Origin of the sequence: Marinobacter sp. es.048 (assembly GCF_900188435.1) — a bacterium.
In the GTDB taxonomy this organism is placed as follows: Bacteria; Pseudomonadota; Gammaproteobacteria; order Pseudomonadales; family Oleiphilaceae; genus Marinobacter.
On record NZ_FYFA01000002.1, the window covers coordinates 1033589 to 1091259 of the forward strand.

Genomic DNA, 57671 nt, shown 5'->3' on the forward strand with positions numbered 1-57671 from the left:
CGTCTTCCAGAATGGTGTCCACAAAGCTTTTGTCGATTTTCAACTCGTCAAGCGGCAGCTTTCGTAAAAGACTGAGCGAGGAGTAACCCGTACCGAAATCGTCCATCGAGATCCGTATCCCGTTCTCGCGCAATCGTTCGATCTTTTTCAGCACTTTATCAAAGTCACTCATGAACAGGCTCTCGGTGATCTCGACGACCAGCTCACCGGGCGGCACATGGTGCACTGCCAGAGCCTCAAGCACTGTTTCGACAAAGTCTGGCTGACGAAACTGGATAACAGAGATGTTGATAGACAAGTCGACGGAGCGGCCGACCTCGTCACGAAACAGGCTGTATTCCCGGATACTGGTTTCAACCACAAATCGCCCGAGAGGAACCATCAGCCCGCTTTTCTCAGCGACATCAACAAATTCCGCTGGTGAAACAACGCCGAGCTCTTCATCCTGCCAGCGAACAAGCGCTTCCAGTCCGACAGCTTTTCCGATCTCGTCTACCTGCGGCTGGTAGACCATGAACAGGGAGCCCGAGGCCAGGCCATACCTGAGTCGCTGCTCGACCGATAGTCTGCGCAGATAGGCCATTTCCATCTCGCTTCGGTAAATGCAGACGTCGTTCCGGCTCTGTTTAGCCTCGTACAGGGCAAGATGGGCACTTCGAATCAGCTTGCTAAGGGAATCCCCGTCATGCGGAAAACAGGCCACACCGATACTCGCCGTTACCTGCAACCTCAATCGCCCTACCTCAAACGCACGGGACAGGTTGCCAGCCAGCGACACGCAGGCCTCTTCAACGTCCTCCAGGTTGGTGTTGGGGGACACGACGGCGAACTCGTCGCCACCGAGCCGGGCAACATCATCGCGGCGTTCAACAAGCTCGGCGAGCCTACGACCGAACTCCAGAAGCGTTTCATCTCCGGTCTCCAGCCCAAACCGGTCATTGATGCCTTTGAAATTATCAATGTTGACCACAACCAAGCAGAACGGCGTTCTATCCGGAACCAGGCTGTCGAGGCGATCCAGCAGCCCATTGCGATTCAACAGCCCGGTCAGATCATCGTGCCGTGAGAGGTAGGAAAGCTCCTGACGCCGCTTTTTCTCGGCGTTGTCGATAATCCGGAATCCCTTGTAGAAAATAATTCCGACGACCAGGAACACCAGCAGATACTGCAACACGGATTGGAGAAATTCCCGGTAAAGCGGAGCGAACCGGGTTTCCGAAATGGTCCACAACTGGTAGCGGTTGTTGAAGACAGCTGCAGTCAGATAATCCTCACCCTGGCGTCGGGTTCGGATAACCACCGACTCACTACCCTGCATGCCCTCCTCGACACTCAGGCCAAGCTCCTTCTCGAAGGCTGCCCGGTTTGTCTCCCGCTGGTCCACCGGCACCCGGATTTGCGAATACTGATGCGGACCAACGCCTTCAGCCGACATGAACTGAACATAGCCATCGGTTTCCCGAAACAGCATTACAGTGTCAGAGTCGCCGTCATGCAAGGTCTGGCTAAAAACCGAACCATGGCCATCAAGCCGCATGCCGGCTGTCATGACGGCAACGACTTCCCCACTCGGGGACCGTATTGCTTTCCGGATCGGTATAACCCACGCGCCCAGGGCGTCTACGAAATAGGTCCGCCCCACTACCATTGCCTCGGAAGACAGGGCTCCCAGGAAACTGTCACGAGTCTCGGGATCGGTTCTCAGATTTGGAAGACTCGACAGGTCAAGGCTGGTGCTGACACGAACCAGCGTGCCGTCAGGCCTGGCCAACCCGAAGCCCACGAGCATGGGGTTGGCGGCGAGGATGCTGTCGAGCAAGGGTATCTGTCGACTCCCTGACAAGAGGTTGTCCTGATTGAGCAACTCTCGGCCAATAACATCAAGAACGAGCTCCTGAGTTCGCAGGATACTGTCAACGGACTGCGCAACCAGCTCGACACGGGCGGTCTGGTAAAGCTTCTCGTCCGAAATAAGGCCCTGCCAACGAAAAAACAGAACGGTACTGAGGAGCAACAGGCCACCGAGGAGGATAAGAGCGAAGAGTGTCCAGAGATTGCGTTTGAGAATCGCCAAAGCAGTTCCAAAGGTTCACGAAATTAACCAACAAGTTGCATCAGTATAAGCGAGAGCACGCAAACCGCATTGCAATTTCCATCCTTAATCTAATCCCGATTATTTTCCAGGGAACTAAATACTGCGATTCGTGACAACAGAGTAATTCCAGGCCCACCAAAAAAGAAAATACCGGGTGATATAGTCTAATAAACTGAGCGCCAATCGATACGACAGGAGTGTGCTTATGAACGTGATGTCTGTCCTGAACCAGGTAATGAAACAGGCCCAGGGAAGCCAGTCCCAGGGTGGTGGCATGGACGTCAACAAAATGGTGAACAGCCTTGGCAGCCAGCTCAAAGGCGCCCAGGGATCCGGTTCGGGCATCGACGTAAAAAGCCTGCTGGGCGGCGGAGCCCTCGGCATGATGCTGGGTTCCAAGCGCGGCCGAAAGATGGGCGGCAAAGCCCTCAAATACGGTGCCCTTGCAGGCGTGGGTGTATTGGCCTGGAAAGCCTACCAGAACTACCAGACCAACAGTCAGAATCCGGCCCAGCCGGCGGTCGTACAACAGGGACAGCCACTGGAGCAGCTGCAAGGACAGGCACAGGAACAACGGGGGCTGGAGATACTCCAGGCCATGATCATGGCGGCCCGTGCGGATGGCCACATTGACGCCAACGAGCGAGCCCTTCTCACCCAGGAAATCGAGAAACTGGGGCCAGACGACGAACTCCACGCCTGGATTCAACAGCAGTTTGACGCCCCGCTGGACGCCACTGCCCTGGCCCGCAATGCCGACTCGCCCCAGGCCAGTCGGGAAATCTACATTGTGAGCGCGGTAATGATCGACGAGCAGAACCCCATGGAGCGGGCCTGGCTGGATCAACTCGCCAGCGCCCTCCAGCTCGACCCGGGCCTTGCGAGGGAACTGGAGCAACAGATCCAGAGCGCAACAGCGGGGTAGTCGTCAGGCTTTCTTGACGAACTCCGATTTCAGTTTCATGGCACCAATACCGTCGATCTTGCAATCGATATCGTGATCGCCGTCTACCAGGCGGATATTCTTCACCTTGGTGCCGACTTTTACCACGGAACTGGAACCCTTGACCTTCAAATCCTTGATCACAGTGACCGTATCGCCATCCTGAAGCTCATTGCCGTTGGCGTCGCGAATCATCGTCCCGGCGTCAGCCGCCGCAGCCGCAGCCTCAGACCACTCATGCCCGCACTCGGGACAAACCAGTTGAACGCCGTCCTCATACGTGTACTCAGAACTGCACTGCGGGCATGGCGGGAGCTGCGACATTATCATTTCCTGTTAATTGAATGGGCGCAAGATTATACCATCAACGCCCGGGCGAGACCCTTGCCAGAACCGTTGGCGTCTCTGACAGAGGCAAGGCGATGATCACCCCCTCATTGGACGACGGGAAAATATCGGCCAAAGCAGTGACATTCACCTGGTGCGATACCATGATCACCGGAGCACCTTCCTCCAACTGATTCACCAGAGTAATGGTCTGCCGAGTCTGAGTCGGCCCGTCACCACGATTCCGGAAAAAAGAATTCAGCGACGGCCACTCGGTTACCTCACCCATGTCCATCCCCGTGGCGGTGTCCATACAACGACACCACTGACTGCTGAACACCCGCGCCTCGGTAATACCATGGTCTGCCAGAAACGGCTTCCACGCCCGAGCCTGCTCCCGGCCGGTATCGTTCAAATTTCGCTGGGTGCTGCAATCTTTAATATCAAAGTTACCCGGGTCCCCGGTCCCCGGCGCCAATGCGTGACGCAGCATCAGAACAGCCCGTCCGTCTCTCAGAGCGTCCCAGGCTTCTTCGTTGTTATCGGCAGCAAAGGCCGGTAACGAAAACAGGAGCGCTAACAAACCTGAAAATAGAATTCGGCTAATCATTTCCGACACCTCTCTTAAATGGTACTGCGACCGCGGGTAAACCACGGATGTCTGAGAGAGGCATTGGGGCCGTTGTTCCAAAAATGTAGAGGGCCAAGGATGGCCCGAAACAAGCGCACAGGGAAGTGCTCGTAGCGGTTTTTGGAACAACGGCCCCAATGCCTCAACCACTGAAGTAGAACCACAATCCTAAATACGCGGATACCAACTACCAAGCTCACAACAACAAAAGGTAAACTCCCAGCAGAGCCACGCCAAAAGAAGGAACCACCATGCCAATCTGGGTCGACGCCGACGCCTGCCCCGTCCCAATCCGGGAAATCCTCTGCCGCGCCGCCACCCGCTGGCAAATCGACACCACCTTCATCGCCAACCACGCCATCACCCTGCCTCCGAGCCCTTACATCAAGCGCCGACAGGTTCCCCAGGGCTTTGACGTGGCCGACAACGAAATCATGGACCAGATGCACAAAGGCGATCTGGTGATCACGCAGGACATCCCACTGGCCGCCGAAGCCATTGAAAAAGGCGCCGACGTCTTCAATCCCCGCGGCCAGGCCTTTACCAAAGAGAATATTCGCCAGCGCCTGGCCATGCGCAACTTTATGGAAGAAATGCGTAACGCCGGCCAGGTCACCGGAGGGCCGGCCCCCTTCAGCCAGACCGACCGTAAGGAATTCGCCGACAAGCTCGACCGCTGGCTACAAAGAAACGCACGCAATTGATAATGATTCTATTTTAAAACCCAGGCAGATCCGCTACCCTTCCCGCCTTATCTTTTGCAGGCTCAACGCGGGCCTGCGTGATTCACGGGAGAGAAGCGGAGTATGTCCTCACACAGCTACAAAACCACCAGCAGTTTTGCTGCCCTGGCCCGCCTGCTCAGATACGCCCGTGGCTATCGCCGACAGATCATCGCCGCCACCACCTGCTCGATCATCAACAAACTCTTTGATATCGCCCCGGAAATCCTGATCGGCGTCGCCATCGATGTGGTCGTCAACCAGGAAGAGAGCTTTGTGGCTGGTCTGGGTTTTAAAACCGCCCAGGAACAGATCACCATTCTTGCCGTACTCACCTTCTTTATCTGGGCCGGTGAATCCCTGTTCGAATACCTGTTCCAGATCCTCTGGCGCAATCTTGCCCAGCGCCTGCAGTCGGACCTGCGGCAGGATGCCTACGAGCATGCCCAGCGCCTCGACATGAGTTTCTTCGAGGCCCGCAGCTCCGGTCAGCTCGTGGCCACCATGAACGACGACGTGAACCAGCTTGAACGCTTCCTTGATGGCGGTGCCAACGCCATGATCCAGGTGCTGGTGACCGTCGTTGCCGTGGGTGCCGTATTCTTTGTACTTTCGCCGCTGATCGCCCTGCTGGCATTCACGCCCATTCCACTGATCATCTGGGGCGCCTTCTACTTCCAGCGCAAAGCCGGGCCGCTGTACGCCGACGTTCGTGAAAAAGTGGGTGACCTGTCCAGCCGGCTCGCGAACAACCTGGGTGGCATTGCCACTATAAAGAGTTTTACCGCCGAACAGCGGGAGGCCAAGCGACTGAAGGAAAGCAGCGAAGCCTACGTGGAGGCCAATCGCCGGGCCATCCGCATCAGCTCCGCCTTTATCCCGGTGATCCGGATGGCCATTCTTGCCGGCTTCCTGGCCACCTTTACGGTGGGCGGCATGATGGCCCTTGAGGGAAACCTGAACGTGGGTGCCTATGGCGTTCTGGTATTTCTTACCCAGCGCCTGCTGTGGCCCCTGACCGGGCTTGCCGAGGTGATTGATCTGTTCGAACGGGCCATGGCCAGCACCCGTCGGATTCTCGACCTTCTGGCCGAGCCCGTGCACGTGCGTGACGAGGGTGGCAGGGCACTGGCAGAGCCGGTGCAAGGCGATGTTGAGCTGGACAAAGTAAGCTTTCACTATCCCTCCAGCGGCGCAGGCATCCGGGATATCAGCCTGACCGTGGCAGCCGGCAATACCCTTGCGCTGGTCGGCGCGACTGGTTCCGGCAAATCCACTCTGATCAAGTTGCTGCTGCGGTTCTACGATCCGAGCAACGGCCAAATCCGAATCGATGGACAACCCATTCGGGATCTCAGCCTGCAATCCCTGCGCGGCGCAATTGGGCTGGTGAGTCAGGATGTCTACCTGTTCGAGGGCACCATTCGGGAAAACCTTGCCTATGGAAATCCGGCTGCCTCCGATACCGAGATCATTGATGCAGCGAAAACCGCGGAAGCCTGGTCGTTTATTGAAGCGCTGCCCGAGGGCCTGAACACACCGGTGGGTGAACGGGGCATTCGACTTTCTGGCGGACAACGCCAACGACTGTCCCTCGCCCGCGCCCTGCTGAAAGACCCGCCGATACTGGTGCTTGATGAAGCCACCAGCGCCGTGGACAACGAAACAGAAGCCGCCATCCAGCGGTCACTGAAACGTATCGGCCATAACCGGACCGTGATCATGATTGCCCATCGGCTCTCCACCATCGTTGATGCCGACTCCATTGCGGTAATCGAGGGCGGCAAAGTGCTGGAACAGGGAACTCATCGGGAGCTGCTCGACCAGGATGGGGCCTACGCCAATCAATGGCGGGTGCAGACCGGGCAAATACAGGCAGCCATTTAACGCAATATGTATTGATAGTGATTCGCATTTAAATTATTCTGCAGACCCTCAGCATTTCGGGAGCCTGCATGCCTGTTTTTTTTGACGTTTCCAGTCTCGATGTCCGAATTGGCGAAACCACCATACTTCAGAATCTGAACCTCGGTTTCTTTGAGGGTGAGGTGACAGCCCTGCTCGGGCATAACGGCTCCGGCAAATCCACCCTGCTCAAGGTGCTTGCCCGACAACTTGCACCCTCAGAAGGCAATGTCCAGCTTCTGGGCAAATCCTTCCGGAGCACGGGTGCACGGGAATTTGCCCGCAATGTGGGCTACCTGCCCCAGCATCCGCCGGGAACCGATGGCTTGACGGTTCGCGAGCTGGTTGCCCTGGGTCGCTACCCCTGGCGCGGACCGCTGGGACGTTATAACGAGGAAGACCAGCGCCTGATCACCCGGGCCATTGACGACACCGGACTCGGCCAGTTCCAGCATCGCTCCGTCGACACGCTCTCGGGCGGTGAACGCCAGCGGGCCTGGATTGCCATGCTGCTGGCCCAGCAAACACGCTGCCTGCTGCTGGATGAGCCCATATCCGCCCTGGATGTAAAACACCAGGTGGAAACCCTGCGCCTGGTCCATCGTCTCGCGGAGCAGCGGGACCTCACCGTGGTCGTCGTTCTGCACGATGTAGATCTTGCAGCGAGGTTCTGCGACCGGCTCGTGGCCCTGAAATCCGGCCAGCTGGTTGCCGATGGCAGCCCTCGGGACATCATGGATTCCGGCATCCTGGAATCCATTTACGGCGTGCCCATGGGCGTGATGGAGCGCGCGCCCGGACAGTGGGTGTCCTATGTTCACTAGATTTGAACTCTGTTGGCGATACGGCGCGGCACTGCTGTTGAGTCTGCTGCCGGTCTTTGCTGGAGCCGCAAGCTGGCAGCACGAACAGGGCACCCTGACCCTGGACAAGACTCCGGAACGGGTGATCGCTCTCAACTGGGCCGCCACCGAGGCGCTGCTTTTACTGGGCGTCACCCCTGTTGGCGTTGCCGATCGCGACGGTTATAACGTCTGGGTCAAGGAACCGGAACTTCCAGAGGGAGTCGCCAACATTGGCACCCGGGTGGCGCCGAGTCTGGAAGCCATTGCCGAGCTCAAACCGGATCTGATCGTCACCAGCTCCGAGATGGCGCCCGCAGCCAACCTGCTGGAGCGCATTGCACCCACCTATGTTGTCAGCGTCTACCAGCAAGGCTCCCGACCGTTCGAAAAGGCCAGCGATATGCTTACAACTCTCGGCGAAATGCTGAACCGGGAGGCGCGCGCAGAGGCCGTTCTCAACGATATCGACCAGACCCTGCAGGCTCAGCGCCGTCGCCTGGAGAATGCCGGCCTCACGGACCGACCGGTCGCGCTGGTGAACTTTCTGGACGACCGCCATGTTCGCGTATACGCACCCAACGGCCTTTACCAGAGCACGCTGAACGCCCTTGGTCTCGAGAACGCCTGGTCGCACTCCGGGAATTACTGGGGGTTCTCGGTGGTCGGGCTCGAAGCACTTGCGTCCTCCCGGGACAGCAGGATCGTCGTGATTTCTCCGATTTCGCCAGGCTTGCCTGACACCCTGGCCAACAGCCCTTTCTGGACCTACCTGCCACCGGTTCAGCGCGATCAGATTTACCAGATCGAGCCAGTCTGGCCGTTCGGGGGAGTCTTCCCGGTCAAACGGCTGGCAACGTTGCTTACCGATGAGCTGCTGGCCGGAGGTTCAGACAATGTACGCTGAATCTGCGACCAACCCGGTCGCTCAGCCATCTCTGCCAGCAAGATTGCCAGTGGCGGCAGCGCTGATCTGGTGTGGCGCGTTTCTCGCGAGCGCGGCGCCCTGGTTTGGCCAGCTCGACGCCGGAGCCCTCATCGCTGCCTTCTGGACATTCGAAGCGAACGACTACGCATCGGTGCTCGCACACCACAGCTGGGCACCCCGTGTCGCCATGGCCGTCCTGATTGGCTGCGGCCTTGGTCTCGCCGGGGTTGTGACCCAACAGATTCTTGGCAACCCACTGGCCTCGCCTAGCACCCTGGGCGTGGAGGCCGGCGGCCAATTCGGCATCACCATAGCCACGATGTTTTTTCCTGCGTTGCTGGCCTTCAGTCCGGACCTGGTGGCGGTTTCCGGCGGGCTATTGGCCATCGGACTGGTCATTGCGCTCACCTGGCACCTGGGCTTCTCGCCAGTGACCGTGATACTGGCCGGGCTTGTCGTCACGTTTTTCCTGGGCGCCGTGAATATGGCGTTCCTTTTACTTAAAGGCGAATGGCTGGGGAACCTGTTTATCTGGGGCGCGGGCTCACTGGTCCAGAACAACTGGCAACCGTTTATGGAGCTCTGGCCTCGGGTGCTGGTGCTGGCCGTATTCATGGTCCTCTTGATGCGCCCGCTCCAGGTTATGCAACTGGGGCAGACCTCCGCCCGGTCCCTGGGTGCCAAGGTCGGTCTGATTCGGGCACTGGCGCTATGTCTGGTTGTCCTGATGAGTGCCACCGTCGTCAGCCGGGTTGGTGTCGTGGCGTTTATCGGGCTTGCGGCACCGGTGCTGGCAAGGCTGCTGGGCGCCCGTACCCTGTCGGAGCGCATGATGTGGAGCAGTCTGCTCGGCGCAGGTCTGCTGTTACTGGCGGATACCCTGGCCCATTGGGCATCCACCTGGGGCGACGGATCACTGGTGCCAACCGGCACGACCACCGCCCTGATCGGCGGGCCCATTATTCTGATGGCCCTGCAGGGTTTGAAGAACACCCATCACATGCCGGGTCAGGATGACAGCCCGGCCGGCTTTCTGCCGAAGAGGCGCTCTACCCTCCTCATTGGCGGAGCCATCGCGGCTCTTGTGCTAGTCACCATTGCCATTTCCATGGGTTGGTCTCCCGGACTGGAAGAATGGAGCTGGACTCCGATCAGCCAGTGGCACGAGGCATGGGTCTGGCGCGGCCCAAGAATGCTGGCAGCGATTCTTGCCGGCGTCGCCCTGGGCCTTGCAGGCACACTGATCCAGCGAATGACAGGCAACCCCATGGCCAGCCCGGAGCTGCTCGGCATCAGCGGCGGCGCGGCAGTAGTCATGGTATTCATTGTGCTGTTCGGTGCCGATATTGGCCGGGCAGGACAGCTTGGAGCGGCCACCCTGGGCGCTACCGCTGCCCTGGGGTTGCTGATCATGCTTGCCCGCAAGCACCGGTTTGCCGGCAACCAGCTCCTGCTTGGCGGACTCGCTCTATACGTGTTCATGGACGCGGGCCTTCGCCTGGTCATGGCTTCCGGTGGCACCGTCGCCTCTCAGCTTCTTAACTGGATGTACGGGTCTACCTGGCTGGTTTCGGAGACCGAGGCACTGGGCCTGCTGGCGCTCATTGTGCTGATTTCGGCCGGCCTCCTGGTGATTATCCGGCCCCTGAGCATTCTTCCCCTGGGAGAAACATCGGCCAGCTCACTGGGTTTGCCGGTGACGAAAGTCCGCCTGATGTTGCTTCTGTTGGCGGCGCTGCTGACCGCTTCGGCGACGGTCGTAATCGGCCCACTGAGCTTTGTGGGCCTTATCGCCCCCCATCTCGCCCGTGTTCTTGGCCAGCAGACCGTTGGACGGCAGCTGGTTGTTGCTGCCCTTGCCGGAGGCCTGTTGCTGGGCGTTGCCGACTACCTGTCCAGAATTGTTGTTTACCCCAACCAGCTGCCGGCGGGACTTCTGGCCGCTCTGGTCGGCGGCCTGTATTTCCTCTGGGGGTTGAGTCGCCATGGCAGAGCCTGACCGCAACATTGGGGTCGGCCCATGGGCCCGTGAATACAGCATTCTCCTGAGCCAGTCAGGGCTTGACCAGGAATCGGTTGTGAACGAGGCGCTGCAACCTTCTGTCTGCGCGCGCAGCGGACTCTTCTCCCTGGCGCAATGCCTGGAACAACCGTCGCTATTGCTCAATCAGGTTGCCATCGACTACTCCGATAACGCCGGTTCCCAAGCCGTGCGCGCGTTCCTTTCTGTGCTGCAGCAGGATCTTGCGCTCAGCGTCATTGCGCCTCTGACTCTCAGGTTGTTCCGCGACGGCCAGGCGCCTTTACCTGACGCCAACCGAATATTCCTGGCCCCTGCGGACGAACAGACACAGACAGCATCACGATGGTTCCGGGTGCCCGGCGGGGAACGGGTCGATGAAGAGAACTTTGTCCGGTCGGCAGGAGAACTGACTGCTCAATGGTACCCGGTGTTCAGACGCCAGCTGGGGGTCAGTCCTGGCGCTTACTGGAGCAGTATCGGACTGGGATTGGGGGCGCCGTTTTCAGTTGTGTGGAACCGGGCCGAGCCACAAGCGCTTTGCCAGTTGGCGCAGAGCTGGCTCGGGCAGTTTCAGAACGACGCAAACCGTTTCATCGACTGGATTCCAGCAGTGTTCGGGAAACAGGCCACCGCAATCCCCCAACGCAGGGGGTGCTGCCTGAAATACCTGCTGCCGGACGGTGGCTACTGCGGCACCTGCGGCGTGCATCGCAAAGAGCGGCTCGCCGCACTCATCCGCCAAGGGCGGACGACAACGCCAGGCCAATGGCAACCAGGCCAATAAGCACACCCGCCCCTGCCGCCAGCTTCAAACCTTCGATCATTTCCTGTTCGGGTGCCATTCCTTTTTCTCCCGTTTGACGCAAACCCAGTGGGCTTTACTTTATTGCGAATCATTATTATTTGCAACAGGAGAACGCTGATCTGTCATTCGTATGAAGCCCTATACTCTTTGTAATGGGACGCGCTTCGGCGAAGCCCGCTTCAACTGCTACTCTGAATGTTCACACTGCACCGATAGGAACGGAGGCTCCAATGGGTATACTCAAACACCTTGTCCTGACAGGCAGTTTATTGCTGGTTGCCGTTCCCAGCGTGGCGAACCAGACCTTTTCCTCTGATAAAACAGACTTCCGGCTCGAGACCATGGCAGAAGGCCTCGAGCATCCCTGGAGCCTGGCGTTTCTGCCGGATGGCTCCATGCTGGTGACGGAGCGGGAGGGACGGCTGCGAATGATCCGTAACGGTGCGCTGTTGAGCGACCCCATCAGCGGGATACCAGAGCTCGTCGTATCCGGCCAGGGCGGGCTGCTGGACGTGATACTGCACCCGGATTTTGAACAGAATCAGATTCTGTTCCTGAGCTATGCCCACCGAAACCGGGACGGCATGACCACCCGTGTGGCGCGGGCCCGACTGGACGGAGAACGCCTTACCGGCGTTGAGGTCATCTTTGAAGCGCTACCCCGCTCGAACACCAGCAGGCACTTTGCAGGTCGCATGGAATTCGACCGGGAAGGCAATCTTTACATCTCTGTTGGAGACCGCGGCGAGATGGACCGGGGCCAGGACAATGGTGATGATGCCGGCGGCGTTCACCGGATTACGACTGACGGCGGCCCCGCGCCCGGCAATCCTTTCCTCGACACCAGCGGCGTTAACGATACCTTCTACACAACCGGTAACCGCAACATTCAGGGCATGACCATCCACCCGGAAACGGGCGAGATCTGGAGCCACGAACATGGTCCCCGGGGTGGCGACGAAATCAACATCATCCGGGCAGGAACCGATTACGGATGGCCGACAATCACCTACGGCATCGACTATTCTGGCCTGCCCATCACAGACGAGACCGAGAAGGAAGGCATGGCCCAGCCACTACATTACTGGGACCCGTCCATCGCACCATCTGGCATGGCGTTTTATACCGGTGATCTGTTCCCGGAATGGCAGGGGGATCTGTTTGTGGGGGCACTCAAGATGCGAAAACTGGTGCGCCTGCGCATTCAGGGTGGAGATGTGACCGAGGAAGAAAATCTCCTGACAGACCTCGGTGAGCGGATCCGCGACGTGCGCATGGGCCCGGAGGGTGCCCTGTGGCTGCTGACAGACTCACCGCGAGGCAAGGTCTATCGGATGGTGCCGCTTCAGTGAGGATCGTTGGTTCGTTCGGTTTTCTCGAACTGGGGCAGCTGGTCGGTAATCTCGAACCAGTCGGATTTTGAGCCCACAAACACATGTTGGGCCGGCCCCTTACCCAGGGGTTCGTTGATACATCCAACTCGCAGACGCAGTATTCCGGGAATGGCGTCAACACGGCTGTAAAGCTGGCTGCCGCAACGGCTGCAGAAGCCCCGGTATTTGCCGGGGCGAGATTCGAACTCGGTAATCCTGTCTTCGCCGGATACGAACCGGAACCTCACCTTCTGCACCGGCGCGCTGGCCGAGAACGCGCTGCCGTGGGCTCGCCGGCACTGGCTGCAATGGCACAGGGCCAACGGACCGAGAGTGCCATCGTATTCAAAACGGATATCGCCACACAGGCAACGACCGGTGTACATGGTGCGGACCTCACTGGTTCGGCTCAGAGGTTGATTCAGGCGCGATGATACCGGGCGGCCACTTGAAGAACCAGTCTGCCGGCACCAGTTTAAGAACACATCACTCGCTTAGGAGGACATTATGTCATTCAGCGCACTTCCGAAGATCGGCATGGGAACTTTCCGGCTCAAGGGCAACGACGCCCGTGATGCCGTCAAGAGCGCCCTGTCCCTGGGCTATCGCCATATCGATACCGCCCAGATGTATGGAAACGAAGCGGAAGTTGGTGATGGCATTACCTCCAGTGGCATTCCGCGTCGGGAAATTTTCCTGACCACCAAAATCTGGCACGACCAGCTGCACGCCAGCGATCTCATCAACAGCCTGCATGACAGTCTCGCGAGGCTGAAAACCGACCATGTGGATCTGGCGCTTATTCACTGGCCATCGCCCGACGACGAAGTGCCCATGAAAGAGTATCTCGGCGCCCTGAGGGATGCCCAGCGCGAAGGTCTGACCGAGCACATCGGCATTTCCAACTTCACCTGCGCCCAGATGGATGAGGCAAAAGAGATTCTGGGTGACACGCCCATTTTCACCAACCAGGTAGAAGTGCACCCGTTCCTCGCCAACCGAAAGGTTGTAGAGCATGCCCAGAAGCTCGGCATTACCGTTACCGGCTACATGCCGCTGGCTGTTGGCAAGGTGATGGCGGACGAGACACTGCAGCACATTGCTGGTGAGAGAAACCTGACCCCGGCGCAGATAGCTATTGCCTGGGTGGCATCGAGAGGCGTTGTGCCGATCCCCTCCTCAACACGCCCCGGCCACCAGAAGGCCAACCTGGAGGCGCTGAAAGTCGAATTGAGCGAGGAAGAGATCCGCGCCATTGATGAGCTGGACCGCAACGAGCGCATCGCTAATCCAGACTTCGCACCCGCCTGGGACTGAGCCAGAACCCGGCTCCAACCAGCAAGAGCGTAGCCACCGGGGTGACAAGCAACAACCAGGTCTGAAGAACCCATAAGATGGCTGCGCTGAACAGACTCCATAACACCAGCAGCGGCAAGTAAAGCCAGCGCCAGGTCCTGGTCATGAGTGCCAAGGCCAGCGCGCCGGCCGCAGCGGTAGTGCCGGGCGCTACGCCGAACAGCGCGACCGCATGCCACTGGCCGGAATTAGCTACCGCCAACCAGGGTAATCCACACACGGCGATCAGCCAGAGTAGGGCAAATTCGCCAACCGAAAGCCTGCTGTAATGAATGCCGCCGGCAAATACGGCAGCTGCAAGCAACAGGCCCTGAGCCACAAAGGCCCAACCAAACCACGCCGCCGGCCAGTTAATGGGGCCGAAATAGCCCACCAGAAATCCGTAACCACTAGAAACCCAGGCAAGCGCCATCAGACCGACTGCCAAACGCCGTGCCGCCTTGTTTTGCCTCAGAACCAGCACCGGTATAAAGATGACAATAATCACCGCCAGCAACTGCCAGGGCCAGAGATCCTGGTTGATCCGAACAAACAGCCGCAGAAAAACCTGCGGCCCGAACATCACGAAATCCTGCAGCGAGTAGCTCAGCCAGTCAGCCCCACTCACAGCGACCTCACGTAATCCGCCATCCGCTGGCGCTGATCGGCATCAGGCAATGTGCCGCGCATCGCCCCCATGTTTTCCTTCATGTGCTCGACCTTGCTGGTCGCCGGGATGGCACAGGTCACCGCCGGGTGGGAAATGATGTACTTGAGAAAGAACTCCGCCCAATTGCTGACGCCGACCTCCCCGGCCCAACCAGGCAGCGGCTCCGACTGAAACCGGCGGAACAGCGAACCACCCTGGAACGGACGATTGACGATTACCCCGATTCCCCGCTCCTCGGCCAGTGGCAGCAACCTATCCTCAACCTCGCGATCCAGAACGTTATAGGTTAGCTGCACAAAATCCAGCGGCTCCCTTTCCATAATCTGAGCGAACTCCCGGTGCCGTCGACCGTGGGAGGTGGTGATGCCGATATACCGAACCTCACCGTTGGCCTTCATCTGCTTCAGGGTTTCAAGATGCCCTTGCCAGCCCAGCAGATTATGAACCTGCAACAAATCGAATTGATCGACACCCCAGCGCGTGCCCGAACGTGCCGCCTCCTGCCGGGTTTCTGATTCATCGCCGGTCCAGATCTTGGTCGCTGCAAAAATCCGATCGTGGGCGTTCAGAGAATCCAGAGCTTCACCCATAACATCTGCGGCACTGCCATACATCGGTGATCCGTCTACAACCGTGCCGCCCAGATCGAAGAAGGTTTTCAGAACCCTGGTGCGCTGCTGAACCAGTTGCGTATCGCCACCGACGTTGAAGGTGATCCAGGTGCCCATGCCGATCGCAGGGATGGCTTCGTCCGTTCCCGGAATTTGTCGGGTTATGGGAGTTGATGAGGACAGGTTGGTGGCATCGCTCGCGAACAATCGCGGTGATGTCAGTGCGAGTCCCAGTGCCCCGGAACCAACAAGAAACTGCCGTCTAGAGTACTCTTTCGCCATGTCTGCGCCCCACTGCGATGAATGTAAGTGCAAATAGCACAAGGTGCCTGAGCGTGGGCGGGTCATCCCTTTGACAGACCGTGGAGGGCCAGGGATGGCCCGACCGAGCCTACATGGAAGTATTTACGGCGTGTCTGGCAAAGGGATGACCCGCCCATGCAGCCACTCCAAAGCTGACAGTCTTCGTCGCAGCTCAGTTCCCGTAGTGAGTGTCGAGATATTTCAGAATCCGGGCAGACTCGAACAGCCCTTCCCCGGTATTGGGGTCTTCAAGGTAGGGCACCTGAACCCGCTTGTGCACCTGGAAAAACGCATCCCGCTTGCCACCAGGAATCGGCGTATAGGGACCCGGCTTGATGCGTTGCTTCGCCGGTCCGATCTCTGTCCAGTGCTCCTTGCCCAGGTTGTGCAAGGTATACGGAATTTCCAGTTCACACAGCCGCTCACGCACCAGACGTGAAAACGGGCTGCCCTCGAAACTCCAGAGGTGCAACGGCTGCTCCGGCAGCTTGCCCTGGCTGACCCTCAGCCCCCGCATGGCGCTGGTTACCGAGGCTACAGAGCCCAGGACCGGCTGCCAGACCCGACCACGATAGTAGGACGGCACCGACCGGCCGGCATATTGCCGGAACAGATACTCGATGATCTCCTCGGATTCGTACATGACCGTGCCCGTGTTCTGGTCCGCCAGCAAGGGGAACTGTTGCCGGCCTCCCAGCGCCTCCGCCTGGGCCCGGAAAACCGACCCGCCTTTCGGACAGGGCCGGATTTCCACATCCAGGTTAAGGGCAGTCAGGGCTTCACGAACGCGACGGCAGTATGGACAGCCCTCCATGTCGTAGAGAACAATCGGCTTTTCCGGCTGGGGAACATTTTTTACCACCAGGCAACCGCGCCAGGCAGTGAGCGAAGATGTGGCGACCGAGCCCAGCACGTGGACGTTGTGAGACAGCATATTCGACATAAACAAACCTTCTGTTGGAGACCACGCTATTATCACGCAATCTGACGATTTTCCATTGGCTCCCGGGATCAGCCCCCAGGATCGTTAAAGTTTGTCCACCTAACCCCATGATTCACAAGGGCGCTTACATGGCGTCACAAAAGTTCAATACAAACAACGACACTACTGCCATTTTTTAACGTCATGTAGAGCTTTTCTGCATAGTACAAACCGCCGGGATGGGCTATTGTAGAAATATAAGAACTCACTGGACGGTGACCATGTTAATCCCGGGTATGCGACGCTCAGGCTCTGTAAGAGCCGAAAAAATGTATCCTCGATTCAGGCGGTCGCTACTGGCATCGCTTGTGGCCCTATCTGTCACGGTCGGCCCATCCGTTGCCGCCGCAGATGGCGAAGGCGCGGGATTTTCCGGCAATCGCCTCTGGTCCAATCAGTTGAAGGATTACGCCGTCCAGTCACTGAATAACCAAGATGCCATGAGCATGGCAGCCATTCCACTGAATGGTCCCGGCATCAATCAGTACATCAATGCCGATGCGCTGATGAGCCCCGGCTCCATCATGAAACTGGTGACAACCTTTGCGGCACTGGAGGTTCTTGGCCCCAATCATCACTGGGATACCGACTTCCTGACCGACGGTGTTATGGCCGGCGACACCCTCAAAGGCAATCTCTATGTCCGCTTTGGCGGCGACCCCAAACTCACCATCGAACGGCTCTGGACCACCCTGGGCGAATTGCGCAGTATGGGGATTACACGAATCGAGGGCGACCTGATTCTTGATGGCACTTACTTTGAAGTCGATGGTGGTTTCCCGGCGTTTGAAGACAACGGCAACAATCCCCACGCTCCCTTTCTGGTGGAACCGTCCGCCTATCTGACCAACCTGAACCTGATGCACTTCCAGGTTCGTGCCGATGAGCGTGGTACCCAGGCCTGGAGCACGCCCTCCCTGGGTGAAGTTGTTATCGACAACCGTGTGGTTGCAACCGCCGAAGGCCCTTGCCCGTCGCGAAGAAACTTCGAATGGGAACCCATTGTTCATGAAGACCAACGTGTGACCGTTCGGGTAACCGGTGAACTTCCCCAGGGCTGCCGAACCACCAGCTACCTGTCGCTGCTGCCCCATGAGCAGTACAGCGCCTCGCTTATTCGTTCCCTGCTGGCTGACCTTGGCGTCGTGGTTTCGGGCGGAGACCTCAATGGTGTTACACCGGAAGACGCACGGCTGGTAATGAAAACCACCTCGCCGGATCTGGTTACCATGGTGAGGGATATCAACAAGTGGAGCAGCAACGTGATGGCGCGCCAACTGCTGCTCACCATTGGTGCCGAGAACCGCCTGGAAGATGAAAACGATGACCGGGTTGCCGGCATTCGGGTGATCTATGACTGGCTCGAAGACAAAGGCATTAACACTGCGGGCATGGTGATCGATAACGGCGCCGGTCTCACCCGACACGGTCGTATTACCGCCCGCCAGGGCGCTCAGATTCTGGAGCATGCCTGGAACAGCGCCTACTCGGCAGACCTGATGGCTTCAATGCCCATTATCGCGATGGACGGAACCATGGCACGCCGCCTACGCAATACCGGCATGGATGGCGAGGGTCGCATCAAGACCGGTTACCTGGAAAACGTGAGGTCGATCGCCGGCTTCACCCGCGATTCGAATAACACCACCTGGGCCGTGGTGGGGATGGTCAATAACGATCCGGCCTGGAATGGCCAGGCCGTACTGGACCGGATTCTGTATTCGCTGCATTTCCGGCCGCCGACCGGGACTGCCATTTCCCACGCGGCTTCCGGCATTTCTGAAACCACCATTCAATAAAAAGCCCCGGCCGTGGCGGGGGCTTTAATAGTCCTTGATTAACCAATCAGGTCGGTGGCATCACGAAATCGTCAAGCACCGTTAGACCAGCGGTATTATCCTCATCCTCAGGCGCAAGCCTCGCTATTGCGGTATAAACACCTCCCGAAGATAGGGAGACGCTGCCGGTTTTCAAAAGCTCATTTCCATCTTGGTCCGTAATGAATACCACATAATCTCCTGCGGCTACCGGAAGGTATCCCGTGTTGGTCTTGAATTCAAAATCGTTCAGGGTCGGCGCATTTACCTCAGCGTTCAACACTGTCGCTCCCGCACCACCTTCAGCCGTCGGTACCAGAAAAACGTCCACGGTTCCCGCCTCGACAGCACCGTGTACGACACGCAGAGAAGCCTGGGTGGCGATGCTGCGGACACTGTCCTCCAGCACCAGAGGCTCAATGGCGTCAAGCAGGTTCACCGCAATGACGGTTTTTGCTGAGGCCTGACCAAATACAACGTCGGCATCAATTACAGCGGAATTCAACGGATTCTCACTGCTTGCCGGGGATACCTTAAGGTTACGGGATCCATCAGCAATAACTGCGTAGTTGTTGGTATCGGCCCCCGGAGCAACATTCGGGAATGCCAGGCTGGGAATCGCAACGGTGTCATCAACCAGAATGGCGACTGGAGGTGCATCCGAAGAGTTATGAACAACTCGTACTCCTGCCTGCTGATTACTATCAAAAAGCTCAACCACCTGACCATCACTGGTCACAGCGATAAGGCTGACAGGACTATTGTTCACTGGCCCCTCACCATCTGGGGTTGTTTCAGGGGTAGTGTTATCAACCGCACCGACCAAGAGATCCGAACCGGCAGCAAGCGGAACCGACCCACTATCGTAGACTACGGTTGGTGTCTCACCAGGAATGGCAACCCGAATCTGATATTCGCCAGCGGGTACCTCGATCGGTCCAACACTTTCCTTAAATGAGAAGCTGAATGACGCCTCGTCCGGGAGAGGATCACCAGCTGCGGTCAAATACACTTCTACCGGTCCATCGACTGCTTGTTGGGCAACAGGGGAGAGATGCGCAACCCGCAAACGGACAGAATCCGCGCTCTCCCGTTCGCCAGTATCATTCAGAATAAGAGGCTCGATATTCGCAAGTTTTCCAACTGCAATCACGTCGTAGCTGGTATCGGAACGAAGGGATACCCCATCAGCGGAAATGACTGTCGCTGTCTGACCGCCCGGCAGCAATCCATCGACAGCAATGTCGGCAAGACCGGCGCTCGGCTTCAGAACTGCTGCCTGCTTGTAATCGGCACCAGGCACGACAACATCGCCGTTCACCCGTACATTCACCGGAGGCGCATCGGAAGATGCATGCAGGACTCGAACACTCGTCGTTATAGGATCATCATCGTCATCAAGCCAACACCCGGAGAGCATTACACTGCCCGCCAAAACCATCGGTAAAGCATATTTTGTATTCATTGTTTCTGTTCCCCACTTGTAGAGATTGTTTACCAGGATTTGAGTGGTTCGAACCTGCACAAATTCAGTCCCTGAATCATGCGTCAATGCATTTACGGGGAGTCAGAAAGAACGGATTTGCATCTTTTTACATTTAAGCTTACGGATGCACGCAATTAGTCAAACTTGCGCATGGTGAACTCGGTCATCTTCCCGGCAAGCGGCGCGATGAAGGTCACCAGAGGGAAAGCGACGGCCCAGGCAACCAGGAAAGCCGGTCCCCACCGGTAATGGAATTCACTGTCGAGGCCAGTGTTGATCAAGGTGATCACTCCGGACATCAGCAGGGACATGATTCCGGACATGTAAAATCCAAAAATTAACTGGCGTAGACGTGAAAGTCTCATTTTGCTCATGACTTCTCCTGAACAATGCTCCAGCGTTCCTGGGAGCAGCATCTGAAAGGCGTGATATGTCGTACACTGGTATTACACAAACGGATAATGGTAGTGAGCTTGCAACCTTTTTTCGATACGGCTTTTTACCAAGACAGGCGAGCCATGGATACTGCTCAAAAGAGGACACCCAGCTTTTTCAAACCCCTTGTTCTCATTCTGGTACTGGCGTTTGGTATGGTTGGCTGCAGTTCAACCAAGCTGGCTTATCGATATGCGGACTGGGGCATCGTGTGGTGGGTGGAGGACTATGTTTCGCTCACCACCGACCAGAAGCAGCAACTCAACAGAGATATTGAGCAACTGCGGCAATGGCATTGCAGCGCCGAACTGCCGCGCTACCAGGCCTGGCTGGACGAGCTCGAATCTGATGTTTCCAGCAACCCGCCCGATCAGGCCACCATCGACTATCATCAACAGCAGCTTTTCAGTTTCTTCCCGAGCCTTCTGGAACGGGCAACGCCAGTCGCGGTGAACCTTCTCTCAAGCCTGAGCGACAAGCAGGTTCAGGAGTTAGCGGACAATATGGTCCAGAGCCAGCAGGAAATGGAAGATGAGTTCCTGGCAGATTCCCCGGAAGCAACAGCCGAAGACCGTGCCGAGCGGACAGCAGAGCGGGTTGAGCGTTGGCTGGGTGAGCTGAACAGTGAGCAGCGTGACATCGTACAGCAATGGTCTGCCAATCGTGGCGCCCAGACTGAAATCTGGCTGCAGGGTCGAAGGAACTGGCAGCTGGCCTTGCTGGAGCTATTGGAAAACAGAAACGCGCCGACGTTCGAGGCGGAGCTGGAATACCTGATACTGAATTCCGACGAGGTGCGGGGTGAGGCCTATAAAGTCATGATGGCAGAAAGTCGCGCTGCCATGTCCTCCCTGATGCACGACTTGATTGTGGCAGGGGACAGGGAAACACTGGCCCAGCTTCAAGATCGGGCGGTGGAGCTGAACAATGACTTTGAGACTCTGACCTGTTCGCCGGCCTGATAGGCTCGGACATATTGAAGGCGGGGTCGGATGAAAGCGTTCATCCGACCCCAATGAATACTCAGACTGTCAGGTAACCACCGTCGGCATTGATGCAGGCGCCCGTGGTATAGCTGGAAGCATCAGAAACCAGATAGAGAACTGTACCGGCCATTTCACCGGGATCCGCCACACGCTTCATGGGGATATGGGCCATAGCCTGCTTCTTGATGGCCTCGTTAGTGGTCAGAGCGCTGGCAAACTTGGTATCGGTCAGCCCCGGCAACAGTGCGTTCACACGGATTTTCTGCTGACCCAGCTCCATCGCAAAGGATTTGGTCATGGAAATCACGGCGGCCTTGGTGACTGAGTAAATGCCCTGGTAATGGCCCGGATTGACACCGTTCACGGAAGCCACGTTCACAATGGAGCCACCACCGGCTTTCTTCATCATCTGGGCGCCGCGGGCGCACATGAAGAAATAGCCCCGGATATTCACATCCACGGTCTTGTTGAACGCGCCCAGGTCGGTGTCTTCCACCGGCCCGAAATAAGGGTTGGCAGCAGCATTGTTCACCAGAATATCCAGCTTGCCGTGTGTCTGGTCAATATGCGCCCAGATGCTCTCAATCTGGTCCATATCACCTATGTGGCAGGCGTAAGCTTCGGCGCTACCGCCGGCATCCCGGATACTGCTGGCAACGGCTTCGCAACCGTCAATCTTGCGGCTGCTGACAATCACGTGGGCGCCATACTCGGCCAGGGTCCGGGCAATGCTCTCGCCGATGCCTCGGCTGGCACCGGTAATCAGGGCAACCTTGCCAGTCAGATCAAACAGGTTCTTGCTGCTCATTCGTTCACCTCAATTCACTATCGGAATGTCACCAGGGCGGGGTCATCCGCTTCCAGGTGGCTATAGTTGTTAAAAACGGCCAGGCTGCGCCGGGGGCCGGAATACAGGACTCGCGATAAACTGGTGTTGGCGATCACCTCATTCAGTCCAAGTGCCCTGGCGTCGTCCAGCCCGAGCAGATACTGGGCAATCACGGAAATCGGTCCACCAGAGGTCGCAACCAGCACGTCGCCGCCATCGGCGTACTCAATCATCTCCTCGAAGGCCGCCAGAACGCGGGCCTTGAAGTCCGGCCAGCTTTCCTCGTACTCATGGTCGTATTCGCCCGAGGCCCAGCGGTGCACCGCGTGCACGAAGGCCTCCTGGAACGCTTTAGCCGGCTTCGGGAATGCCTTGAGATCCCGCGCCATCACGGCACGGTCACTCCACTCGGGGCGGTACCGCGCTACCACTGTCGTATGATCAAACTCGTTGAAGCCGGGAACCACCTGCATATCGGGCAATTTTGTCCCGTACCCGGTGGCGATGGCCTCGACGGTTTCCCGGTGGCGCTCCAGATCGCCCCCGAATATCGCCGCCGGTTCAACTTTGCCTGCCAGCCAGCGACCAAGCACCCTGCCCTGCTCCCAACCGGTTGAAGACAGTTGATCGTAGTTCTCCTTCCCGAAACTGGCCTGGCCGTGGCGCACCAGATAAATCGTTGCCATTACAGGGAGCTCTCCGCAATCAGGCGCTGGCAGCGCTTCTCGAGATAATTGGCGGCATGGCCAAAGGCGGCGAAACGCTTGTCTTTGGTCTGGCCGTGATAGAACCGGTAATAGATCTGCTGGATGATGACCGCCAGCCGGAACAGGCCATAGATCTCATAAAAATCGAAATTGTCGACCTTGAAACCGGACTGCTCCATGTAATACTCCACCACCTCCTGGCGGGTGAGCATGCCCGGACGATGGGTCGGCTGCCGGCGCAGCATCTGGAAAGGGCCTTCATCATCGGCTTCAATCCAGTAAGCCAGACTGTTGCCCAGATCCATCAGCGGATCGCCGATGGTGGCCATTTCCCAGTCCAGCACGCCGATCACTTCGAACGGGTTATCCGGGTTCAGCACCACATTGTCGAAGCGAAAATCGTTGTGGATTACCACCTGGGCAATGTCCTCGGGCATCTTGTCATTGAGCCAGCTCATGACCTGCTCGAAGTCGCCCACGTCATCGGTGCGGGCCTTGCGGAAGCGGGCACTCCAGCCGCCAATTTGGCGCTGAACGTAGCCCTCGCCCTTGCCCAGCTTATCCAGGCCGGCTGCTTTGGCATCCACGCGGTGTAGATCCACCAGCTTGTCGATCACGTTCAGGCAAAGCTTGCGGGTATCGGTTTCACTGAGTTCAAAATCCTTAGGAAAGTCCTGGCGCAGGATGATGCCCTTCAACCGCTCCATAACGTAGAAGTCGCAACCCAGCACGTTATGATCATCGCAGATGGCGATAATGTTGGGCACGTAGGGATAGACCGGCTTGAGCGCCCGCATGACCCTGGCCTCACGCAGCATGTCGTGAGCGGACTTGGCGATCTTGCCGAATGGCGGCCGGCGCAAGACGAAGGACCGGTCACCGTAATCCACCTGGTAGGTCAGGTTTGACGCGCCGCCCGGGTATTGACGAATCTCTGGCTCGCCTTGCAGGTCCGGGATCGCCTGTTTCATGAACCGGTCTACCGCGCCGGTGTCCAGCTCCTCGCCTTCCCGGATGTCCACGGCCTGGTCGATCTGGGTCATTCAGGGCTCTCCTATTGAATCTTCAGTTTAAGACAGTTCGAGACAGCGCCCTCAGGCCTTGCTGCCACCCATCTTGCTCATCCAGCGCTTGCTTTCCTGGTGCATCAGCCAGTCGAACGCCTTGGGTGCATGGCGCTTCAGCATCCACATACGGCGCTCCTTGGCGTGAGGCAATACCCAGAAGCTCTTGTTTTCCACCGACCGGAAAATATCCTCGGCCACATCCTCGGCGGTTACCGTGGAGCGCTTCATCAGCTTGTTCACGTTCTGCTGAATGCCGGGAATATCAGAACGCATGCTGCTGGTCAGATTGGTCTGGAAAAATGCCGGGCATACACAGCTCACATGAATACCGGCATCCCGAAGCTCCTGGCTCAGGGTTTCAGACAGGGCAATCACCCCGGCCTTGGTCACATTGTAGCTATCCATCAATGGCGCCAGCATCAGCCCGGCCATGGAAGCCACATTCACGAATGCCCCGGAGCCCTGCTGTTTGAATTGAGGCGTGAACGCCTTACAGCCGCGAACCACACCCAGCACGTTGATATCGAGAATCCACTCCCAATCCGCCATGGTGGTATCTTCAATCGAACCGGCAGAGGCAACTCCAGCGTTGTTCACCACCACATCAACGCCACCCCATTTCTTCACGAGATCATCGCGGACCTTTTCGAAATCGGTCAGGCGTCGCACATCGCATTCGACGAAATAGCCTTCGGCTCCGGCCGCATTAATCTCTTTCTCGACGCCAACACCCTGCTCCGGGTTAATGTCGCCGATGCAAACTTTGGCGCCTTCTTTGGCATAACGCAGTGCTATGGCGCGGCCAAGTCCGCTTGCGCCTCCGGTTATGAACACTCTCCGAGTCATCAATGCTTCCCCGCTGTTGTCTCGCTCAAAACTGAAGCCAACTCCGAGGTACCCCGGAGTCGGCGGAAGGGTGTTTCTGAAACTGTGCGGAGCCAGGGATGGCGGAGCCCAAGCGTCACATGGATGTGCCGTAAGGAGCGTGTTTTAGAAACACCCTTCCGCCGAATCCAGCCTCCTGATTCAAATTCTCAACTTTTATATTTACGCAACTCCAGACGGGCCACCATAGCCCGATGCACTTCATCCGGACCATCCGCAAGGCGCAGAACACGAGCATAGGCAAACAGCTGCGTCAGCGGGAAATCGTCGTCGCTGACACCTGCGCCGCCATGAATCTGGATGGCCTGATCCACAATAGTCTGCAGCATCGACGGAATCACCGCCTTGATCATAGAGACTTCCTGAAGTGCGCCCATGATGCCCTTGGTATCGAGTGCCCAGGCACATTTCAGCGTCAGCAGGCGTGCCTGCTCAATAGCCATGCGGGCATTGGCAATAATATCCGGGTTGCCGCCCAGCTTGGCAATCGGGCGCCCGAAGGCCTCCCGGCTATTGGCCCGCTTGATAAGAATTTCCAGTGTACGCTCCGCCGCACCGATGGCCCGCATACAATGGTGTACGCGACCTGGCCCCAAACGGCCCTGGGCAATCTCGAACCCACGGCCCGGGCCGGCGATGAATGCGCTCTTGGGCAACCGGACGTTGTCGAACAGCACTTCGCCATGGCCATAAGGCTCATCGTATTCACCGAATACCGGCAGCATGCGCTCGATCTTGACGCCCGGCGTGTCCAGCGGTACCAGCACCATGGAATGTCGGCGATGCTTATGGGCGTCCGGATCAGTAAGCCCCATGAAGATGGCAACCTTGCAATCCGGGTGTCCGATGCCTGTGCTCCACCACTTGCGACCGTTCAGAACCACTTCGTCGCCTTCGACAACAGCAGTCGCCTCCATATTGGTGGCATCGGAAGAGGCAACCGCCGGCTCGGTCATACAGAAGGCGGAGCGGATCTCGCCGCTAAGCAGCCGCGGCAGCCACTCGGCTTTCTGTTCCTCAGAGCCGTAGTGAATCAGGACTTCCATATTGCCGGTGTCTGGCGCGTTGCAGTTGAAGATCTCCGGCGCGATGAAGCTGCGTCCGGTTTCCTCTGCAATCAGGGCGTAATCGGAGTTCAGCAGGCCACAACCGTATTTTTCGTCCGGGAAGAACATGTTCCAGAGGCCCTGGGCTTTAGCTTTTTCCTTGAGCTCCCGGATGATTGGCAGCACAACCCAGCGGTCATCCCGGGAGGCAAGTTCCTTGTGGTACTGCTCTTCAATGGGAAAGATCTCATCCTTCATGAACTGCTTCACGCGGTTGAGATAATCCTGGCCTTGCTCGGAAATATTGAAATCCATCGCCGTATCCTCGCTGACTTTTGCACGTTGGCGTACACGGAATAATCACGTTGAGACCAGTCTAGGGATGACTTAACTATTACGCGACTGAATTATTCTTATCGTTTATTATCAACCAAACTTATTCCAAATTTCTAAAGAATGGACCCCGCTCATGGCCCTCAACCGCCTGGACCTGAACCTTTTGCACGTGTTTGACACCATCTACCGGGAAGGAAGCCTGACCCGTGCGGCCAGGGCGCTGCACCTGACACAGCCTGCGGTGAGCCACTCGCTGTCCAGGCTCCGGGACCATTTTGATGACCCACTCTTTACCCGCCAGGGCAATCAGATGGTGCCAACCCCATTGGCCCGACGCTTCCTCGAGTCCATGCGACCGGGCCTTACCCAGATTCAGGGTGCGGTTAACCAGTTTCACGCCTTTGATCCGGCCACCCAGCGCAAAACCTATTCGCTTGGGTTGCGGGACATACTCGAATCCACCTTCCTTCCCCGCCTGATGGCGCGTCTGGACGCCTACCCGGAACTGGAAATCGTCAGTCAGCGGATTGCGCGGCGTGATATGGAGACGCAACTGGCGGCCGGCAAACTGGATTTTGCCGTGGATGTACTGTTGCCCGTGAGTAACCAGACATCCCACGAACTCCTGAGGCGCGACCGCCTGGTGGTTCTGGCCCGGGAGGGGCACGCGCTGGCAAAAGAGTCGCTGGATATGGAAGGGTACCTGTCCGCAAAACACGTACTGGTATCCTCGCGTACCGAAGGACCCGGGATCGAGGACTTTGAGCTATCGCGGCTGGGGGTACAACGGAGTATCCGCTTGAGGTGTCAGCACTATTATGCCGCCTGCAGAGTGGTGGAAGATACCGATCTGCTGCTGACCATGCCGGAAGCTTACGCCAGGATTATCGCCGAGCGGGCCAACATCCGGATTATGGATCCGCCGGCGGACCTGCCGTCTATCGACGTGCACCTGTATTGGCACAAGGCTTACGAGCGGGAGCCGGCGCTGATCTGGTTCCGGGAGCAGTTAAAGGCAATCAGTTGAGCCTCAGTATGCGCCAACCACCATCAGGAAACCGAAGAATCCGATAGCCGTAATCCCCAGGGAGGCCACTACGATCCCGAGGCCCCACCAGACGGCGGCGCCATCGGATATCTCCACATCATGGCCCCGGAGGGTTCGGTAAAAAGCCCAGGGGCCGAGGACAAACGCACCGGCCACCGCAAAAACCAGCCCGACGCTGATACCGGCAAAGGTCCATGTCGCCAGAACCATGGCGCGGTCTTTAACCTGGTCGGTGACGCCATGGTGCTCAAGAAATTTCTTGCAGAAAAACCAGATCAAGGCGAAGAGGATGATGACAAAAACCAGTCCGCCGACAATGGTGATCATTCGGTATAGCAAGGTGTTGTTCCTGTCAGTTTAGAGGCCCGTCAGGCCGGAAACTCGGGCTCCGGAAGGCACTCGAACCCCGGCTTGGCAAACAGATAGCCCTGGTAGAGATTGATCCCCTGGGAGCGCAACCAGAAGTATTCTTCCTTGGTTTCGACGCCCTCAGCGATGATCTGGCCACCAAGCTGCGTCATCATGGTAATGATGCCGGCAACAACGGCCTGCTTGTTCGGCTCCCGATCAATATCACGGATCAATGCCATGTCCAGCTTCAACAGATCGGGCGGGCTGGCCATCATGACGTTATACCGCGAGAAACCGGCGCCGAAATCATCAATGGCGGTGCTGAACCCCATCTCCTGATACGCCTCGATAATCGACACGAGGTGGTCGACGGATGTAGAGGTCAGCTGTTCGTCCTCAGTAAGCTCGAAAATGATTTTGCGGGTATCGAAGTTGTAGGTCTTGGCAGCCGCCAGGGTCGTGCGAATACAGTACTCGGCCCTGTACACGGCATTTGGCATAAAGTTAATGCTGAGTAGGGGCTCCATTTTTAGCCTGGCGGCAAGCTTGACCGCCTTGACCCGACAAACCTGATCGAAAGCGTAGCGATTTTGCTCCGTTACCTTCGAGAGGACACTCATCGCCCCCTGACCCTCGGTGCCTCGCACCAGCGCCTCGTAGGCGTAAACAGATTTGTTGAGAACGTCAACAATGGGCTGGAACGCGAAGGTAAAGGAAAAATCCAACCCCTCTCCACATGCACATTGCTCGCAATGGGATTCATCAAACAGTACGGCGGGTTGGTTCACTTCAACTCCTGACTTCATTTCTGGCGGTTTTCTGTGTCAATAAGAGGTATTTTCAGATCACTATAGCCTTGAACCAAACGCTGGTAAAACCACTTTCTGGTTAAAGCGTGTCAAACGGTGGCATCCCCAGCTCACATGACTAAACTGGGGTTTGTCGTTTATACGTGTCTGTCCTCAAAAGGAGTTTCCCGAATGGCCCAATCTACCCGTATCGCAGTAACCCCGGGCGACGGCATAGGCCCTGAAGTGGTGGCCGAAGCTGTGCGCTGTCTGGAGACCCTGCGCGCCAAACACGGCCTGGACCTTGAGTGGACGCGTTTCCCGTGGCCATCCCACGCCTGGCATGAGGAATACGGGGAATCCATGCCTGCGGATGCCCTGGGTCAGTTGCAGAAGTACGATGCCATCCTGTTGGGCGCTCTCGGCGATCCCGGTCCTGTGGACGATCCGGAGCGTTACCTGTTGCCAGACAGTATTTCCCTGGCGCCACTGCTGGACATGCGCAAAGGTTTCGATCAATGGGTCTGCGAGCGCCCGGCCCGGCTTCTGCCCGGTGCCCGCCAATACCTGGCGGATGAACGCGCTAAAGACATCGACATGCTGGTGATTCGTGAAAATTCCGAGGGTGAGTACGTTAGCCAGGGTGGCCGGTTGCGCAAGGGCACGCCAGACGAAGTAGCTACCCAGATGGAAGTGTTCACGCGCAAGGCAACCGACCGGATCATCCGTTACGGGTTTGAACAGGCCCGAAACCGCGCGGCAGACCGGGTCAAAGAGGGTTGCACGCGGACATTCAGAACACTGGATGGCAAAACCTGTGAGAGCCAGGTGTGCCTGGTGACCAAGCGTAATGCCTTGCGCTACTGGGGCGATATGTACACCGAGGCTTTCGACGAAATCAGCAAGGAATACCCGGATGTGGCCACACACCACGAGTTAGTGGACGCGGCCTGCATGAAGTTCGTGCAAAGCCCCTGGGCCTTTGATGTGGTGGTGGCCAGTAACCTGCAGGGCGACATCCTGACGGACTTGGCCGCAGTACTGTCAGGCGGCATGGGCGTTGCGCCTTCCTGCAATCTGAACCCGACCGATCCGGATATGCCTTCCATGTTCGAACCTACCCACGGCAGCGCTCCGGATATTGCCGGCCAGGGCCTGGCCGATCCCACCGCCATGATCTTTACCACTGCCCGCATGCTTGAATGGCTGGGACGCAAAGATCCTGCCATTGCAGCGGCTGGCAAGGAACTGTTCGATGCAGTGGCTGCAGATCTTGCCGAAAACGCAGGGAGTCGACGAGGCACCCACGAAATTGGCTCTGCGATCTGCGAGAGGCTGTCTCAGTAAATCAGGATTACTGGTCGGCCATGACAAACTCAAGCCGGCCAGGGGCCACTCGCACATCCACAGGCATCATACCGAACATACGCTGGGCGAAATCGGTTTCGTCCAGCCGGTACACCGGCATGGTCTCCAGCATCTGGGCAACGAGCCGCATTACCGTATCGGTTACGGGCTTCAAATCCCCCTTGAAGAACGGGGAGTCGATACTGCTCTCCAGAAGCTGTAATCGCCGGATGAAGATGGCTTTCTCGGAACTGTCGTAAACCGGGGCTCCCTCAACCTTCAAGGCAATATCCACCGGAAGCTTCGCCATCAACGCATTCAGGGCAACCTGCCCCCTTACGTCGATCACTGCCACGTCCCGGCCATCTGGCCCCAGGGTAATGTCCGCGTCGTCCAGGCTCAGGCTCAGCGGCGAACCGCTGCTCAACTGGTTGCGATCGAATTCGCTCACCACATCCTGAAGATGCCTTTCCAGCTCACCTTCGGAAATCGAATAGGGCGACAGACTGGCACAGCCGCTGGCGAGCAACAGCATCAGGACCAGAAGCGCCCGAGAGATATACAGCGGCGTTCTATTCATTTTCAGCCCGGGCCTCGACATGAGGCGTCAGAGTGTCGTCAAAAACCACGTGTATCAAAATGGGTCTGCAGCAGACCTGGCAATCCTCGACATACTCCTGGTCCGGTACCGACGGGTCGACGCTGATATCCAGCGTCTCCCAGCAGTACGGGCACTGAATCAATACCGATTCCAGGGCTGACATGGCATCACCTCAGAACTGTTGCTTGGCCATCCATGGGATGACGCGATCAAACGCCTCTTCCAGTTTCTCGCAAGTTGTGGAGAAGCTGATCCTTACAGCGTTGGTACACCCTTCACCAAAGGCATCGCCAGGCACCATACAAACACCGGTTTCCTTCAGCATCCGCAGGGCCAGATCCGAGCCATCGACATGGGGCGGAAGGTCGGGGAACGCAAAAAAGGCACCACCAGGCTTGTAGCCCGTCATGTAGGGGGTCTGGTCAACCAGCTCGACGACCTTGTCCCGCCGTTCACGATAGATATCAACCATATCGCGAACGCACTGCTGGTCACCTGTCAGCGCGGCCACACCGGCAAACTGGGACGGCGTATTGGCCACGGAGGTGGTGAACATGTGGAAGCGACGCAGAGATTTGATGGCCGCCTGGCTGGCAATCACCCAGCCAACCCGCAGACCCGCCATGCTGTAGGTTTTTGAAAAACTGCTGATGCACATGATGTTGTCCAGATCCATCGAGCAGTTCAGCACGCTGGCGAAGTCTTCGTCATCAAAGATCAGGTGGTCGTAGACTTCATCGGCATACACCTGAATTCCCCGATAGGCGCATTCCTCCAGAATGGTTTCCACGGTGCTACGCGGGTAAACCGCCCCGGTCGGGTTGTTGGGATTGTTCAGGATCAGCGCATAAGTCCTGGGCCCCATGGCCTTGATGACCTCATCCGGATCCAGCTGGTGGTTATTCTCTGCCCGGGTCTGCACAAACTTTACCTCACCACCGTTCATACGAATCAGGGGCGCATAAAGCAAAAACGACGGGTCCGTCACGATAAACTGCCGCCCGGGCGCAGAGGTGGCGGAAATAGCCAGGTACATGGCCTCTGTGGCGCCGCTGGTAATCAGGATATTGTCCCGCGTCAGCTTACGGTTGTAACGCTTGCCGTAGTAATCGCGCAGAGCCACCAGCAGCTCCGGCAGGCCGGCATCCATGGTATAGCCGGTCTGTCCCGCATTGAGCGCATCGATATAGGCATCGATCACGTGCTTGGGAGTCGGCAGATCCGGCTGACCGATGGAAAGATGAATGACATCCTTCATTGTGGCCGCCATATTCACCATGCGCCGGATGCCCGGCACCGGGATAGCCTGCATGGCAGGGTTCCAACTGGCCTTCGTTTTCCGGTACTTCACTCTACGCGGTTTGGCCTGGCCAGTTTCTTTGTTGGCGGCTTCTGCCATAAACACCTCCTGCAGACGGGGCAAATAAGATTCACCCCTGCAGGTTAGTCAGTATGGGTGCCCTCTACAAGACAAAAACTCATATAGATGATGTACGTGAAAGTACCGCCATCAACGCTGTGAGTGGAAATTCTGGTGCCCCGCAAGTTGACCCGACAGAGCCTGCCGACCAGACTGTTATTTCCCCTCGGGGCAAAGACCAGTTCAACGAAGTCATTCATCAAAAAGGCGGAGGCTCAATGACTCAGCACAGCAAACCTGTTGTTACCGTTCTCACCGCGCCGGGAGAGCAGGAACCGCCGGGAATGGACGCAGTAAGGGCCCGCGCCGATGTGCGCTTTGCCTGTGACGAGCCAACCCTTCGCGACACCCTGCCGGGCACCGATATCATGATGGTGACGGACTTTCGCACAGAGGCCCTCGCGGCCGCCTGGCACACGGCAGACAAGCTGAAATGGATTCACGCTACCAGTGCTGGCGTGGATGCGCTGATGTTCCCCGATCTGATCAAAGGTGATGTCACCGTGACCAATGCCCGAGGCATTTTCGACCGCACCATTGCCGAGTATGTGCTCTGCACCATCCTGATGTTCGCCAAGGACTTCCCGACCTCCATCCGGCTGCAAATGAAGCACCAGTGGAAACACCGGGATACAGAGAGGGCTGAGGGCAAGCAGGTTCTGGTGGTCGGCGCCGGCTCCATTGGCCGGCAAATTGGCCGCCTGGCCGGCGCTGCCGGATTAAAGGCACACGGCATTGCCCGAAAGCCGAGAAAGGATGACCCGGATTTCGTGGCGGTACACGGCAATGACGATCTCTACGAGCAGCTCAGCCACGCGGACTTCGTGGTGATTGCCGCTCCCTTGACGCCCCAGACCGAAGGTCTGTTTGACGAGAAAGCCTTCAAGGCCATGAAAAAGTCCGCCCGCCTGATCAACATTGGGCGTGGCCCGATCGTCAAAACCGATGACCTGGTGACGGCCCTCAACAATGGCGATATTGCCGGCGCCGGACTGGATGTCTTCGAAGAAGAGCCTTTGGCAGAAGATCACCCGCTCTGGGACATGGAGAACGTCACTATGACCGCCCACATGGCCGGTGACTTCATAGGCTGGAAACGAGCACTGACCGACCAGTTCCTGGAGAATTTCGACCGCTGGCACAAGGGTGAGGAACTGTTCAACCTGGTGGACAAGGAACTGGGATACGCCGGCAGCAAATAACCGACTTTATCGCTCAGTCAAAACAAACGGGAGCCCGAAGGCTCCCGTTGTGTTTCTCAATTCGTAAAACCAAATCAGCTACCAGACAACGACTGATCCGAAGGATCGATCTCCATCTGCTGGATCGCGATTACCGCCTGGGTGCGGTTCCGCACACCAAGCTTCCGGAAAACCGCCGTAATATGTGCCTTGATGGTGGCTTCCGACACATCCAGATCATAGGCGATCTGCTTGTTCAGAAGCCCCTCGGCCAACATACCCAGCACCCGAAACTGTTGCGGAGTCAGCGACGCGAGCTTCTCGGAAAAGTCCGTGGCATCCGAATGCATCTGCTCGATCTTGTCTGCCACACCAGCCGGCAACCAGACATCCCCTTCCAGGACAGCCTGAATCGCCTCGGTGATGGTGGGCAGCGGCGCCGATTTCGGAATGAAGCCGGAAGCACCGTAGTCAATCGAGCGACGCATGACCTGCAATTCCTCGGATCCTGACACAACCACCACCGGCAGCCCCGGGTACTGCCCGCGCATGAACACGAGCCCGGAGAAGCCGTGAGCTCCCGGCATATTGAGATCCAGCAGAACCAGATCCGCATCCGGGTGTGACTCTACCGCCGCCTGCAGTGCCTTGATGCTGTCGACTTCCACCGTCTCGGCATCGGGCACCGCCTGACTGACCGCCTGCTTCAGTGCTGCGCGAAACAGCGGGTGATCATCAGCGACGATAATTGTTTGTGCCATTCAACAGATTCCTTACAGGTACATGGCCTGGTAACACACAGGCGTTACTGGTTCGCACGACCGCTGATCAGGTCATCGACTACACCCGGATCCGCCAGCGTAGAGGTATCACCCAACTGGTCGTGCTCGTTAGCGGCAATCTTACGCAAAATACGCCGCATAATCTTGCCAGAACGCGTTTTGGGCAGTCCAGGGGCCCACTGGATCACATCAGGAGAGGCAATAGGGCCAATTTCCTTGCGCACCCACTGGACAAGCTCTTTCTTCAGATCGTCAGAAGGTTCCTGTCCGTGTACCAGCGTTACGTAGACATAGATGCCCTGACCCTTGATGTCGTGCGGATAGCCAACAACTGCAGCTTCTGCGACCTTCTCATGGGAGACAAGCGCGCTTTCCACTTCGGCGGTACCCAGACGGTGGCCTGACACGTTCAACACATCGTCGACACGACCTGTGATCCAGTAATACCCGTCTTCATCGCGACGGGCACCGTCACCGGTAAAGTACATGCCCTTGTAAGTGCTGAAATAGGTCTGCACGAAGCGCTCATGATCGCCGTAGATAGTGCGCATCTGACCCGGCCAGCTGTCCAGAATGACCAGGTTACCCTCGGTTTTGCCTTCGAGGATATTGCCATCATTATCCACCAGTGCCGGCTGGACACCGAAGAAAGGAACGGTGGCGGAACCCGGCTTCAGATCAATAGCGCCAGGCAGCGGAGAAATCAGGATGCCCCCGGTCTCGGTCTGCCACCAGGTGTCGACAATCGGGCACTTGCTGTTACCGATGACACGGTGGTACCACTCCCAGGCTTCCGGGTTGATCGGTTCGCCCACGGAACCCAGCAATTTCAGGCTTTCGCGGGTGGTGCCGTTCATGCAGGACTCGCCTTCAGCCATCAGGGCGCGAATCGCGGTCGGAGCCGTGTACAGGATATTCACCTTGTGCTTGTCGACCACCTGACCCATGCGCGAGCTGTCCGGGTAGTTTGGCACGCCCTCGAACAGAACGGTGATGGCACCATTAGCGAGCGGGCCATACAGGATATAACTGTGTCCAGTGACCCAACCGAAGTCAGCAGTACACCAGTAGACATCACCATCGTGATAATCAAAGACGTACTCGTGGGTCATGGACGTGTAGACCATGTATCCGCCGGTGGTGTGCAGAACACCCTTCGGCGCACCAGTCGAGCCGGAGGTGTAAAGCATGAACAGCGGGTCTTCGGCGTTCATGGGTTCTGGCGGGCAGTCCGCCGATGCGGACTTCATCAGATCCTCATAACGCGCGTCACGGGCATCATTCCAGGGCACTTCGGAATTGCCGGTACGGGTCACAACCACCACTTTCTCGACATTGGCGGCGTCTTCGTTCTTGAGGGCCGCATCCACGTTCTTTTTCAACGGAATCTTGCGGCCGCCACGAACACCTTCATCCGCGGTCACCACAAAGCGGGATTTGCCGTTCACGATCCGCGCGCCCAGGGCTTCCGGAGAGAAACCACCGAAAACGACAGAGTGAATCGCGCCGATACGAGCGCATGCCAGCATAGCGACCGCTGTCTCGACGATCATCGGCATGTAGATAGTGACAACATCACCCTTTTTCACGCCCATACCTTTCAGGACGTTGGCGAACTTGCTGGTTTCCTCGTGCAGTTCGCGATAGGTCACGTTACGTGAATCGGCAGGATCATCACCTTCAAAAATGATCGCCGTCTGGTCGCCACGCTTTTCCAGGTGACGGTCCAGGCAGTTGGCAGAGGCGTTCAACTGACCATCTTCGAACCACTTGATGGAGAGGTTGTTGTAATCGTAGCTCGTGTTTTTCACCTTGGTGTAGGGCTTGATCCAGTCAAGGCGTTTGCCGTGCTCACCCCAGAAGGTATCCGGGTCTTCAACTGACTGACGATACATTTTTTCATACTGTTCCCGGTTCAGAAGGGCCTGTTTGGCCACTTCCGGGCTTACCGGATATACCTGTTTATCAGTCATTGTGCTCCCCCTTTAGTCAGAGTCTGTTGTCATTGTCGGTTTTGGAATTCAGACGTTCAGGCCTCTCCGGCCCTGTAGACGGATAGTGGTAGTTCACCATGCTAGCCACTACACAATGAATTAGACTAACGTCCTAATCCGCCTGAACTTTTAGCCCAAAAAGGTCGATAACCCGCAAGAAAACAACGGTAAATTGCGCCGAACGAGAAGCTTTCTAAAGGATAGTTCTATTGGAGCCGATGGCAAACCCGGAAGGAAAACGGTCGGACAGAAAAAAGCCCGGTCTTCTCGACCGGGCTCTGGATTCATGCTGCCTTTTTTCGAGCCTTGGCTGAGCGCAGGCTGTACACCTTGCGCTCCTTGAGGGCGTAGCGGTTGAGCCCTGCGAGGTGGATCTTGCGCAGGTAAACCGACCAGTCAATCTGGCGTGCGTCCACCGGAAACAGCACCTTGTCCAGCTCGCCCATCCTCGATGCCAGGGCCAGCAGATCATCATTCCGGAAGATGTAGTCCGGCGCGGTGTAGAAACCGAAGATGGTGGCCAGCGAGCGGGTCGTGTCAAGATTCCGGAGCACTTTCAACTCGCGATTCTGGCCCAGCATGCGCAAAACCTTCCCGGTAATGCTCAGTGGAGCGCGCACCCCGCCGACAACGGCATCGAACAACCGGCGGTTAACCGCAATAAAGGGTTTGGTCGGCTGCCGGTAGAATAGCTGATCGTACTCTGCGAAGTTGGCTTTGGATTCCGCCATCAGGTGATCAATGAACTGTCCCAGGGAAACGGGGTTGGAGCTGCCACTGCAGCACTGATAAATCCGGTGACGGGGAGCATCAGCAACGGCTTCGGCAGCCGCCAGAATGATGGCGTTGGCCACCAGATCCACGGGGATAACATCGATAACGCCAGCGCGTTTCCCCGGGAATAGCGTAACCTTCTCACGGGCGTAGGCAAGGATTATGGCATCTGCCACCTTTACGCCCTCAATCCAGCCCGGTGCGGGCTCCTCGAGTGCACTTTCAATAATCGATGGGCGCACGATCGTCAGTGCGCGTCCTGACAGGGCCTTGAGCAGAAGTTGCTCACCCAGCCACTTGGTAAAGGTATAGGTATCGCTCCAGCCGTAGTGATTGGCTTCACGGATGCCCAAGTCCACCAGCTTCTTTTCCAGCATTTTTCCCGAGTAGCGAGAGCGTACGTCCGCAATCTTGTCCTCCAGCAACCGAATCAGCTCCTCAATCTCGTAATAGCCTTCCGTACTGCGGGGAATGGATTCACCCGCCGGCTTGACCACGGTCTCTGTGATCTGGCCGGAATTCATACCATTTACATAACAGGTGGAAACCTGAAGGACCGCCAGGGCTTTGTTCTGTCGGACGAGTTGGGCGACGTTTTCGAGGCACCGGGTGTTGATGGCAAGCGCTTTGTCGAGTTCTTCACGGAAGTTCACGCTGGCTGCGGAGTTGATGATCACATCAATGCCACCGGCAAGCTTGCGAAAACGGTCACCGGGAAGGCCAAACAATGGCTCGGTCACTTCCCCGGTAACGCAGTGCACACGTTCTTCAATGAAGGTTTCGAAAGCCTCGTTGTCATCCTGACGCAGCCGATCAAAGACAGACGAGGTAGCGATCTCCTCAAAAAAGCGCTCCCGGGCATCGGGATGGCGTTTGTTTCCACGAATCAGCAGATGAATGCCGCCGATGTCAGGGACGGCGCGAATAAGCTTTTCCAGCACCACCTTGCCAAGAAAACCTGTGGTGCCGGTAATCAGAACGTGCTTGCCCCGGAGCCGCTCAAGTACTTTTGATGACGCTTCGGGATTCAGCTGCTGTGTTGCCATGGGAGAACTCCTTCTCATTTCAATTCGTTGTCGACGCACACCTGCCAACAAAAGGAAAGTTTGCGAATCAGATTCGAAAGATGCGTTGCATATTGCGGGCCACGATTCAAAGTTATGCTCAATCCTTGCACAACTTTGGTGACAGAGCGGTGACACACAGCAAAGTTACGCTACAAAAAGCGTAAAGAAAATGACGGAAAAGAAGTTAGGTTTTTCTGCCTATCAGGAGCGACCCTGATCATTACCAGAAAGGGACCTCAGAAGCTGATCCAGGGAGATATCCGCCGGCTGCTCCTTCAACACCCGCACCAACCGATCCTGCTCGCCAAAACTGATGCGGTCGTAAAAAGGCTCGCAGAGCACCGGATGGACCGGCTCAGGCGTTTTCGGTTCCTGTGCGGTAGGCGAAATCTGGTCCGCCAACTCACGGAGGTGGATGGCCAGGTGATTCTTCCGTTCAGGGCTGAGATTCTCCCACTGGAACGACCCCAGTCCGGTCTGGATAATCTCGATGGCATCACTGTCCAGCGTGCTCCCCAGCAGTGCAAAAAGCCGTGTGAATGCCTCATAACGCAGCAGCGGATCGATCGGCGCCTGACTGAACACGACCTCAATCTCACTCACGGCCTTCAGGCATCGCTCTTTCAGTGCTGGCGCCTCATTCTCGGTTCGTGACTCAGGCTTGCTCAACGCTTTAGGATGTGCCGATTCTCTTTTGGACACCTTGTGCCAGTAGGCTGCAATGCCTGCCTTTCGCCTGGGCAACTGGGACAGCCGCACATCCAGCATGTCCGCAAGGGTGTGGAACTGGCGGCATGAGGGATCCGAAACAGGCAGAAGCGCAACGGGCTTCTGGTTGAGAACCGACTGGCGAAGGGTCTCATCTCGCCAGATACCCCCCATGTAGTGGAGCGATATTCCCAGGTGGCGCTGGGCAGCGGCATCCAGACGCTGGAACACGGATCGCGCCTGGCTGGCCCCCTGGGCCATATTGACCAGAATGCTGGGAATACGGTTGTAACCCCTGCGTCGCAGAACCTTGATCAGCGAAAAGGCGTCGGTCAGGGAGGCCGGATCCGGGGTCACGACCATGCAGGCCAGTTCGGTTGCAGCAATCATATGCAGCCCGGCGGCCTGCAGGCCGGCAGCGGTATCAGTAATGACGTAATCGTAGCGGTTTTCCAGATTATAAAGCGCCCGCAGTATGCGAAGGCTCTCCGTTGGCCCCATATCCATGCATTCCTGCACACCGGATGCCCCCGGAACAATATGCAGGCCGTAGTCGGTCTCAAGGATGATGTCCTCCAGACGACACTCTCCGGCCATCACATTGGCAAGGGTTTTTCTCGGATAAAGGCCAACCATGATGCTGACGTTGGCCAGATCGGTGTCGCCATCCAGCAACAGAACGCGGTTATCCTGTCTTGCGAGGGTGAGCGCAAGATTCAGGGCGACCGAGGTCTTGCCCACCCCACCCTTGCCGCCGGTAATGGCGATGGTACGAGGTTGGTTCGGATTGTGCTTGACAGGTTCTCTGGCGTTCATCACCGGTAATCTAGGTCCCTGATTTTTCGGTTTTCTGTATTTTAACCTGTAAAAATTCTACACATATCACGATTCAGATAATATATTGCTTAAAAAAAGAGCAATAAGTATTTAATAACGACGCATTATTGTCTAAGCTCTTTTCGGACAATAAGAATGAACGCTCCGTCAGTTACTGACTTGTTTCGCAGCACGGCAGGTAAGCCTATGCACATTGCGCCTGATTTACAGCTACCGAGTCTCCCGGAAGTCACGTTGCGGGCGCTCGATGCTTGTCATCAGGACGAGAGCTACCGAAAAATCAGCGAAATTGTCTCTGCTGATACCGCGCTGGTAGCTCGTATACTGGCGCTGGCCAATTCTGCACTTTACGGCCCTTCCACTCCGATCCGCTCCGTCGACCAGGCACTCCTGAGACTCGGCACCCGACGCTTTCACACGCTGGTGCTGACCGCAGCCCTGCGCCAACTGCTGTTCGAGCTGGGCGGTGACGAATGGCAACAACTCAGAGACTTCTGGCGACACTCGCTGACCACCGCGTTGACCGCCCGGGCCCTGGCAACGCTGACCCGTTATCCGGAGCCTGACGAAGCCTTCATGCTCGGCATGCTTCACAACATCGGCGAGCTGATCGCTATTAAAACGCCAGCCACCGAAGCGAAGCAACATTATCTTGATCACCAGTCGGACATCGCCGCCGAACTCGTGGCCTCCTGGGGCCTCGGGCCCATGGCAGCCGATGCCATGCGCTATCAGCAGGCACTGCCCTCGGAACTGAGGGATGCGGGGCACCTGGTAAAGCTGATCAGCCTGGCCACCCGGCTTGCTCTATCCGATGCCGCCGGTATTGCCGCTGCAGGCACGGTATTCGGGCTGAACGAAGAACTGACCCGCGAGATAAATCGCCGCATCGGCCACGAAGTCTCGGGTATGGCCGCATCCATGGGAATTCCCCTGGACGAGGATTATTGCGGCGAGAGCGCGTCGCGGCAGCTCAAACAGACTATTCTGCGACAGGCCATGGCGAACCAGGCCATCAACCTTGCCGATCTGACCGGGGAAACCGAGGACATTCTCGCCGAGACTGTAAACAGTCTTACCCTGATCACGGGCCTGCCGGCACTCTGCTTTGGGCACACAGGAGACAACCTCGTGCTCCTCTCTGGCACCATTGGCGACATTCCCGAACTGGCAGTAACGGCAAAGCCCGGCGGCAGCGTTCTTACGGAAGCCTTCACTTCCGGCCTGCCAGTCAGCCTTGGTGAACGCTCCCCAACTGTACTCGACCGACAGCTGCTGTCACTGCTCCATACTCCATCGATGCTGGCGGTGCCAATTAACAGTGGCGGCAAGTGCCCTGGCGTCTTCGCCCTGGGCACCGACAACGAGCATCTGCCGACAACCCTTGAACTGGCTGATATATTTACTGCTCAGTTGGCTTCGGTGCTGGCAGACCGGGCGCCTGCGAAAGCCGACGCCGGAGCTGGCACAGAAGGACTGGATCAGGAAATCGCCCGAGACCGGCTGCGTAAACAGGTTCATGAGGTCAGCAACCCGCTGACCATTATCCGACAGTACATTTACCAGCTGCGAGGCAGGCTCGAAGATGCCGGTGTCCAGCAGGAGCTGGACGTGATCCGGGATGAACTGGATCGAGCCGGCAACCTTTTACTGCAAATGAGCCATACTGACACCGTGGGTCAGGGCGATGACGGGGTTGAGCTCAATACCGAACTGGAAAGTCTGGCGCGTATCCTCGAAGATAGCCTGTTCAGCTCCGGAACCCACACTCTCCGGTTATCGCTTTGCAGCGAGCCAACGCGGGTTGCGGCCAGCCCCGCGAGGATTCGCCAGGTTGTAATTAATCTGGTTCGAAACGCGGCAGAGAGCCTCGCCGATGCAGGCGGCACCGTTGAAATACGGACATCTGCCCCGGTGTGGCAGAATCATCGCACCTGGATAGAGCTGGAAATTGCGGACACTGGCAGAGGAATACCCGGTGAGGTCAGGGACGCCCTGTTTTCACCGGTAAACACCACAAAAGGAGAAGGCCACAGCGGTTTGGGCCTGAGTATTGTGAAGCAGCTAGTCGATGACATGGAGGGCATCATAGCTTGTCGTACGGGGCAGGAGGGCACCACCTTCAGGATTTTGCTCCCGGCGGCCAGCCATAAAAAGAACGAGACCGACTGACGTAGAAACAACGGACACAGACCGATGGCACTCGAACAAACTGATCAGCCTTTCAGTCACGGGTTAACGGCACGAATACTGGTAGCGGACGACGAACCCCGCCTGCTGAATACACTGGCTTCGCTGCTGCGCAGCCGGGGTTATGACGTTGCGGAAGCTCACGGAGGCCGAAAAGCCTGCGAACTGATTGACCAGCAAACGTTCGATCTGGCCCTGCTGGATCTCCGGATGCCAGAAGTCAGCGGTTTCGACGTGATGGCGCACCTTGCCAACGAGCAATCGGATTGCGGCGTGATTGTTGTCAGCGGCGAGAGTTCGTTCAGTGCCGTGAGCCGAGCCCTGCGCCGGGGCGCCCTGGACTACATCCGCAAACCCTTCGATCCTGAGGAGCTGCTGGCCACCGTTGAGAGCGTTATCGGAAAAAAGTCACTTCTCGAAGCCCACGAGCATATCCAGATGCGGCTGGAGAAATCCGAGGCTTTGCATCGTTACATCGTTAACAGCTCTCCCGACATCGTGTTCATGCTCGATCAGCATGGCCATTTCTGCTTCGTAAACAGCAAGGTCGAGAGCCTGCTCGGATATCAACCAGCGGAACTTTGCGGCCAGCACTTCCGGCACATTCTTGACGACCGGGACGTGACCCGCGGGACGCTGGCCCTGAAAGGGCCAAACATCACCGCAGATAACCCGCGAACTCTGGAAGTCCGCCTGAAAACCCGTGGCAGCCGTAGAGCTACCCGTCATTTCGAGATAACCGCCTTTCCCATCGACCCGCAAACCTGGCCTCACTCCGGAACCACCCAGGGGGGAGGCAATGGAAACGGTGCCCGCTATTATGGTACGGCCCGGGATGTTACCGAGCGGAAGGAAGCCGAAGCCTTCATCAATTTTCAGGCCTACCATGACCTTTTAACGCGACTTCCTAACCGCGCGCTTTTCAAGGACCGACTTGAGCTTGCGATTACCCACGCCAACCGTGGTGGCCAGAAACTGGCGGTCATGTTTCTGGATCTTGACCGTTTCAAAGTCATCAACGATACCCTCGGCCACGCCATGGGTGATCGCCTGTTGCAGGCAGTCACTCACCGGCTCGAGAAATGCCTGCGCAAGGGCGACACCCTCTCCCGGTTCGGTGGCGACGAATTTACCCTGCTCCTGCCCTCTATCCACAACCACGAAGATGCCAGACAGATCGCCAAAAAGCTGATTGATGCCCTGAGGGCACCTTTTCAACTGGGGGATCACGAAGTCTTTGTAGGTGTGAGTATCGGCATTGCAATCTTCCCCGAGGCTGGCGAGACCATGGACCAACTGATCCAGAACGCCGACATTGCCATGTACCACGTCAAAGGCAAGGGCAAGGACGGTTACCGCTTCTATTCCGACAGCATGAGTATAGATACGGCCAACAGGCTGAACCTCGAGCGGGATCTGCGTCAGGCCCTTGAGCGGGACGAGTTGCGGGTGTTCTATCAGCCCCAGGTGTGTTCCAAGACCAACCGCGTTGTGGGTCTTGAGGCCCTGGTTCGCTGGCAACACCCTGAGCGGGGGCTGCTTTACCCGGGAGATTTTCTGCCTCTGGCGGAGGAAACCAAACTGATTGGCCAGCTCAGTGAACGCGTTCTCGACCAGGCCTGCCAGGATGTCGGCCGCTGGATCCGGGAGGGGCACGCCCACCTCCGGCTGGCGGTAAACCTGTCACCTAGCCAGGTTGAGCATCCTAAATTCGTGGAAACACTGATGCGCCAGGTAAAGGCCCACAACTTCCCCTCCAGTAACCTGGAAATCGAAATCACTGAAAACGTGATCATGAACGATCTGGAGCAGATCTCCCAGAAACTCCGGGAACTGGCAGCTCTGGGTGTCCGGATCGCGATCGACGATTTCGGAACAGGCTATTCGTCATTGAATTACATACATCGTCTACCCATTCACACCCTGAAGGTCGACCAGTCTTTCGTGAAAGCCATCCGCAGTGGCGACGACGGTGCGTGCATCGTGAACGCCATTGTCGCCATGGCCCACGGACTCAAACTGGAGATCGTTGCTGAGGGCGTGGAGACCGACGAGCAACTGGAGTACCTTCGGAGCCTGGGTTGCCACCAGGTTCAGGGCTTCTTCTATGGTCCTGCCAGGCCCGCCGCCGAGATTTCCAGAACCCTCGGAACCACCAGAGCCAAAGCTGCCTCATTCTGACAGGCGATTATTGATTGTCGGACACTCCTATATAAAACCGCGATCGGGTTTGCAAAGTATTGCAGCACGTTACTTTATGTATCCTGAAATGCGCATTACTGCACATATTTCTCCCACCCTGTTCTCTAAGCTCGAATCCATAGGCGCTGATCACCGGAATGTCCGACATTCTCGGGCCAATAACGACAAAAACGGTGACAGCATCCAAGGAACAAGAACAGGCAGCAGTCATCATGCGCGACAAGTACAAATACATCGGTCCCGTCTACGATTTCCTGAGCAATCTCTATAGCGGCAAGAACATTCACCGCTGCAAAACCGCCATGCTGGATGTTGAAACCGTCCAGCCCGGGGACAGGATACTGTTCGCCGGGGTTGGCCATGGCCGGGATGCCATTCGGGCGGCTGAACTGGGCGCCGATGTGACTGTGGTAGACCTGTCCGAAACCATGCTGCGAAAGTTTGCCGAGGCTCAGGAAACAGAGGCGCCACACCTGACCATCCGCCGCATCCACAGCGACATCATGAAGGTGGAGGAATTCGAGCAGTACGACATGGTCGTGGCCAATTTTTTCCTGAACGTGTTCGACGAAGACATGATGGTCCGGGTCCTGGAGCACCTGATACGCCTCGGCAAGCCAGACGCCCGGGTCGTCGTGGGCGACTTTTCCTACCCCACGGGCAACCTGCTTTCCAGAATGTTCAAGAAGCTTTACTGGTACATGGCGGTCTTCATTTTCTGGCTGTTCGCCAACAACGCCTTCCACAAAATCTACAACTATCCCGAGCACATGCAGCGGCTGGGTCTTCAGGTCACGGACAAGAAGCACTTCAAGCTTCTGAACATGAACTGCTACTGGTCCATTCTCGGACGCAAGCAGGCCTGAGCACTTTGCTAGAGAGTCACCCAACAAAAACAATCAGGGAGCAGCAGCATGCCGGATCAGATACTCGCACTGGACAGGGTTGGCACACTTGAGAGCGGCTCATTCACGTTTACCGAGCGGGTCGGCTTCCTGAAGAAGTACGGTACCCATTCCCAGTCGTTTTCAACGCTCCAACCGGGCATGCAGTATTTTGATTTAACGGGCATGGGGTATATCGCCTACATGCGCAAATGGGGCGGCACCTTCGTGCTCTCGGATCCCGTCTGTGCGCCGGAAGACTTTGGCAACCTGCTGGAGAGCTTCCACCAGCGCTTTCCAAACGCCAGTTACATCCAGGTCTCCAAGCCTGTCGTCGATTTCCTGCACCTGCGATTTGGTCTCTACGGCACCCAGTTTGGCAGCGAATCCCGTATCGATCTGGGCCGCTGGTCCCTCAGCGGAAAGAAAAAACAGATCCTGCGAACCGCTTTGAACCAGGCAGAAAAGAACGGGATTACGGTGAAAGAGCGTTTCAGTGACGATCACACCCGTGAAATATCCGAGGCCTGGATTCGAACCCGCAAATGCAAGAGCAATGAAATCCGCTTTCTGATCCGTCCCATGGAAATGGACTATCGCGAAAACGAAAGGCATTTTTACGCCTATCAGGACGGTAAGGCCGTTGGGTTTATCTATTTCGACCCGATCTATCGCAACAACGAAATAATCAGCTATGTGCCCAACATTTCCCGTGCCAATGCCGATTTCCGGCAAGGCATTTTCTACACCCTGATGGCTCATGCGATGGAAGTGTTCAAGGCCGAGGGTGTGCCCTACCTGGATCTTGGACTGATTCCCCTGTCACTGGATTCGGCAACAGAGCATCAGGAGAGCCGAGTGCTGAAACGCCTGCTGCACGGACTCTATGAGAAGGGTAATTTCCTTTATAACTTCAAAGGGCTGGAGTTCACCAAGTTGCGATTCCGGGGCGAGAAATTTAAAACCTATTGCTGTCACAAACGGTCGATTCCGGCGCTGGAATTCCTGGCTATGTTTAAACTGACCCGGTTGCTGTAGCTCCAGGGGCTTCACCGGGCCAGTCTTCATTGAGCAGCCTGGGCGCCAATCCGAGCCCCGTCATAAAAGGTATGATCCCTTTGGGCGCTGAACCTGAAAACAAAGCCGCGATTACGGGATGATCCCCTGCCCCGCAAGTCTTTCCTTCAGCCAACGCCAGCTGCCCCGTCTGATCCAGAAGCCAGGCCACCCGGCGGGCAATCGCCTCGCCTGAGTCGACCCAGAAACGAACCGAGGGGAGGCTTTCCTTCAGACTTTCCAGTAACAGCGGATAATGGGTGCAACCGAGCACGACCGTGTCCACATCGGCTTCTCGAAATGGACGCATCGCCGCTTTCAGCTCGGCAAGCGGAACCGCGTTCCCGGAAACCAGGTCTTCCGCCCAACGCACCAGCCCCGGATGACCGATACGTTCAACCTTGCAATCGCCGGCGAATTCCTCGACCAGCCTGTCGAGGTAGGGTCTGCGTACCGTCGCTGGCGTGGCCAGGAGCCCCATCCGCCGGTTCTGTGTTTTCGCCGCCGCCGGTTTGATGGCGGGCACCACACCGACAACCGGCACCGGTGTCATGGCACGCAAATGTGGCAGAACCACGGTACTGGCGGTATTACATGCCACCACGATGACGTCAGAAGGATAAAGCTTGAGCGCTCTGGCAATCAGACCGCAGCAACGATTAATCACTACCGTTTCGGATTTGTCGCCGTAGGGAAAGCCTGAGTTATCCGCCAGGTAGACAATATCGAGCCCGGGCAGGTCTCCATGAATGCAGGAAGCAACGCTTAACCCGCCGACACCGGAGTCAAACACCAGAACCCTTGGGGGCGCCTGCCTGCTCAAACCGGAATGCCTCCCCGGGAAATCTCGTTTTCCATGGCCCGGATCAACCGGCCAGAGATGGTGGTTTCCGGCGGTACCGGCGGGGTATCGCCTGGCAGAAACCAGTCGGCATCGGAAAGTTCATCTTCCTGGAGCACCAGCTCTCCCCCGGCGTAATCGGCAAAGAAACCGACCATCAACTGATGTGGAAAGGGCCAGGGTTGCGAGGCATGGTACCGGATGTTGGTGACAGCCAGCCCGGTTTCCTCCTTCACCTCCCGGTGCACAGCACCCTCGAGGCTCTCGCCCGGCTCCACGAAGCCGGCGATCAGACTGTAGAAATGCCGCTTGACCCGTGAGGACCTGGCGAGCAAAAGACGATCATCCCGTCGAATGACCACAATTACGCAAGGCGCCAGCCTCGGATACCAGGGGATTCCGCAAGGCTCACACCACTTGGCCCTCTCCCGGGGATGGAAGCCGGTTTGCTCGCCGCATCGACCGCAATAACGGTGGTCGCGCCACCACTGCCAGACCTGAAACCCGGTGCTGAGCATATCCGCCGGTGCATCGCTGAGCATCAACAACGCGTCCCGCAAGGGAATAGCCTCATGATCATCAACAGCTAAACCCGGCAATTCGGTCACAAACACATCGCGCCCATCGTAGCTGCCCAGAGAAACTGACTCAGGCACCCCTTCCCGGAAGAGATTGCTGTCGCCAGAATGCAGCCAGCCGCTATCGGACTTGATCACGTCCGATCCCGACAGCGCGAGGATCAGATCACTTTTTTCTGGCCGCCGGGTCGTCCAGCCGGGTATCCACTGAGTCATTGCGACCACCACCTGATGCGTCAACTGTTTGATTAAAAGATCAGTCCGAAATGTACCACATTGCTGCACCGGCCAAGAATGAAAGCTCCACCTTTCCGCTCTGTACTCAACCAAGTAAACTTGGCACCTGTTTCTTCAACGGAGTTGCACTTTATGCGTCTTTACCAGGGCATTCGCAGCCTGATCCTGACCCTTTTTCGCAAGATACTGTTTATCTGGGTCCGGACTGATGTCAGCGGCAACAGCGTTGAAGCCCTCGCCCTGGATCCGGATAAACCGGTTTGTTATGTGCTGCAATACAGCTCTCTTTCCAGCCGCCTGGTTCTCGAGCAGGAAGTCATCCGGGCAGGACTGCCGGGCGCCACCGAAGCCCTGCCGGTGAAGAACGGTCCGTCCCACTCCTTCTTTTTTCTCTACCGCCGGATTGGTGGTTTTTTCAGAGGCCGCCAGGCGCCTGCACCCACGACCGAATTTCAGGCCCTGGTGCACTACGGCCTCGAACATCCGGACCAGGACGTCCAGATTGTTCCTGTGTCCTTGTTCTGGGGCCGCTCCCCTGACAAGGAAAAGTCTCTGGTAAAACTGCTGCTGTCTGACACATGGTCCATCGCCGGTCGGCTTCAGAAGTTCCTGATCATCATGGTTCATGGTCGCAACACCTACGTGCAGTTTAACCAGCCGCTCTCACTGAAACAGGTAATCGACGAATACCGGCACAACGAGGAGCGGGCCAACCGAAAGCTGGCCCGAATTCTGAGAACGCATTTTCGCCGGGTACGCCAGGCAGTTCTGGGCCCCGATCTCTCGCATCGCCGCACACTGGTGGCGGGCCTGGTGCGAACCCAGGCGGTAAAGGAAGCCATCCGGGAGACGGCTGCCAGAGACGATATACCGCCGGAGAAAGTCCGCGCCAAGGCCTACGAATATGCGGATGAGATTGCGGCGAGCATGTCCGTTGTCACGATTCGATTCATGGAGGTGGTGTTGTCATGGCTCTGGAACCGGATCTACAAAGGCATTGCCATCAACAATATCCGGGTGGTGAAGGAAGTGGCTCAGGATAATGCCGTGGTTTACGTGCCCTGCCACCGGTCCCACATCGATTACCTGCTGCTGTCCTATGTGCTTTACAAGAATGGCCTGATGCCTCCGCACATCGCCGCAGGGATCAACCTCAACATGCCCATTGTCGGCCCGATCCTCCGCCGTGGCGGGGCGTTTTTTATGCGCCGCAGCTTCAAAGATAATCCTCTCTATGCCACCGTATTCAACGAGTATATGCATGTAATGTTCACCCGGGGCTATTCCGTGGAGTATTTCATCGAAGGCGGCCGAAGCCGCACAGGCCGCATGCTTCAACCCCGCCCCGGCATGCTTGCTATGACCGTACGCAGTTTCCTTCGGGACCATCGCAAACCCATCGTGTTCGTGCCTGTCTATATCGGCTACGAAAAGGTCATGGAGGGACGTTCCTATCTGGGTGAACTTCGCGGCAAGAAAAAGGAAAAAGAAAGCGTATTCGGGCTCGCTAAAACTGTCCGTAAGCTCAGTAACTCCTTTGGTCGCGTTTCAGTCAACTTTGGCGAGGCCATTCATTTGTCCGAGGTTCTGGATCATGTCCATGGAAGTTGGCGTGAAGAAGCCTACAACTCTGAGTACCGACCAGGGTGGCTTAACAGTGCGGTTTCAGAGCTGTCGTTCAGAGTAGCATCGAACATTAATGCCTCGGTTGCCGTAAATCCGATTGGCATGGCCGCAACCGTGTTGCTGGGTACCGAGCGCCTGGCGATGGACGAGGGCCAGTTGATTCGGCTTATGGATCAGTACGCAGCCCTGCTCAAGGCGTTCCCCTATGCGGAAACGGTGACACTTCCCGAAGGCTCCGGAAAAGACTGGGTTGCGTACTGTGAGGGCATGAGCCTGATTAGCCGGCAACCGCAGAAACTGGGCGACATCATTGCCCTGGAAGGCAGCAACGCCATCCTGATGACCTACTATCGCAACAACATCCAGCACCTGTTCGCACTGCCCTCACTGATTGCCAGCCTGTTTGAAAACAAGGATTCGCTGAGCCGGGAAAAGATTGTGTTCCTCACCAGCGTGGCCTATCCCTACCTGCAATCCGAGCTCTTCCTGAAGTATCAGCCAGAGGAAGCGCAGAGCGTAATCAATCAATGGATTGATGTTCTCATCGCACAGGGACTGCTAAAGCCACTGGAAGATGGCCGGATCGGGTGTCCCGAAGAAGGCACCGAGGCGATGCTGAGGCTGAGGGTGCTGTCACGGTTCATCATCCAGACAGTAGAGCGCTACCACATTGCCCTCGGCATTCTCCGCAAATACGGCTCCGGCAAGATCAGCGCCGCCGAACTGGAAGAGCAGAGTGCTCTTCTGGCCGAACGTATGTCCATACTCTTCGGACTCAATGCACCGGAATTCTTTGACAAGAGCCTGTTCCGGAATTTCATCGCGAATATGCAGAACAACGGTGTTATCACCACCGACGATAATGGCTTGTTGTGTTACGGAGAAGGGCTGGATGAAGTGGCGGACGATGCCCGTCTGGTGCTCAGTGTCGAGAAACGACAGGCGATCCAGCAGGTCACGATGATGGGCGCCTGAACGCACTTATTGCGGTAGCAGCGCTCTGATGGAATACAAATCATAGCGGCTGCTTTTACCCTCGATGCGGGTAGTCGGCTCCGGCCCCTCAATCGCCGGGGCCTTACGGGGCCGCTTGACCACCACCCGGTAACGGGCACGCTCCAGAGCTGCTGCGAGCAATTGTCCGGAATCCTCGTCGTCGCCCACGATGGTGCGAAAAACCTGCATTTCCTTTTTTACCAGAGCCGACTTGTCCCTATGGGGAAACATCGGGTCCAGATAGACAACATCCGCCACCTCGGTGTCCGGTTGAGCCAGCCAGTCAATACTGCTGCCCTCCAGCAATCGCATGCGCTCGACAATGGCCGCGCAATCCACGTTGAGGGCGGCCCGCGCCAGACCATCCGCCAGCAAGGCATGGATCACCGGATTGCGCTCGAACAGCGTGACCCGGCAACCGAGGCTGGCAAGAACAAAGGCGTCCTGGCCTAGCCCCGCCGTCGCATCAACCACATGGAGCGTGGCACGGGTTTTCCTCAGTCCGACCGCTTTGGCCACCAGCTGGCCAGCACCACCGCCATGTTCGCGACGGTAACCCATCTTGCCGGAAACAAATTCCGCACGCACCGGCCCGGGCGCACCCTTGCCGGTGACCTGCAGGCCAAGGCCCTGCTCATCAAGGAATAGTAAAACCGGGAAATCACGGACGTCCCTGGGGCGGACGACACCGAGGTTCTCCAACCCGAGAGATTCGGCAAGAGCCTCGGCCTGAAATCGGTCTCCCAGTGCGCTGCGGGCAACGGCAACGGTGCTCTGGCAAATGGCAGAAAAGGCACGCGGTGCGGACGGAGACGAGTCAGGCATCAGACCAGAATATCAATTCCGGCCAGGCCACCATTGCCGCCGGTCTCCTGACCGGCCGCGGCGACAGACGCAAATGTCGACAGAGCTCTGGCAGCTGGCAGGGACACCTCGTCTGCACGGAACCGCTCCAGACGGGCGTCTTCGGCGGCACGACGGGCCTCAACACGCCGTTCAAGGCTTTCGGTAGCATTGCGGTCGCTGACAACGCCCTGATTGCCATCAGCAAGATCACGGCGGGCGACATCAGGTGTTTTTTCCGGCGTTGACGCAGGCGCACGGGCCCCATCACTGCGCTCCCGGACTGGGCTGTTGTTGCCGGTCTGGAAATTGAAATTGTTACCCGGGTTAATACCGCCAATCATGTTCAGATACCGCTGGCCGGATGACAGGAAAACGCGAACTGGAAGTATGGAAGATTATCGCGTGGAAGAAAAGGCGACTGATCACTTTTCACCCAGACCGGCTTGCCCCGATTAAAACAGGCAAGCGTCGCGACTATCGGCCAGGCAGCTTTTTCCAGGCCACTTCATCCCTGATATACACCGGCTGAGCCTGCTCCGCTGGCACCGCCTTTCCCTGCTCGCAGGCGATCGCCGCCAGACGCGCAACCCAGGCTGCACGGAGCACCAGGGTTTCGTCGATGGTCTCGACCCGCTCTGATACCTCCGCCGGCATGTTGGACCGATACTGCCAGCCCGGGCCTGCTCCGCACCAGCGTTCAGTACCTGCGGGCAGCGTCACCGCCTCCGGAGGACAGACCTGTTCCGGCGCCAGCGGCACCGGGAGTCTTGCCCGCGCAGCGAAACAACCCCAATAAACCTCTCCCATACGGGCATCGAAAGCCACCGCAATGCCGGTGTCCTCGGGGACGTCCAGAGCATCAATGGCGCCCAGGGCAACCGCCTCTAGTGACGAGACGGGCACCACCGGGATATCCAGCCCCCAGGCAAGACCCTGTACGACGCCGGTTGCGATTCTTACACCGGTGAACGAGCCGGGGCCGCAGGCAAACGCCAGTGCATCCAGCTCTGCCGGAGCCAGTTTTTTCTCCTCCAGCAGTTCCCGCACCATTGGCATCAGCAGCCGGGTATGACCTCTGGGGGCAAGCTCGAAGCGTTCGGAAATTTCGCCATCAACAAGAAGGGCTGCCGAGCAGCCCTCTGATGACGTATCCAGTGCCAACAGTTTCACAGGTGAGGAAACCTCAGGTCAGGATGCCAGTGATTTACTTGAGCTCAGACAGGATCTGGTCGCGAATGTTGTCCAGACTGCCAACGCCTTCCACGCGGACATATTTCGGGGCCGCTGAAGAGTCTTTCGATGCCCAGTCCTGGTAGTAGCCGACCAGCGGTGCGGTCTGATCGTGATAGATTTTCAGACGCTTGCGAACCGTTTCCTCCTTGTCGTCCTCACGCTGAACCAGCGGTTCGCCGGTTTCATCATCCTTGCCCTCTACTTTGGGCGGATCGTATTTCACGTGATAGATGCGACCGCTGCCCTCATGCACACGACGGCCGGACAAACGACTGACGATTTCTTCGTCATCGACGGCAATTTCAACCACGTAGTCGATAGCAATACCCTGGTCTTTCAAGGCCTCGGCCTGGGGGATGGTCCGGGGGAAGCCGTCCAACAGGAAACCGTTCTTGCAGTCCGGCTGCTGGATGCGCTCTTCGATCAGCGCAATGATGATGTCGTCAGACACCAATCCGCCGGTCGCCATGACTTCCTTGACCTGCTTGCCCAGCTCGGACTCGGCTTTTACCGCCGCCCGCAGCATGTCACCGGTGGAGATCTGGGGAATATCAAACCGTTCAGTAATGAACTGGGCCTGAGTTCCCTTGCCTGCGCCCGGTGCGCCTAACATGATGATTCGCATAACGCTGTGCTCCCGTTTTAGTCATTATCATTTGAAAAGCTGTGGCAAAAACCCGTGCCTTTGCGACAGCCTCTCCTGCCCGGGACAGGTGTCAGCCGAAACCGGCGAAGGCGCATTATACGAAGTCAGCCACGTCAGAGAAAGTCGACCTCCGTATCATGCACCGGAAGTGCGCATTTCCCAGCGAATAACGACAGGGTGTCAGGATGACAGGGAGCTGGCCAGTGCGTCCAGATCCGGAGCCACGCGATCCAGCTCTGCATTCACTTCTTCCATGACATCCGGCCGCAGCCCCAGGCCTTCCAGCAAAGCCGGCACGTCGTCGGGGTTGAATTCGTCACCAATACCACGGTCTTTCAGCAGGGCATTGGCCAACTGAACCATCAAGACATAGTTCTCATGCTCGCCGTGGTAACCGGATTGCTGATGAACACCGGCCGCCTTGACCACCGGATCCGGCAGTTGCCACAAACGGTGCAGTATCCCGCCAATGGCGCCATGGCCCACCGACAGGATTTCCCGACTATTGCCCTGCCCGAACACCTGTTGCTCGAGAGAGTGCATGCTGGCTTCGGGATTGGCCTCGCGAAGCTCATTGAGTTCATCAAATTCTGCCGGGAAAAGATGCCCGACCAGTAAAAGGCCGAAGTTGTGCAACAGGCCGCACAGATAACCCAACCCTTTCTCGGCGCCGCATCGGGGTGCAATGATCTGACACAGGAACGCACAATACAGCGAATGGCGCCAGAAATTATCCATACCCAGAATCCCCTGGCGCGGCACTTCAAAGGCGCGAACGGAGGCAATACCCAGGGCGATGTGAGCCACACGGTCAAAGCCCAGAACGCGGGTGACCGCTTCCTGGACTGAATTGATCTGGCCGGGATAATTGAACAGTGCGGACCGGGCATAGCGCATGATCTGAGCGGTCAGACTCGGGTCAAACTCGATTAGCTCGGCAAGCTCCCGGGCGGTGGCGTCGGTATTGGCGGTCAGCCGTAAAATGCGCAGCGCGAGTGCCGGCATAGGTGGCAGGCGGTAGAGTTTCTGGAGTTTGTCGGCCACTTCCTCGAGCGTCAGCGCCTCGCGGTTACCATTGCCGGGCCCTCGGATAACCAGGTGTCCTTCCCTGGCACCTGCCAGTGCCAGCCGGAGTGATCGGCCATCCATTTCTATCAGGGAATGATCAGTGCCGCTGGAGAACACAGCCTGATCTGCCTGCATGACATCTTCATCCACGATCACGGGCAGTTCGTAGGCCTGCCCGATGGGTGGCGTGAAGCCGGGATCGCAATCTCCGAACAGACGCATGGTCTGACGTGCGGTCAGCGGCTGAAGACGCCGACCGGTCAACTGGTGGACTGCATCCGGATCCAGGGAACTGTCGAACTTGTGCACAGCCATCACGACACCGGTAATATCGATCAGGAGAGTGGCCTGAATAAAGGCGTCCTGCGACAGGCCCGAGGCCATAACCGCCGCATCGAGGCTGGTCACCTGATCAATTGGCAGCTCTCGATAGCTGATGCCCTTGCGGGCAAGAAAACGTTCCAATCGTGCAGCCAGAGCCACAGCTTACTCCCTTTGTTCTTTGTTATTGACCAGGCTACCCGGCCTTTTCTCGCACTATTTCCCGGCACTATTTTCGGCACTATTACCAGGCGCTATGATCAGCGCACGTTGATCAGCCGGTGTTGCGCATACCCGCGGCGATGCCCGCCATGGTGACTTTAAGGGCCCGTTCCACCAGTTCCGGCACCTCACCCTTGCCCTCACTTTCCCGATCCCGCCGCAGCAATTCAGCCTGCAGGTAATGCAGTGGATCGGTGTAGGGATTACGCACCCGCATAGAGTGCGCGAATACGGGTTCGCCCTCAAGCAGATCCGTCTGCTTCTTGAGTTCCAGAAGCCGTTCAATGCACCCCTGGAGCCGGCTCCGAAGGTTTTCACCCAGGGCTTTCAGCCGCTCATCGTCCAGCAGGGTCTGCTCATAATAGCTGGCGATGCGCAGATCCGCCTTGGTCAGCACCATCTCCAGCATATCCACGTAGGTGCGGAAGAACGGCCAGCCCTGCATCATCTCCCTCAATACTGGAAGCCGGTTATCCCGGGCTGCTTCCTCAAGCGCGACATCACTGCCAAGCCAGCTGGGCAGCATCAGCCTCATCTGGGTCCAGGCGAAAATCCAGGGTATGGCCCGCAGGCTTTCCACGCCGCCGGTGGCCTTTCGTCGGGCCGGCCGGCTGCCAAGAGCCAGTTTACCCAGGGCCTGCTCCGGTGTGACCTGCCGGAAATAGGGCACGAAATCCGGATTCTCCCGAACCACATCCCGGTAGGCTTTCAGAGACCGCTCGGTGAGCCAGTCCATGGTTTCCCGCCAACTGTCCTCTGGCTTGGGAGGCGGGGCCAGCGTGGCTTCAATCACCGCGGTGGTATAGAGCGTCAGGCTCTGAACCGCCAGGCGGGGCAAACCAAACTTGAAGCGGATCATTTCCCCCTGCTCGGTGATCCGGAAGCTGCCGTTTACCGAGCCCGGCGGCTGGGACAGAATTGCCCGGTTGGCGGGCCCACCGCCGCGGCCGACGGTGCCACCCCGACCGTGGAACAGGGTCAGATGCACACCATACTGGCGGGCAACCTGTGTGAGCTTCTCCTGTGCCTGGTACTGGGCCCAGGCCGCCATCAGCTGGCCGGCGTCCTTGGAGGAATCCGAATAGCCGATCATGACTTCCTGCCGGCCCTGGCAATACTCCCGGTACCACTCGACCTCGTACAGTGCCGACATGCTGTCCGGCGCACCTCGCAGATCATCCAGGGTTTCAAAAAGTGGGACGACCCGCATAGGAAACTTCATCCCGGATTCCCGCAGCAGCAGAATAACACTCAACACATCAGAGGGCTTGCTAGCCATGGAAATCACATAGGAACCCAGGGCTTCCGGGGTTTGTTGCGCCACCACTTCGCAGGTTGCCAGCACCTCCCCGACCGATTCAGACGGCTCCCAATTGCGGGGGACCAGCGGACGTCGGCCCTGAAGCTCCTGCACCAGAAACGCCTGGCGCTCCTGCTCTGACCAGGACAGGTAATCCCCCAACCCCAGGTAATCGACCATCTCCGCGACGGCCTCTGCGTGGCGGCTCGCTTCCTGGCGGATGTCCAGCCGGATCAGCGGCAGGCCGAAGGTGTGCGCCCGCCGGATGGTATCCAGCAGCGGGCCATTGGCAATATCTTCAAGACCGCACTCGACCAGCGACCGATGGCAGAGCTCCAGGGGGGCTGTGAAATCCTCGTTCTCAAAAAGAATCCCGCTTGCGTCCGCTGTTTCGCCATTGACGCTCGCCTCGGCCCAGTCACGGGTTTTGATCAGCCTTTCACGAAGTTCGGCGAGCACATGGCGATAGGGCTCCCGGGAATCGCCAACAATGGCCTTGAGCTCGTCGCTGGCCTGCCACATGGACAGTTCGGCCCGCAGCGCCTGAATATCCCGAAGATAGAGATCCGCTGCCATCCAGCGGCCGAGCAGGAAGACCCGGCGGGTGACCTTGTGGGTAACATTCGGATTGCCATCGCGATCACCGCCCATCCATGACGCAATCCGGATAGGTGATGCCTGCAGGGGAAGCCCCCTCCCCGTCGCATCCTCCAGAGATGTGTCGAGGCTCCTCAGAAACTGTGGCAAAGCCTGCCACAGACTGTTCTCGATCACCGCAAAGCCCCACTTGGCTTCATCCACTGCGGTTGGTCGCTCATGGCGGATCTCATCGGTATGCCACGCTTCCGTTACCAGTTGGGACAGGCGGTTAACGATCTCTTCCCGCTCGGCCGGCATCAGGTCGTCGTGGTCCAGCCGTGCCAGGCATTCCGACATTTCGTCGTATTTCATGATCAGGGTACGCCGGGCCACTTCGGTGGGGTGTGCCGTCAGCACGAATTCGATGCGCAGATCCACGACCCGCTGATGCAGTTCTTCGGGGGTGACGCTGCCCTGTTTGAGCCGCTCAAAGACCTCGCCTAGTGATTCGACCATGAGATCAGACTGGTGACCACGTTTTCGGCGAATGCCATGGTACTGCTCGGCGAGGTTGGCGAGATTCAGGAACTGATTGAAAGCCCGGGTCACAGGAAGAAGTTCGTCATCTCTCAGCTTGCCCAGCAGATTCACCAGCCGCTGGCCTGAACCGCTTTCCTGGCGACGGTCGGCCTTGGCCGCCGCACGGATTTCTTCGATCAGCTCATAGCATTCCTGTCCGGGATAGCGTCGGATGCTCTGGCCCAGCAGATCGCCCAGCATTCGTACGCTTTCTCGGAGTTCGGGATGTAGCTCAGTCACATTAGCGTCCTTTTGAATTGACGGAGGCAAACTAAACTTACGATACTAAGGAACAGTCAAGAAAGTCTATTGGCGATTCAAGCCTGTAGCTGCAAGGAGTTGTCATGAAGGTCACTGATTTGCCCAAACACTGGGAAACCCAAAAAGAACCCGTGGAACGCACCCACGATTACAACCTGCGTCTGCCGCTGGAAGATGCTGCACGCGTGTCTGCACTGGCGGAGCTTTACCCGGACCGCAGTGAAAGCGATATTCTGAACGACATGATTGGCGCAGCGCTGGACGATCTGGTTCGCCAGAGCCCACTGAAGGACAAACTGGAAGGGAAGGATAAGTAGTTAGCGACGGGCAGCGTTCGCTGCCCGTGTCGTCAGGCGACTGATTCCAGCTGACGGGCCTTGAGGCGCTGGATGTGCTTCTGGCTCAGGCTGACGAACTTTGGAGTCAGGCCCTGATCTTCGTAGATCTCGAAGCCATCCTCATCGTAAGCCACCACTTTAGTGCCCTGAACATATGGAAAGCTGGTTTCCATCTCGTCCAGTGCTGCAGAAATCAGATCCCGCATCAGATCCTGAGGTGACTTCATCGGGTAAAGCGCTGCGAGCTTTTCGAGGCGTTTGTGATGCTGGTCAGACAACGCCGCAAAGTATGCGTCTCGGGTAAGCCGACCACGTGCATGCTTGTCCCAGTAGTTGACCAGATCTTTGATTTTCATGGTGCCTTCACTCCTGCATCTTATTGATGGCGCACGGCGCACGAAAACTGTGCGTCCGTTTTCGGAAGTGTAGACGAAGCCGTCGGTCCGGGGACGAGAAAATTGGTAACGGATTGTACCTACCGGCCCGCCCTGTTCAGTCCCGCTCTACGCCTTTCACCGCCTGCCAGACGGCGTCCAGCGCCTCCAGTGATTCTTCGTCCATGTCGCGGCCCTCGCTCTCAAGCACACGTTCGATCGCCCGGAAGCGGGCATCGAATTTGTGGTTGGTCCGATTGAGAGCCTGCTCAGGGTTAACTCTCATGAACCGTGCCAGGTTCACACA

Annotated in this window: 53 protein-coding genes (2 of these 53 running past the window's edge); 20 read left to right on the top strand and 33 right to left on the bottom strand. The window is 57.5% G+C overall.

The features are described from left to right. Positions 1-2074, bottom strand: partial view of a putative bifunctional diguanylate cyclase/phosphodiesterase gene (locus tag CFT65_RS15785; protein WP_088829014.1) — the 5' portion only. 203 nt of this gene lie to the left of the window's left edge; only the first 2074 of its 2277 coding nucleotides appear in the window; it begins with the start codon at positions 2072-2074; its stop codon lies beyond the left edge, outside the window. Positions 2075-2300: 226 nt separating this feature from the next. Between CFT65_RS15785 and CFT65_RS15790 the strand changes: the two genes are divergently transcribed. After that, entirely contained in the window at positions 2301-3020 is a 720-nt protein-coding gene (locus tag CFT65_RS15790; protein WP_088829015.1) for a tellurite resistance TerB family protein, read from the top strand. Positions 3021-3023: 3 nt separating this feature from the next. Here CFT65_RS15790 and CFT65_RS15795 read toward each other — a convergent pair whose 3' ends face one another. Next, positions 3024-3362 (bottom strand): zinc ribbon domain-containing protein YjdM, encoded by a 339-nt coding sequence (locus CFT65_RS15795; RefSeq protein ID WP_088829016.1) that lies wholly within the window; start codon positions 3360-3362, stop codon positions 3024-3026. A gap of 40 nt (positions 3363-3402) precedes the next feature. Further along, complete coding sequence (locus tag CFT65_RS15800; RefSeq protein WP_088829017.1) at positions 3403-3975, bottom strand: histidine phosphatase family protein; 573 nt, start codon at positions 3973-3975, stop codon at positions 3403-3405. A gap of 272 nt (positions 3976-4247) precedes the next feature. Between CFT65_RS15800 and CFT65_RS15805 the strand changes: the two genes are divergently transcribed. From CFT65_RS15805 to CFT65_RS15835, 7 genes are all read left to right on the top strand, one after another. Beyond that, positions 4248-4700 carry a YaiI/YqxD family protein gene (locus CFT65_RS15805; protein WP_088829018.1) on the top strand — a complete coding sequence of 151 codons (453 nt, stop codon included), beginning with the start codon at positions 4248-4250 and terminating at the stop codon, positions 4698-4700. 102 nt (positions 4701-4802) lie between these two features. Further along, the gene (locus CFT65_RS15810; RefSeq protein ID WP_088829019.1) at positions 4803-6605 is read left to right on the top strand and encodes an ABC transporter ATP-binding protein; all 1803 of its coding nucleotides are present in this window, start codon (positions 4803-4805) and stop codon (positions 6603-6605) included. Positions 6606-6673: 68 nt separating this feature from the next. Then, entirely contained in the window at positions 6674-7447 is a 774-nt protein-coding gene (locus tag CFT65_RS15815) for an ABC transporter ATP-binding protein (RefSeq protein ID WP_088829020.1), read from the top strand. Beyond that, positions 7437-8372 (top strand): ABC transporter substrate-binding protein, encoded by a 936-nt coding sequence (locus CFT65_RS15820; RefSeq protein WP_088829021.1) that lies wholly within the window; start codon positions 7437-7439, stop codon positions 8370-8372. Before CFT65_RS15815 ends, CFT65_RS15820 begins: the two co-directional genes overlap by 11 nt. Next, complete coding sequence (gene fhuB / locus CFT65_RS15825; RefSeq protein ID WP_088829022.1) at positions 8362-10392, top strand: Fe(3+)-hydroxamate ABC transporter permease FhuB; 2031 nt, start codon at positions 8362-8364, stop codon at positions 10390-10392. Before CFT65_RS15820 ends, fhuB begins: the two co-directional genes overlap by 11 nt. Continuing rightward, the gene (locus tag CFT65_RS15830) at positions 10379-11200 is read left to right on the top strand and encodes a (2Fe-2S)-binding protein (RefSeq protein WP_088829023.1); all 822 of its coding nucleotides are present in this window, start codon (positions 10379-10381) and stop codon (positions 11198-11200) included. The genes fhuB and CFT65_RS15830 overlap by 14 nt, the downstream gene beginning before the upstream one ends. 251 nt (positions 11201-11451) lie before the next feature. Next, the gene (locus CFT65_RS15835; protein WP_088829024.1) at positions 11452-12573 is read left to right on the top strand and encodes a PQQ-dependent sugar dehydrogenase; all 1122 of its coding nucleotides are present in this window, start codon (positions 11452-11454) and stop codon (positions 12571-12573) included. Here CFT65_RS15835 and CFT65_RS15840 read toward each other — a convergent pair. Further along, a complete protein-coding gene (locus CFT65_RS15840; protein ID WP_088829025.1) occupies positions 12567-12980 on the bottom strand; it encodes a GFA family protein in 414 nt (137 codons plus the stop codon). The genes CFT65_RS15835 and CFT65_RS15840 overlap by 7 nt on opposite strands. Positions 12981-13101: 121 nt before the next feature. Here CFT65_RS15840 and dkgB point away from each other — a divergent pair, with 121 nt between their 5' ends. Continuing rightward, positions 13102-13911, top strand: a complete 810-nt coding sequence (dkgB, locus tag CFT65_RS15845) for a 2,5-didehydrogluconate reductase DkgB (protein ID WP_088829026.1) — start codon at positions 13102-13104, stop codon at positions 13909-13911. On the opposite strand, the gene CFT65_RS15850 is transcribed toward dkgB, so the two are convergent. The 3 genes from CFT65_RS15850 to CFT65_RS15860 form a co-directional block, all read right to left on the bottom strand. Next, a complete protein-coding gene (locus CFT65_RS15850) occupies positions 13880-14557 on the bottom strand; it encodes a hypothetical protein (protein ID WP_141103821.1) in 678 nt (225 codons plus the stop codon). The two genes, dkgB and CFT65_RS15850, sit on opposite strands and share 32 nt — an antisense overlap. Continuing rightward, on the bottom strand, positions 14554-15492 hold the full coding sequence (locus CFT65_RS15855) for an aldo/keto reductase (RefSeq protein ID WP_088829028.1): 939 nt from the start codon (positions 15490-15492) through the stop codon (positions 14554-14556). Before CFT65_RS15855 ends, CFT65_RS15850 begins: the two co-directional genes overlap by 4 nt. 193 nt (positions 15493-15685) lie before the next feature. Then, complete coding sequence (locus CFT65_RS15860) at positions 15686-16456, bottom strand: glutathione S-transferase N-terminal domain-containing protein (protein ID WP_088829029.1); 771 nt, start codon at positions 16454-16456, stop codon at positions 15686-15688. A gap of 308 nt (positions 16457-16764) precedes the next feature. Here CFT65_RS15860 and dacB point away from each other — a divergent pair, with 308 nt between their 5' ends. Then, on the top strand, positions 16765-18294 hold the full coding sequence (gene dacB, locus CFT65_RS15865) for a D-alanyl-D-alanine carboxypeptidase/D-alanyl-D-alanine-endopeptidase (protein ID WP_088829030.1): 1530 nt from the start codon (positions 16765-16767) through the stop codon (positions 18292-18294). A 46-nt stretch (positions 18295-18340) separates the two neighbouring features. On the opposite strand, the gene CFT65_RS15870 is transcribed toward dacB, so the two are convergent. Both CFT65_RS15870 and CFT65_RS15875 read right to left on the bottom strand, forming a co-directional pair. Continuing rightward, positions 18341-19837, bottom strand: a complete 1497-nt coding sequence (locus CFT65_RS15870) for a DUF4397 domain-containing protein (RefSeq protein WP_088829031.1) — start codon at positions 19835-19837, stop codon at positions 18341-18343. Between the two features lie 95 nt (positions 19838-19932). Further along, positions 19933-20172: a DUF2798 domain-containing protein gene (locus tag CFT65_RS15875; protein ID WP_088829032.1), complete on the bottom strand. Its 240-nt coding sequence runs from the start codon at positions 20170-20172 to the stop codon at positions 19933-19935. 144 nt (positions 20173-20316) lie between these two features. Here CFT65_RS15875 and CFT65_RS15880 point away from each other — a divergent pair, with 144 nt between their 5' ends. Beyond that, on the top strand, positions 20317-21195 hold the full coding sequence (locus tag CFT65_RS15880; RefSeq protein WP_088829033.1) for a DUF6279 family lipoprotein: 879 nt from the start codon (positions 20317-20319) through the stop codon (positions 21193-21195). Between the two features lie 61 nt (positions 21196-21256). Here the strand turns inward: CFT65_RS15880 and CFT65_RS15885 are convergent, their stop codons facing one another. The 5 genes from CFT65_RS15885 to CFT65_RS15905 form a co-directional block, all read right to left on the bottom strand. Further along, positions 21257-22027 carry an SDR family oxidoreductase gene (locus CFT65_RS15885; protein ID WP_014576314.1) on the bottom strand — a complete coding sequence of 257 codons (771 nt, stop codon included), beginning with the start codon at positions 22025-22027 and terminating at the stop codon, positions 21257-21259. Positions 22028-22044: 17 nt separating this feature from the next. Then, positions 22045-22734 (bottom strand): histidine phosphatase family protein, encoded by a 690-nt coding sequence (locus tag CFT65_RS15890; RefSeq protein ID WP_088829034.1) that lies wholly within the window; start codon positions 22732-22734, stop codon positions 22045-22047. After that, a complete protein-coding gene (locus CFT65_RS15895) occupies positions 22734-23798 on the bottom strand; it encodes a phosphotransferase family protein (protein WP_088829035.1) in 1065 nt (354 codons plus the stop codon). The genes CFT65_RS15890 and CFT65_RS15895 overlap by 1 nt, the downstream gene beginning before the upstream one ends. 51 nt (positions 23799-23849) lie before the next feature. Continuing rightward, the gene (locus CFT65_RS15900) at positions 23850-24668 is read right to left on the bottom strand and encodes an SDR family oxidoreductase (RefSeq protein WP_088829036.1); all 819 of its coding nucleotides are present in this window, start codon (positions 24666-24668) and stop codon (positions 23850-23852) included. 188 nt (positions 24669-24856) lie between these two features. Further along, on the bottom strand, positions 24857-26068 hold the full coding sequence (locus CFT65_RS15905; protein ID WP_088829037.1) for an acyl-CoA dehydrogenase family protein: 1212 nt from the start codon (positions 26066-26068) through the stop codon (positions 24857-24859). A gap of 154 nt (positions 26069-26222) precedes the next feature. On the opposite strand from CFT65_RS15905, the gene CFT65_RS15910 reads away from it, so the two are divergent. Next, positions 26223-27116 carry a LysR family transcriptional regulator gene (locus CFT65_RS15910; RefSeq protein WP_088829038.1) on the top strand — a complete coding sequence of 298 codons (894 nt, stop codon included), beginning with the start codon at positions 26223-26225 and terminating at the stop codon, positions 27114-27116. A gap of 3 nt (positions 27117-27119) precedes the next feature. Here CFT65_RS15910 and CFT65_RS15915 read toward each other — a convergent pair whose 3' ends face one another. Beyond that, entirely contained in the window at positions 27120-27476 is a 357-nt protein-coding gene (locus CFT65_RS15915) for a hypothetical protein (protein ID WP_228705871.1), read from the bottom strand. Between the two features lie 29 nt (positions 27477-27505). Further along, complete coding sequence (locus CFT65_RS15920; RefSeq protein ID WP_172408503.1) at positions 27506-28276, bottom strand: EAL domain-containing protein; 771 nt, start codon at positions 28274-28276, stop codon at positions 27506-27508. A 192-nt stretch (positions 28277-28468) separates the two neighbouring features. On the opposite strand from CFT65_RS15920, the gene CFT65_RS15925 reads away from it, so the two are divergent. After that, the gene (locus tag CFT65_RS15925; protein WP_088829040.1) at positions 28469-29623 is read left to right on the top strand and encodes an isocitrate/isopropylmalate dehydrogenase family protein; all 1155 of its coding nucleotides are present in this window, start codon (positions 28469-28471) and stop codon (positions 29621-29623) included. 7 nt (positions 29624-29630) lie between these two features. Here CFT65_RS15925 and CFT65_RS15930 read toward each other — a convergent pair whose 3' ends face one another. The 3 genes from CFT65_RS15930 to CFT65_RS15940 are packed head-to-tail and all read right to left on the bottom strand — an operon-like array spanning position 29631 to position 31623. Then, the gene (locus CFT65_RS15930) at positions 29631-30203 is read right to left on the bottom strand and encodes a DUF1439 domain-containing protein (protein WP_088829041.1); all 573 of its coding nucleotides are present in this window, start codon (positions 30201-30203) and stop codon (positions 29631-29633) included. Further along, positions 30196-30387: a CPXCG motif-containing cysteine-rich protein gene (locus CFT65_RS15935; RefSeq protein WP_088829042.1), complete on the bottom strand. Its 192-nt coding sequence runs from the start codon at positions 30385-30387 to the stop codon at positions 30196-30198. Before CFT65_RS15935 ends, CFT65_RS15930 begins: the two co-directional genes overlap by 8 nt. A gap of 9 nt (positions 30388-30396) precedes the next feature. After that, positions 30397-31623 (bottom strand): pyridoxal phosphate-dependent aminotransferase, encoded by a 1227-nt coding sequence (locus CFT65_RS15940; RefSeq protein ID WP_088829043.1) that lies wholly within the window; start codon positions 31621-31623, stop codon positions 30397-30399. Between the two features lie 239 nt (positions 31624-31862). Here CFT65_RS15940 and CFT65_RS15945 point away from each other — a divergent pair, with 239 nt between their 5' ends. Next, positions 31863-32846, top strand: a complete 984-nt coding sequence (locus CFT65_RS15945; RefSeq protein ID WP_172408504.1) for a D-2-hydroxyacid dehydrogenase — start codon at positions 31863-31865, stop codon at positions 32844-32846. 74 nt (positions 32847-32920) lie between these two features. Here CFT65_RS15945 and CFT65_RS15950 read toward each other — a convergent pair whose 3' ends face one another. The 4 genes from CFT65_RS15950 to CFT65_RS15965 all read right to left on the bottom strand — a co-directional run bounded on the left by CFT65_RS15950 (position 32921) and on the right by CFT65_RS15965 (position 38966). Then, positions 32921-33586 carry a response regulator transcription factor gene (locus CFT65_RS15950; RefSeq protein ID WP_088829045.1) on the bottom strand — a complete coding sequence of 222 codons (666 nt, stop codon included), beginning with the start codon at positions 33584-33586 and terminating at the stop codon, positions 32921-32923. Positions 33587-33630: 44 nt separating this feature from the next. Beyond that, entirely contained in the window at positions 33631-35580 is a 1950-nt protein-coding gene (gene acs / locus CFT65_RS15955) for an acetate--CoA ligase (RefSeq protein ID WP_088829046.1), read from the bottom strand. 305 nt (positions 35581-35885) lie between these two features. Next, entirely contained in the window at positions 35886-37421 is a 1536-nt protein-coding gene (locus tag CFT65_RS15960) for a fatty acyl-CoA reductase (RefSeq protein ID WP_088829047.1), read from the bottom strand. Between the two features lie 222 nt (positions 37422-37643). Continuing rightward, the gene (locus CFT65_RS15965) at positions 37644-38966 is read right to left on the bottom strand and encodes a MinD/ParA family ATP-binding protein (protein WP_088829048.1); all 1323 of its coding nucleotides are present in this window, start codon (positions 38964-38966) and stop codon (positions 37644-37646) included. Positions 38967-39173: 207 nt separating this feature from the next. Between CFT65_RS15965 and CFT65_RS15970 the strand changes: the two genes are divergently transcribed. The 4 genes from CFT65_RS15970 to CFT65_RS15985 all read left to right on the top strand — a co-directional run bounded on the left by CFT65_RS15970 (position 39174) and on the right by CFT65_RS15985 (position 45301). After that, the gene (locus CFT65_RS15970; protein ID WP_088829049.1) at positions 39174-41159 is read left to right on the top strand and encodes an HDOD domain-containing protein; all 1986 of its coding nucleotides are present in this window, start codon (positions 39174-39176) and stop codon (positions 41157-41159) included. Positions 41160-41183: 24 nt separating this feature from the next. Further along, positions 41184-43358 carry an EAL domain-containing protein gene (locus CFT65_RS15975; protein WP_088829050.1) on the top strand — a complete coding sequence of 725 codons (2175 nt, stop codon included), beginning with the start codon at positions 41184-41186 and terminating at the stop codon, positions 43356-43358. A 233-nt stretch (positions 43359-43591) separates the two neighbouring features. Beyond that, positions 43592-44245 carry a class I SAM-dependent methyltransferase gene (locus CFT65_RS15980; protein WP_088829051.1) on the top strand — a complete coding sequence of 218 codons (654 nt, stop codon included), beginning with the start codon at positions 43592-43594 and terminating at the stop codon, positions 44243-44245. 48 nt (positions 44246-44293) lie between these two features. Then, positions 44294-45301: a DUF2156 domain-containing protein gene (locus tag CFT65_RS15985; RefSeq protein ID WP_088829052.1), complete on the top strand. Its 1008-nt coding sequence runs from the start codon at positions 44294-44296 to the stop codon at positions 45299-45301. On the opposite strand, the gene murI is transcribed toward CFT65_RS15985, so the two are convergent. Together murI and nudC are read right to left on the bottom strand one after the other, a co-directional pair. Further along, entirely contained in the window at positions 45279-46142 is an 864-nt protein-coding gene (gene murI, locus CFT65_RS15990) for a glutamate racemase (RefSeq protein WP_088829053.1), read from the bottom strand. The two genes, CFT65_RS15985 and murI, sit on opposite strands and share 23 nt — an antisense overlap. Next, positions 46139-46954 (bottom strand): NAD(+) diphosphatase, encoded by an 816-nt coding sequence (gene nudC / locus CFT65_RS15995; RefSeq protein ID WP_088829054.1) that lies wholly within the window; start codon positions 46952-46954, stop codon positions 46139-46141. Before nudC ends, murI begins: the two co-directional genes overlap by 4 nt. A gap of 153 nt (positions 46955-47107) precedes the next feature. On the opposite strand from nudC, the gene plsB reads away from it, so the two are divergent. Continuing rightward, on the top strand, positions 47108-49576 hold the full coding sequence (gene plsB, locus CFT65_RS16000; protein ID WP_088829055.1) for a glycerol-3-phosphate 1-O-acyltransferase PlsB: 2469 nt from the start codon (positions 47108-47110) through the stop codon (positions 49574-49576). A 6-nt stretch (positions 49577-49582) separates the two neighbouring features. Here plsB and CFT65_RS16005 read toward each other — a convergent pair whose 3' ends face one another. From CFT65_RS16005 to ppc, 6 genes are all read right to left on the bottom strand, one after another. Beyond that, positions 49583-50422 carry a class I SAM-dependent methyltransferase gene (locus tag CFT65_RS16005; RefSeq protein WP_088829056.1) on the bottom strand — a complete coding sequence of 280 codons (840 nt, stop codon included), beginning with the start codon at positions 50420-50422 and terminating at the stop codon, positions 49583-49585. Beyond that, entirely contained in the window at positions 50422-50784 is a 363-nt protein-coding gene (locus CFT65_RS16010) for a UDP pyrophosphate phosphatase (protein WP_088829057.1), read from the bottom strand. The genes CFT65_RS16005 and CFT65_RS16010 overlap by 1 nt, the downstream gene beginning before the upstream one ends. 133 nt (positions 50785-50917) lie before the next feature. Beyond that, positions 50918-51613 carry a tRNA (adenosine(37)-N6)-threonylcarbamoyltransferase complex dimerization subunit type 1 TsaB gene (tsaB, locus tag CFT65_RS16015; protein ID WP_088829058.1) on the bottom strand — a complete coding sequence of 232 codons (696 nt, stop codon included), beginning with the start codon at positions 51611-51613 and terminating at the stop codon, positions 50918-50920. 34 nt (positions 51614-51647) lie between these two features. Next, positions 51648-52301 (bottom strand): adenylate kinase, encoded by a 654-nt coding sequence (adk, locus tag CFT65_RS16020; RefSeq protein WP_088829059.1) that lies wholly within the window; start codon positions 52299-52301, stop codon positions 51648-51650. A gap of 201 nt (positions 52302-52502) precedes the next feature. Further along, a complete protein-coding gene (locus tag CFT65_RS16025) occupies positions 52503-53873 on the bottom strand; it encodes an HDOD domain-containing protein (RefSeq protein ID WP_088829060.1) in 1371 nt (456 codons plus the stop codon). A 112-nt stretch (positions 53874-53985) separates the two neighbouring features. Next, the gene (gene ppc / locus CFT65_RS16030; protein ID WP_088829061.1) at positions 53986-56631 is read right to left on the bottom strand and encodes a phosphoenolpyruvate carboxylase; all 2646 of its coding nucleotides are present in this window, start codon (positions 56629-56631) and stop codon (positions 53986-53988) included. 104 nt (positions 56632-56735) lie between these two features. Between ppc and CFT65_RS16035 the strand changes: the two genes are divergently transcribed. Next, positions 56736-56969, top strand: a complete 234-nt coding sequence (locus tag CFT65_RS16035; RefSeq protein WP_088829062.1) for a hypothetical protein — start codon at positions 56736-56738, stop codon at positions 56967-56969. Positions 56970-57001: 32 nt separating this feature from the next. Here CFT65_RS16035 and CFT65_RS16040 read toward each other — a convergent pair whose 3' ends face one another. Together CFT65_RS16040 and mazG are read right to left on the bottom strand one after the other, a co-directional pair. Next, complete coding sequence (locus CFT65_RS16040; RefSeq protein WP_088829063.1) at positions 57002-57346, bottom strand: pilin assembly protein; 345 nt, start codon at positions 57344-57346, stop codon at positions 57002-57004. Between the two features lie 136 nt (positions 57347-57482). Next, positions 57483-57671: the end of a nucleoside triphosphate pyrophosphohydrolase gene (gene mazG / locus CFT65_RS16045; protein ID WP_088829064.1), read on the bottom strand. It continues 657 nt past the right edge of the window; the window shows 189 of its 846 coding nt (coding positions 658-846); the start codon falls outside the window, past its right edge; the stop codon is at positions 57483-57485.

What these genes read in the sequence shown, in the direction of transcription:
- CFT65_RS15890 (WP_088829034.1), bottom strand. Translation starts at nt 22,734, where the DNA reads ATGGCAACGATTTATCTGGTGCGCCACGGCCAGGCCAGTTTCGGGAAG.
- CFT65_RS15905 (WP_088829037.1), bottom strand. Translation starts at nt 26,068, where the DNA reads ATGGATTTCAATATTTCCGAGCAAGGCCAGGATTATCTCAACCGCGTG.
- CFT65_RS15960 (WP_088829047.1), bottom strand. Translation starts at nt 37,421, where the DNA reads ATGGCAACACAGCAGCTGAATCCCGAAGCGTCATCAAAAGTACTTGAG.
- CFT65_RS15860 (WP_088829029.1), bottom strand. Translation starts at nt 16,456, where the DNA reads ATGTCGAATATGCTGTCTCACAACGTCCACGTGCTGGGCTCGGTCGCC.
- CFT65_RS16005 (WP_088829056.1), bottom strand. Translation starts at nt 50,422, where the DNA reads ATGCCTGACTCGTCTCCGTCCGCACCGCGTGCCTTTTCTGCCATTTGC.
- CFT65_RS15985 (WP_088829052.1), top strand. Translation starts at nt 44,294, where the DNA reads ATGCCGGATCAGATACTCGCACTGGACAGGGTTGGCACACTTGAGAGC.
- acs (WP_088829046.1), bottom strand. Translation starts at nt 35,580, where the DNA reads ATGACTGATAAACAGGTATATCCGGTAAGCCCGGAAGTGGCCAAACAG.
- CFT65_RS15965 (WP_088829048.1), bottom strand. Translation starts at nt 38,966, where the DNA reads ATGAACGCCAGAGAACCTGTCAAGCACAATCCGAACCAACCTCGTACC.
- CFT65_RS15805 (WP_088829018.1), top strand. Translation starts at nt 4,248, where the DNA reads ATGCCAATCTGGGTCGACGCCGACGCCTGCCCCGTCCCAATCCGGGAA.
- CFT65_RS15910 (WP_088829038.1), top strand. Translation starts at nt 26,223, where the DNA reads ATGGCCCTCAACCGCCTGGACCTGAACCTTTTGCACGTGTTTGACACC.
- CFT65_RS16010 (WP_088829057.1), bottom strand. Translation starts at nt 50,784, where the DNA reads ATGATTGGCGGTATTAACCCGGGTAACAATTTCAATTTCCAGACCGGC.
- CFT65_RS15925 (WP_088829040.1), top strand. Translation starts at nt 28,469, where the DNA reads ATGGCCCAATCTACCCGTATCGCAGTAACCCCGGGCGACGGCATAGGC.
- CFT65_RS15975 (WP_088829050.1), top strand. Translation starts at nt 41,184, where the DNA reads ATGGCACTCGAACAAACTGATCAGCCTTTCAGTCACGGGTTAACGGCA.
- CFT65_RS16035 (WP_088829062.1), top strand. Translation starts at nt 56,736, where the DNA reads ATGAAGGTCACTGATTTGCCCAAACACTGGGAAACCCAAAAAGAACCC.
- CFT65_RS15820 (WP_088829021.1), top strand. Translation starts at nt 7,437, where the DNA reads ATGTTCACTAGATTTGAACTCTGTTGGCGATACGGCGCGGCACTGCTG.
- CFT65_RS15945 (WP_172408504.1), top strand. Translation starts at nt 31,863, where the DNA reads ATGACTCAGCACAGCAAACCTGTTGTTACCGTTCTCACCGCGCCGGGA.
- CFT65_RS15795 (WP_088829016.1), bottom strand. Translation starts at nt 3,362, where the DNA reads ATGTCGCAGCTCCCGCCATGCCCGCAGTGCAGTTCTGAGTACACGTAT.
- CFT65_RS15800 (WP_088829017.1), bottom strand. Translation starts at nt 3,975, where the DNA reads ATGATTAGCCGAATTCTATTTTCAGGTTTGTTAGCGCTCCTGTTTTCG.
- CFT65_RS15970 (WP_088829049.1), top strand. Translation starts at nt 39,174, where the DNA reads ATGCACATTGCGCCTGATTTACAGCTACCGAGTCTCCCGGAAGTCACG.
- CFT65_RS15980 (WP_088829051.1), top strand. Translation starts at nt 43,592, where the DNA reads ATGCGCGACAAGTACAAATACATCGGTCCCGTCTACGATTTCCTGAGC.
- dacB (WP_088829030.1), top strand. Translation starts at nt 16,765, where the DNA reads ATGTATCCTCGATTCAGGCGGTCGCTACTGGCATCGCTTGTGGCCCTA.
- CFT65_RS15935 (WP_088829042.1), bottom strand. Translation starts at nt 30,387, where the DNA reads ATGTCAGCCCTGGAATCGGTATTGATTCAGTGCCCGTACTGCTGGGAG.
- CFT65_RS15900 (WP_088829036.1), bottom strand. Translation starts at nt 24,668, where the DNA reads ATGACTCGGAGAGTGTTCATAACCGGAGGCGCAAGCGGACTTGGCCGC.
- CFT65_RS16040 (WP_088829063.1), bottom strand. Translation starts at nt 57,346, where the DNA reads ATGAAAATCAAAGATCTGGTCAACTACTGGGACAAGCATGCACGTGGT.
- dkgB (WP_088829026.1), top strand. Translation starts at nt 13,102, where the DNA reads ATGTCATTCAGCGCACTTCCGAAGATCGGCATGGGAACTTTCCGGCTC.
- fhuB (WP_088829022.1), top strand. Translation starts at nt 8,362, where the DNA reads ATGTACGCTGAATCTGCGACCAACCCGGTCGCTCAGCCATCTCTGCCA.
- CFT65_RS15880 (WP_088829033.1), top strand. Translation starts at nt 20,317, where the DNA reads ATGGATACTGCTCAAAAGAGGACACCCAGCTTTTTCAAACCCCTTGTT.
- CFT65_RS15950 (WP_088829045.1), bottom strand. Translation starts at nt 33,586, where the DNA reads ATGGCACAAACAATTATCGTCGCTGATGATCACCCGCTGTTTCGCGCA.
- CFT65_RS15835 (WP_088829024.1), top strand. Translation starts at nt 11,452, where the DNA reads ATGGGTATACTCAAACACCTTGTCCTGACAGGCAGTTTATTGCTGGTT.
- CFT65_RS15895 (WP_088829035.1), bottom strand. Translation starts at nt 23,798, where the DNA reads ATGACCCAGATCGACCAGGCCGTGGACATCCGGGAAGGCGAGGAGCTG.
- adk (WP_088829059.1), bottom strand. Translation starts at nt 52,301, where the DNA reads ATGCGAATCATCATGTTAGGCGCACCGGGCGCAGGCAAGGGAACTCAG.
- CFT65_RS15940 (WP_088829043.1), bottom strand. Translation starts at nt 31,623, where the DNA reads ATGGCAGAAGCCGCCAACAAAGAAACTGGCCAGGCCAAACCGCGTAGA.
- CFT65_RS15810 (WP_088829019.1), top strand. Translation starts at nt 4,803, where the DNA reads ATGTCCTCACACAGCTACAAAACCACCAGCAGTTTTGCTGCCCTGGCC.
- CFT65_RS15885 (WP_014576314.1), bottom strand. Translation starts at nt 22,027, where the DNA reads ATGAGCAGCAAGAACCTGTTTGATCTGACTGGCAAGGTTGCCCTGATT.
- CFT65_RS15790 (WP_088829015.1), top strand. Translation starts at nt 2,301, where the DNA reads ATGAACGTGATGTCTGTCCTGAACCAGGTAATGAAACAGGCCCAGGGA.
- plsB (WP_088829055.1), top strand. Translation starts at nt 47,108, where the DNA reads ATGCGTCTTTACCAGGGCATTCGCAGCCTGATCCTGACCCTTTTTCGC.
- CFT65_RS15830 (WP_088829023.1), top strand. Translation starts at nt 10,379, where the DNA reads ATGGCAGAGCCTGACCGCAACATTGGGGTCGGCCCATGGGCCCGTGAA.
- CFT65_RS15855 (WP_088829028.1), bottom strand. Translation starts at nt 15,492, where the DNA reads ATGGCGAAAGAGTACTCTAGACGGCAGTTTCTTGTTGGTTCCGGGGCA.
- nudC (WP_088829054.1), bottom strand. Translation starts at nt 46,954, where the DNA reads ATGACTCAGTGGATACCCGGCTGGACGACCCGGCGGCCAGAAAAAAGT.
- CFT65_RS15840 (WP_088829025.1), bottom strand. Translation starts at nt 12,980, where the DNA reads ATGTACACCGGTCGTTGCCTGTGTGGCGATATCCGTTTTGAATACGAT.
- CFT65_RS15815 (WP_088829020.1), top strand. Translation starts at nt 6,674, where the DNA reads ATGCCTGTTTTTTTTGACGTTTCCAGTCTCGATGTCCGAATTGGCGAA.
- CFT65_RS15930 (WP_088829041.1), bottom strand. Translation starts at nt 30,203, where the DNA reads ATGAATAGAACGCCGCTGTATATCTCTCGGGCGCTTCTGGTCCTGATG.
- CFT65_RS15875 (WP_088829032.1), bottom strand. Translation starts at nt 20,172, where the DNA reads ATGAGCAAAATGAGACTTTCACGTCTACGCCAGTTAATTTTTGGATTT.